The following is a 55,897-nucleotide window of genomic DNA, read 5'->3' as shown; positions in this document are numbered from 1 at the left end:
GGCGCCGATGGCGTGGTAGTCGCCGTAGAAATCGTGGAAGGCGGCGTGGGGCAGCCAGGCTTCGTCGAAGTGCAGGGTGTCGATCTTGCCGTCCAGCTCCTCCTTGATGGCCTCGACGTTGTAGAGCACGCCGTCGTAGGTGGACTGGGTGATGGTAAGCACCCGCGGCTTGGCGGTCTTGTCGGCGATGAAGGGGTTGGCGTCGATCTTCTTCTGGATACTTTCCCAGTTGAACTCGCTGCGCGGGATCGGGCCGATGATGCCGAAGTTGTTGCGGGTGGGCATCAGGAAGACCGGGATCGCGCCGGTCATCATGATGGCGTGGAGCACCGACTTGTGGCAGTTGCGGTCCACCACCACGATGTCGCCCGGCGCCACGGTGGAGTGCCAGACGATCTTGTTGGACGTGGAGGTGCCGTTGGTGACGAAGTACAGGTGGTCGCAGTTGAAGATGCGCGCGGCGTTGCGCTCGGACGCGGCCACCGGGCCGGTGTGGTCGAGCAGCTGGCCGAGTTCTTCGACCGCGTTGCACACGTCGGCGCGCAGCATGTTCTCGCCGAAGAACTGGTGGAACATCTGGCCGACCGGGCTCTTCAGGAAGGCCACGCCGCCGGAGTGACCCGGGCAGTGCCACGAGTACGAGCCATCCGACGCGTAATGCGTGAGTGCGCGGAAGAACGGCGGTGGCAGGGATTCGAGGTAGGCCTTGGCTTCGCGCACCACGTTGCGGGCGATGAACTCGGGCGTGTCCTCGTACATGTGGATGAAGCCGTGGAGTTCGCGCAGCACGTCGTTGGGGATGTGGCGCGAGGTGCGGGTCTCGCCGTGCAGGAAGATCGGGATGTCGGCGTTGCGCATCCGGATCTCGCTCACGAAGGCGCGCAGATCGGCGATGGCCTTTTCGGCGGCCTCGGGCGAGGAGAACTCTTCGTCATCGATGGACAGGATGAAGGCCGAACCGCGGCTCTGCTGCTGGGCGAAGGACGACATGTCGCCGTAGCTGGTGACGCCCAGCACCTGCAGGCCCTCGTTTTCGATGGCTTCCGCCAGGGCGCGGATGCCCAGCCCGGACGTGTTTTCCGAACGGAAGTCCTCGTCGATGACGATGACCGGAAAATTGAAGCGCATGCTCGACTCCTCGATGCCCGATTTGAGTTGGGGCGGATCAACAAAAAGCGTTGGGCGGACCCGCGTGGCTGCGCATGGTCCGCCCCTTGTTCAAGTTTAGCTGCCTAGTATTTCAGATTTTCGGCAGGGTCACGCCGGTCTGACCCAGATATTTACCGCCGCGATCCTTGTAGGAGGTGGCGCAGGTTTCATCCGACTCGAAGAAAAGCATCTGGGCCACGCCTTCGTTGGCGTAGATCTTGGCGGGCAGCGGCGTGGTGTTGGAGAACTCCAGGGTCACGTGGCCTTCCCACTCGGGCTCGAGGGGCGTCACATTGACGATGATGCCGCAGCGCGCGTAGGTGGATTTGCCCAGGCACACCGTGAGCACGCTACGCGGGATGCGGAAGTATTCAACCGTGCGGGCCAGCGCGAAGGAGTTCGGCGGGATGATGCACACGTCGCCGGTGAAGTCCACGAAGTTGCGCTCGTCGAAGTTCTTGGGATCGACGATCGTGGAGTTGATGTTGGTGAAGATCTTGAACTCGTTGGCCACGCGCACGTCGTAGCCGTAGCTCGAGGTGCCGTAGGAGACGATCTTGCCGCCTTCGTTCTGGCGCACCAGTTCGGGGGCAAAGGGTTCGATCATCTTCGCATCGCCTTCCGCCATGCGGCGAATCCACTTGTCCGACTTGATGCTCACGCTGGCTGCCCCTGCACAAAAACGCGCATTCTACATCCAGCGCGCAGGAAATTACGGCCAAATGCGTGACGGCGGCCACGCGACCGCCGTCACCGCAAAACCCTGGACGATCCGCCCGGCGGGCAGACGACTTACTTGCCGGCCGGCTCGTCGTCCTTCACCACGTCGTAGATGCCCTTGCCGACCTTGAAGGGCACTTTGACCACTTCGACGCCCACATCCACGGCGGTGCCGACCACGGTGCCCACCACGCAGCCGGACAGCCCGGCGGCAAGCGCCGCCGCCAGGGCAGCGCGCATCACGACATTGAGTTTGCTCACGTATTCTGGACCACGATGTTGGGGAACTTGTGGCTCATGTCCTTCGCCCGTTCGGCGATGGCGATGGCCACCTTGCGGGCGATCCCCTTGTAGATTTCAGCCACCCGGCCATCCGGGTCGGCCACCACGGTCGGCACGCCGCTGTCCACTTCCTGACGGATCTGGATGTCCAGCGGCAGCGCGCCCAGGAAGGGCACGCCGTAATCCGCGCACATGGTTTCGCCACCGCCGGTGCCGAAGATGTGCTCCTCGTGCCCGCACTTCGAGCAGATGTGGATGCTCATGTTTTCCACGATGCCGATGATGGGCACGCCGACCTTCTCGAACATCTTGAGGCCCTTGCGGGCGTCGAGCAAGGCGATATCCTGGGGCGTCGTGACGATTACCGCACCGGTCACCGGCACGGTCTGGGAGAGGGTGAGCTGGATGTCGCCGGTGCCCGGCGGCATGTCGATCACGAGGTAATCCAGATCGTGCCAGTTGGTTTCCTTCAGGAGCTGGTTGAGGGCCTGGGTGGCCATCGGGCCGCGCCACACCATCGGGGTCTCCACATCGACCAGGAAGCCGATGGACATCACCTGCAGGCCGTGGGCCTCGAGGGGCTCCATGGTCTTGCCGTCGTGGCTTTCGGGGCGCTCGCCGCCGATGCCCAGCATCTGGGGCTGCGACGGGCCGTAGATGTCGGCGTCGAGCATGCCGACCCTGGCACCCTCGGCCGCCAGCGCGAGGGCCAGATTGACCGCGGTGGTGCTCTTGCCCACGCCGCCCTTGCCGGACGCCACGGCCACGATGTTCTTCACCCCGGGCAGCAGCTTCACGCCCTGCTGCACCGCGTGGGCGACGATCCGGCTGAACACGTTGGCGCTCACGTTGCCCACGCCCGGCACGGCCTTCACCCGCGCAATCACCGCCTGGCGGATCGCATCGATCTGGGTCTGCGCCGGGTAGCCCAGCTCGATGTCGAAGGACACGTCGGCACCGCTGACGCGCAGGTTCTTCACGGCACGGCTCGAAACGTAATCCTTGCCGGTGTTGGGGTCGGCATATTGCCGGAGGCTGTCGAGGACGCTTTGTTCGGTGAGGCTCATGATGTGGGGGGCCGGCGTGCGGCGAAAAAGGAAGGACAAGGGGTGGCGATCCCGGCTGGACCGGCGCGCTGCGGCGCACCAAATCCGAGTAATTTAGTCCAGTTTACCCAAAAGCGCGCTGCAGGTTAAGGGCGTCGACCGGCGCGCGCCGTGCCGGACGATGCCCGTCCGGCTTTGCTAGAATGGGCAGTTTACAAATAAATCCGTCCCAGGCCCCACCCATGAGCACCCCGCGCAAGATCCTCGTCACCAACGCCCTCCCCTACGCCAACGGCGACATCCACCTTGGCCACCTGGTGGGCTACATTCAGGCCGACATCTGGGTGCGCTACCAGCGCATGCGCGGCAACACGGTGCATTACGTCTGCGCGGACGACACCCACGGCACGCCGGTCATGCTGCGCGCCGAGAAGGAAGGCCTGACGCCCGAGCAGCTCATCGACCGCGTGCACGGCGAGCACAGCCGCGATTTCCGGGATTTCGGCGTGGCCTTCGACAACTACCACTCCACCCACAGCGCCGAGAACCGCTGGTACGCGGAAGACATCTACACCCGCCTGCGCGACGGCGCGAAGCTCATCGACACCCGCGCCATCGAGCAGTTCTACGATCCGGTGAAGGAGATGTTCCTGCCGGACCGCTTCATCAAGGGCGAGTGCCCCAAGTGCGGCGCGGCCGATCAATACGGCGACAACTGCGAGGCCTGCGGCGCCGCCTACGCGCCCACCGAACTCAAGAACCCGTACTCCGCCGTCTCCGGCGCCAAGCCGGTGCTCAAGACCTCCGAGCACTACTTCTTCCGCCTCTCCGACCCCAAGGCCGTCGAGTTCCTGCGGGACTGGACCCAGGGCACCACGCCCGACGGCGCCCGCCGCCTGCAGCTTGAAGCCGCCAACAAGATGAAGGAATGGCTGGGCGAAGCCGGCGAGAACAAGCTCTCCGACTGGGACATCTCCCGCGACGCGCCCTACTTCGGCTTCGAGATCCCCGGCGCGCCGGGCAAGTACTTCTACGTGTGGCTGGACGCGCCGATCGGCTACTTCGCCAGCTTCAAGAATCTCGCCGCCCGCAACGCCGACATCGACGTGGCCGCCTTCACCGAGGCCGGCCCGGCTGCCGCCACCGGCACCGAGATGATCCACTTCATCGGCAAGGACATCCTGTACTTCCACGCCCTGTTCTGGCCGGCGATGCTGCACTTTGCCGGCTACCGCACGCCCACCCAGCTGTGCGTCAACGGCTTCCTCACCGTCGATGGCGCCAAGATGAGCAAGAGCCGCGGCACCTTCATCACCGCCCGCAGCTACACCGAACAGAAGCTCAACCCCGAGTGGCTGCGCTACTACTTCGCCGGCAAGTCCAACGGCACGATGGAAGACGTCGATCTCAACCTCGACGACATGATCGCCAAGGTCAACTCCGATCTGGTGGGCAAGTTCGTCAACATCGCCAGCCGCTGCGCGGGCTTCATCGCCAAGCGGTTTGACGGCAAGCTCGCCGCCCACGACCCGGCCTTCGGCCTCGACTGGAACATCGACGAAGTCACGGCCGCCTTCGAAACCCGCGACTACAGCCGCGCCCTGCGCAAGATCATGGAGTTCGCCGATCTGGCCAACGGCTACGTCAACGATAACAAGCCGTGGGAACTCGCCAAGCAGGAAGGCCAGGACGCCCGCCTGCACGTGGTGTGCACCACCGCCATCAACATCTTCAAGGCCCTCACCGGCCTGCTCAAACCCGTGCTGCCGACCCTCGCCAGCCAGGTCGAAGCCTTCCTCAACATCGAAGCGCTCACCTGGAGCAACCTGCTCGCCCCGCTGCCCGCCGGCCACACCATCAACGCCTACAGCCACCTCATGACCCGCATCGAGCGCAAGCAAGTGGACGCCCTGCTCGAAGCCAACCGCGAATCCCTCGCCCCCGCCGCCGACACCAAGCCGGCCAAGGACGCCAAGGCCGCCCATTCCGAGCAGCGCCACGCCCAGCACCAAGCCCACGCCGCCGCCACCGAAGCCGCCAGCGCCGACGCGTTCGAGCCCTTCATCTCCATCGACGACTTCGGCAAGGTCGACCTGCGCATCGCCAGGATCGTCTCCGCCGAGCACGTCGAGGGCGCCGCCAAGCTGCTGCGCCTGCAGCTCGACATCGGCGAGGAGAAACCCCGTCAGGTGTTTGCCGGCATCAAGAGCGCCTACGACCCGGCCACCCTGGTCGGCCGCCTCACGGTGATGGTCGCCAACCTTGCCCCGCGCAAGATGAAGTTCGGCATGTCCGAAGGCATGGTGCTGGCCGCCTCCGACACCACTGGCGAAAACCCGGGCCTGTTCATCCTGTCCCCCGACGCCGGCGCCCAGCCCGGCATGCGCGTCAAGTGACAACTTGATGTAAGCCCACTGTCAGCCAGCGCTTCTAAATTTTTGCCTTCCATGCAAGCCAACCGTTCTCCGCTCCCGCGTCTCACCCTGGCCTTCTGGGGCTGGGCGCTGCTCGACCTCGTCGGGGTGCTGATCCTCGCCATCGGCGCCGCCTGGCTGATGGAAGGGCGCGCCTCGATCCTGCCGGGCTTTCCCGCCACCGCGATGCACGCCTGGGCGTGCGTCGCGATCGGCGGCGGGCTGCTGTTCGTCGCGGCGGTCAAGATGCTGGTGGAGGTCATGCACGCGACCTCCCGCCAGAATCGGGCCGCCAACGACGCCAAGTTCTCCTGACCCGTCGCCCATGCCCACCAGGAAAACCACGGCTCCCCACCACGTTTTCCTGGCCCCTGCCGGCGGCCACCCCGCCCCCCGCCGCGACGGCAGCCTGAGCGCCCGCAAGCGCTGGATCATCCAGCACCGCACCGGGCCGGGCTCCCCCCCTCCGCAAGCCGCGTCTGCCGACGCACCCCGTCTCACCCCTCAATTGCGGAGGCCCCATGAAGTTCTCCTTCCACCCCAAGCTCCTCGACACCCTGCCGGGCTACGACAGGGCCCAGTTCGGCCGTGACCTCTCCGCCGGCCTCACCGTCGGCGTCCTCGCCCTGCCCCTGGCCATGGCCTTCGCCATCGCCTCCGGCCTCAACCCCACCGCCGGCATCTGGACGGCCATCGTCGCCGGCTTCCTGATCTCGGCCCTGGGCGGCTCCCGGGTGCAGATCGGCGGCCCCACCGGCGCCTTCATCCCCATCATCTACGGCATCGTCGTCGAGTACGGGGTGCAGAACCTGCTCGTCGCCACCATGCTGGCCGGCGCCATGCTGGTGGCGATGGGCGCCTTCCACCTGGGCAGCCTGATCCGCTTCATCCCGAAGACGGTGGTGGTCGGCTTCACCAACGGCATCGCGGTGGTGATCTTCCTCGCCCAGATCAAGGATTTCCTGGGCCTCCGGATCGACCACCTGCCCGGCGAATTCTTCGGCAAGATGAAGGCGCTGATCGGCCACCTGGACACCGTCGACATCCCCACCGTCACGCTATCGGTCGCCTCGGTGGCGGTGCTGCTGTCGTGGAACCGGCTGGCCCGGCACTTCAAGCCCCTGGCCCGGCTGCCCGGCCCGCTGGGGGTGCTGGTGGTCGCCACCGTCGCCAACGCCCTGTTCCAGTTTCCGGTCGAGACCATCGGCAGCCGCTTCAACGGAATTCCCCAGGAGCTGCCGGGCATCGCCCTGCCCGCCCTGTCCCTCGAGACCCTCGGCAAGCTCATCTCCCCCGCGCTCACCATCGCGCTCCTCGGCGCCATCGAGTCGCTGCTCTCCGCGCGGGTGGCCGACGCCACCATCGAGGACCGCCACGACCCCAACCAGGAACTCATCGCCCAGGGCATCGCCAACCTGGCCGCGCCGCTGTTCGGCGGCTTTGCCGCCACCGGCGCCATCGCCCGCACCGCCACCAACGTGCGCACCGGCGGCCGCAGCCCGGTGGCCGGCATGATCCACGCGCTGGTGCTCTTGGCGGTGGTGCTGGTGTTCGCGCCCTTCGCCACCCACATCCCGCTCGCCACCCTGTCGGCCATCGTGGTGGTGGTCGCCGTCAATATGGGCGAATGGCACGAGTTCCGCGGGCTGCGGCGCTTCTCCCTCACCTACCGCACCACCCTGCTCACCACCTTCTTCACCACGGTGCTGTTCGACCTCACCCTGGCGGTAGAGCTGGGCATGGTGCTGGCGGCCCTGTTCTTCATCTACCGGATGTCCAACCTCACCCGCATCGAGCGCCTGCCCCTCACCGAGCTGTCGATGCTGCCGAACTTCCTCTACCCCGACGGCTCCCCGCGAGTGGTGGCCTACTCCATCTACGGCACGCTGTTCTTCGGCGCCATCAACAAGCTCGAGACCCTCCTCGACCCGGCCCAGCGCCACCCCGAGGTGGTGATCCTCGAACTCAACCACCTGGTCAGCCTCGACACCACCGGCCTGGAGGGCCTCGAGAGCCTGTGCAAGAACCTCCACAAGCACGGCTGCGCCCTGCTCCTGTGCAACCTCAACCCCCAGCCCGAGTCGCTCGTCGTCCGCTCGGGCTTTGCCGACGAGATCGGCCCCAACAACATCTGCGGCGACATCTACGGCGCCCTCGCCCGCGCCCGCGACCTGCTGCCCCGTTTCATCGATGAAGACAACCTCTGAGCCCATCGCCCGCCGCCTGCGCATCCACGGCCTCGTGCAGGGCGTGGGCTACCGCAACGCCCTCCAGGCCCAGGCCGCCCGACTGGGGCTCGCCGGCTGGGTGCGCAACCGCCTCGACGGCACCGTCGAAGCCCTCGTCGCCGGCCCGCCCCAGGCGGTGGACGCCCTCGTCGCGTGGTCCCGCCGGGGCCCGTCGGCAGCCCGGGTGGAACGCGTGGCCACCGAAGCTGCCGATCCGCCGACCCACGCCACTTTCGTACGCGAAACAACGTGCTAAAGCCGGGCCGACTCGTGCCGAAATGGTCCTAGAATGCATTTGGCAACGATTCTCCTTTCGCCCGACGAACCGACCGGACCGCTGACTCACCGTGCCCACGCCCTTTGCCCCTCAACCGGCCGACAACCGGGACAGCTCCATGTCCCTGTTCGACCATCTGCCCGCGCTGATCTGGCGGTCCGGCCTGAACGCGAAGTGCAACTACTTCAACCAGACCTGGCTCGCCTTCACCGGCCGCAGCTTTGAGGAGGAGTACGGCGACGGCTGGACGACCGGCGTCCACCCCGAAGATTTCGACCGCTGCGTGCGCACCTATCTCGAGCACTTCGCGGTGCGCACCCCCTTCGAGATGGAGTACCGCCTGCGCCGGCACGACGGCGAATACCGCTGGATCATCGACACCGGCCGCCCGATCTTCGACACCGGCGGCGAGTTCGTCGGCTACATCGGCTCCTGCCTCGACATCACCGACCGGCGCAACACCGAAGCCGAACTGCGCGAGCGGGAAACCCGCCTGGGCACCCTCCTCGCGTCGATGGGCGAAGGCGTGGTGATGCGCGATGTGGACGGACGCCTGCTGGCCCACAACGTGGCCGCCTGCGAGATCCTCGGGCTCACCTCCGAGCAGTTGAGCGAGTGGCGGCGGGTGGAGGAGCGGATCACCTACCTCGACGACGACGGCAACCCCATCAGGGCCAGCGACACCCCATCGGCCCGCGCCCTTCGCGCCGGGCTGCCCCAGGCCGGCATGCTCGGCATCGACCGCGCCGACGGCAGCCGGCGCTGGCTGTGGAGCAACGCCGTGCCCCTGTTCGAGGACGACGACCCCACCGGGCGGGTACGCGGCGTGGTCACCACCGTCGCCGACATCACCATCCGCCGCGCCCACGAAGAGCAATCGCGGCTTGCCTGGACGGTGTTCCAGAACAGCGTCGAAGCCATCATCGTCACCGACGCCCAGGAGCGCATCCTGTCGGTCAACCGGGCCTTCACCGAGGTCACCGGCTACACCGCCGAAGAAGCCATCGGCCAGACCCCCCGCCTGCTGCGCTCCGGCCACCACGACAAGTCCTTCTACGAGGCCATGTGGCGGGACATCGACATCATGGGCTTCTGGCAGGGCGAGATCCACGACCGGCGCAAGAACGGCACCTTCTACCCCTCGTCCCTGTCGATCAGCGCGGTGCGCAACAAGGTCGGGCGGGTCACCCACTACGTGGCGGTGCTGTCGGACATCACCGAGCGCAAGGCCTCCGAGGCGCGCATCGCCTTCCTCGCCCAGCACGACCCCCTCACCGGCCTGCCCAACCGCACCCTGCTGCGCGACCGCCTCGACCAGGCCCTCGCCAACGCCACCCGCCACGGCACGCGCATCGCGCTGATGTTCCTCGACCTGGACCGCTTCAAGACCATCAACGACTCCCTCGGCCACATGACCGGCGACCGCCTCCTCCAGGGCGTCGCCCAGCGCCTCACCAGCTGCGTGCGCGAGACCGACACGGTGAGCCGTCAGGGGGGCGACGAGTTCCTGATCGTCCTCACCGACGTGGACGTGCCCGACGACGCGGCGCGGGTGGCAGAGAAGATCCTGGGCCTGCTGCAGGCCCCCTTCGACGTGGACGGCCAGCAGCTGGGCACCTCCTTCTCCATCGGCATCGCCCTCTACCCCGAAGACGGCGACTCGGTAGAGGTGCTGATGAAGAACGCCGACACCGCCATGTACCACGCCAAGGAGAGCGGCCGGAACACCTACCGCTTCTTCGACGAGGCGATGAACATCAACGCCCTGGAGCGCCTGCACCTGGAGAACGGCCTGCGCCACGCCCTGGCCCAGCAGGAGTTCCAGCTCTACTACCAACCCCAGGTGGACCTGGCGAGCGGGCGGATCATCGGCATGGAGGCACTGCTGCGCTGGTTCAGCGGGGTGATGGGCGGCATCCCGCCGGCACGCTTCATCCCCCTGGCCGAAGAGTGCGGGCTGATCGTCCCGATCGGCGAATGGGTGCTGCACACCGCCTGCCGGCAGGCCGCAGCGTGGCAGGACGCGGGCTATCCACCGATCCCGGTGGCGGTGAATCTGTCGGCGCTGCAGTTCCGGCGCAGCGACATCGTGGCCACCGTGGCCGCGGCGCTGACCACCGGCGGCATCGACGGGCGCTGGCTGGAGCTGGAACTCACCGAATCCCTGCTGATGCAGTCCGGCCCCGACATCCTGACCACCCTGGGGCGGCTCAAGGCCCTGGGGGTGCGCCTGTCCATCGACGACTTCGGCACCGGCTATTCGAGCCTCGCCTACCTCAAGCGCTTTCCGGTCGATCGGCTCAAGGTGGACCAAAGCTTCGTGCGCGACCTGACCGACGACCCCGACGACGCCACCATCGTCCGGGCAATCATCCAGTTGGGCCACAACCTGCACCTGGACGTGATCGCCGAGGGCACCGAGACCCCCGAGCAGATGGCCTTCCTGCTGAGGGAAGGCTGCGCGGCAGCCCAGGGCTACCTGTTCAGCCCGCCCCTGCCGGCAAAGGCCGTCACCGGGCTACTGGAAGCCGGCAGCCTGCCCGCCACCCCGATCAGGCCCCTCTGACCGCCACGACCATGCCCGCCAGGCAATCGACAACCCCCGGCTCGCCCTCCGCCGGGGCCCACTGCCCCCATTCGGCAGCCACCGGCACCGCGTAGGGGCCGGCCTTGATCTCGATGAACACCGTGCCGCTTTCAAGCGCCACGATGCTGCGGAACACCCCGGGCGGCACGTGCAGGCCGATCGACCCGGCCGCCGGCACCAGCGCGCGCACCGCCAGCACCGCACCGTCGGCGTCGAACACCAGCGCCCCCAGCCGCCCCCTCAGGGGACGATGTTCTCGGACTTGTTGGGGTCGAGGTGACAGTGGGGCCGCACGGGCAAGTGCGACGCGTCAATCCGCCGCGCAACCCATGATGTGCACGTCTGCAACGACGATGTTGCACGCCCAACATCAACAACCGGCCCGCCAAACCTTTATGTTGGGCCGCCAACATAAACAGTTCACCGCGCTAACCCTTATGTTCACGTCGCAACATAAGGGTTTCGGCCGTCAACATAAACAGTTGACGCACCAACATGAAGCATTGGGCCGTCAACATAAGGGTTAGCGTCGTGAACAGAAAGGTTACGCGACTCAACATAAGGGTTGCGCCGGTCAACATGAGGGTTGCGCAGGCCAACATGAGGGTTAGCGCCCCAAACATGAACACTGACGCATCCGGCATCAGCACGATGGCCAGCAACGACAGGATCGCCCGGGCAACATCCCCTTCACGCCCCATCAACAAGGGCGCCCGCTCCCACGACGTCACCGAGCCCACCAAGCCGGGCAGGCTTGGTTGCGCGCACGGCTTCAGGAGATCGACACCATGCTTGCGGGCTGAAGCGGCACGCAGTAGATTGACACGGCATACGACACGGGGCGCAAGACTGAACGAAGCCACCCGCTGCAGGGGCAAGGATGGGGCCTCGCTGTTACTGCAGCGAAGGGGCTAAGGGTGATAGGCGACAGGGTGACGCAATTGATTCGGCAGTACTTCATTGAAAACAGTCGGTTAGAAGAAATTCGCAGGGTAGACGACAGTCTTCTACCCTGTGGGACGCGACATTTGTCGGCCACTTCACGTTGAGGGCTTATAGAGTGAACTATCTACTCACGCCACTCGACCAGCACTTCGATCTCGGATTCGGGTCTGTCGCAAACTCTTTCAAGCACGCCGCTGACTCAGTGTTGTCGTCGCAGTCTGAATCGCCGAGCCTGAATGCGCACCTTCCTGCCAGCTTTCTCTACCGCCACTCGATCGAACTGTTTCTTAAGTCGGGCATCATCATATTTCACAGAAAGTTCCAAATACCATTTGATCAAGAGCCCTTCGACGGCGAACCCAAGGTTGTGGTCGGCACCAAATGGAAACCCATGTATTCCGTCCACGGAGTGCAAGACCTCTACACCTACTTTCGCAGCCTTCTGTCGGGCCACGCTGAGTACTTGGAAAAACACACTAGCACTAACTGGGAGTTTCCGCCCGAACTTGATGGTTGGGTTTCGGAAATCGAGGCCACCGACTCAACAAGCACATTCTTTCGCTATCCCGTAACAAAACACAAAACCCAAGACGCGAACAAATCGGTCCATCGCGAAAGCAACGTCGACAAAGTGCTTTCTCAACTTGAAAAGGGAGCCAAACCAGTGAAGGTTTTTCTAGTCGTTGGCGCCAGCGACGAAATTTTGAAGACATTCACGTTTAATGACGAACTCGCCAAGGCCATGACCAGCATATTAAGAGACACCGCCAATCTCTTCTACGGTTGCCACGCTGCGCTTCGCGGGGAACTCACCGGTGGCTGGTAACCCCGCTCCCAACCCGATCTACAACTACTTAAATACAGGAACCACATGGCCACTTGTTTCGTAATACAACCATTTGATGGAGCCAAGTTCGACAAGCGATACACCGACATATACAAACCCGCAATTGAAGCTGCGGGCCTTGAGGCATATCGAGTGGACGCGGACCCTGGCGTACAAGTCCCAATCGACGCCATCGAAAAAGGCATTAAGCAGGCCACCATTTGCCTGGCTGACATCACAACAGACAACCCAAATGTGTGGTACGAACTTGGCTTTTCCTTCGCCTCAAAACGCCCTGTTGTAATAGTTTGCTCGGAAGAGCGGCCCGGAAAAAAATACCCTTTCGACATCCAACACAGAAGCATCATTCCTTACCAAGCCGACTCACCAAGCGACTTTGAAAAGCTTAAATCTAATCTTACGGCTAAGCTAAAGGCACTGCTACAGCAAGATGCCGTGCTCAACGAAATCGCCGAAGCTGACCCCATCTCTCCAGTAAGCGGCCTATCGCAACCTGAAATTCTTGTTCTGGCAGTTATCGCCGGCGAAGCATATATGCCTTCGTATTCCGCCCAAGTCTCGACCATCAAGAGAAGTGCAGAAAGGGCAGAAATAACTGGAATGGGATTTAACGTTGCTGTACGGAGATTGCTGAACAAAAATTTCATAATGGAGGCTGAAATCTGGAACGACATCGACGGCGAGGGCTACCCTGGCTTACGAATCACTGATGAAGGCTGGGCTTGGATTGACGAAAATGAAAATCACTTTATCCTTTCCCGCACTGAGAAATCCGAGGACGACATACCGTTCTAAATTCAAGAAAACTGGCCCACAAACTAACGAACTGATCGCCATGCTCGATGAGCTCGTTTCCGTTCTCGAAGTAAATGTAGGTCGGGTTGGCGCAGCGTAACCCGACAATCCCCTAAACCCGCCGCGGGCACGGATGAAAAATTCTATACGGTTGACGACCCATGGGGCATGCCGCAAATCTGGCGGTGGGATGTCGGGTTACGCCCTGACGGGCTAACCCGACCTACAACTACTGGTCGGAGCGACGCCACCCGACAACAACGTTTACGACGCCACTAAATAGTTTTGCATCACCCAGCTAGAACACATTGAAGGGATCCGACTATGGGTCTATTTAAATCTCAGGGAACTAAAACGGCGAAAGTCTATTGGGCACGCAACTGGGACGAGCGACTGTACAAAGCCCTTTTTGCTCACACGACGGAAATGAATCTAAAGCTTGGCCACCACTTCGGCTGCCTATTAAACAAACGATCTTCAAAGATTGATTTACACGTTTCACCAGTCCCCATCCACACATACCAGGGAACATTTCGGCTTTGGCTAAACGAAACAGAACACTGCGAAATCCCGTTACAAGTCTCTTTTGAAGATAGTCACAACCACTACGACGTATTTATAAACGGTTATACCTTAGGCTGCTTTTCCTTCTATGGACAAATATTAGGAGATCGCCCCCACGCGGCCATGACCATCATTATTCGGAACGAGGCGGGGCTTTCTGATCACGTAGCAAAGCTGTTTGCTGAAATAAAAGCCGCAGGTGGAAACGGTCTAAGTATTGGGTGGTCAGCCATTCTGAAAGATATGGTTGGCTTGAGCGCCGAGCAAGTTTGGGGAAATTGGAAAGAACATATCGAATTTAATCATGACGAAAAGGGAACTACAGCATTGCCTGTTGGACGGCAGCTCTTTTCACTTGAAAGCCTTTCATTTGAGGCTGAGCTGTAAGAAGCTGGTCGAGACAGCGCTGTCGCCATTCGGGGGAGCTTGACGGGATCTACGCCAGGACAGGCCGCCCGTCGATCCCGCCAGAGCGCCTGCTCAAGGCCCAATAGCTCAGATTGAGCAACCAACTCCGGGAATGAGGTCTTGAGAAGTCAGACAGCGAGAGGTCGTGCTGGCCTGGGCTCTCGGGGTTTTGCATCGGGCTGCTAATAGTGATACCTCAACTGCGCAATCAGCAGCGCATCCCCATCCACCTTATAAACCATCCGATGCTCGTCGGTGATCCGCCGGGACCAGTAGCCGGCCAGCGCGTGTTTCAAGGGCTCCGGCTTGCCGATGCCGGAGAAGGGTTCGCGCTGGGTTTCCTTGATGAGCGTGTTGATGCGCTCCACCATCCGCTTGTCCTGCTGCTGCCAGAAGAGGTAATCCTCCCAGGCGGCGTCGGCGAAGATCAGTCTCATTCGGCCAGCTTTCGTTCGCTTCCTTGCCCGGCGTTGAGTTGCTCGGTTGCGGCCAGCAGGCGTCTGGCGTTTGCGGGGCTGCGCAGCAGGTAGGCGGTTTCTTCAAGGGCCTTGAAGTCTTCCAGCGAGAGCATCACCACCGACTGCTGGCCGCCGCGGGTGATGATGAGGGGTTCGTGGTCGTTGCACACGCGGTCCATCGTGGTGGCGAGGTTGGCGCGGGCGGCAGAGTAAGAGATGGCGTCCATGTGTTGGCTCCGGAGTTGTACGTAAAAATGTACATTCCTCACTCTCCCCTGTCCAGCGCTTGCCGGCAATTGCCCTTGACGTCTGGCCTACCCCACCTCCATCGCCCTGAACACCGCACACCTCCGAAACACCCCCTCCTCCGCCTCAACCCCCTTCTGGCTGCAGTATTTCCCCACCAGCTTCGCCAGCCCCTTGATGTCGCGGCCGGATGCCTGCGGGAAGATGTCCGGTAGCCGCTCCAGCAGTTCCGGCGCGATCTGCAGACCGAACTGTTCCGCCATCACGCCCCAGATCTTGCGGCGGTCTTCTCGGCTGGGCGGATGGAAGCGGATGAGGGCGATGCAGCGGGAGACGATGGCTTCGTCGATGTCGTCCACGCGGTTGGTGGTGAGGAAGAGCAGGCCGTTGAAGTATTCGAGCACGCGCAGGAAGACGCCGACGACGGCGTTCATGGTGATGTTGTCGTCGCGGCGCTTGATGTAGACGTCGGCTTCGTCGATGAGCATCACGGCGCCCCAGCGCTGGGCGCGGGTGAGGACGTCCTTGAGCACGGTTTCCATCGCGGCCACGTTGAGGCCCAGCTGGCCGGAGTGCACGCGGTAGAGCGGACGGCGGATGATTTCGGAGTACACCTCGGCGGTGAGCGTCTTGCCCACGCCCGGGGGGCCGGCGCACAGCACGGTGGTGCCGCCGCTCTTGCCGGCCACGATGTCGTCCATCAGCACGTCCATTTCGGCGGTGAGGATGTCGATGAGGTCGGTCTGCTCGGGGGGCAGCACCAGCTTGTCCTTCAGCTCGGGCTGGTAGGCGTAGGGCTGCATGTCTTCCACATGCACCCACACGTAGTGGTGCAGATCGAGGTGGAACATCAGGATGAAGAAATGCACCGGCAGCTCGGTGAACAGGCCCTTGCCGATGCTGGCCTGGGCGTCTTCCACCTCGGCTTCTTCCTTGCCCGACAAGCGCGCGCCGCGCATCACCCGGCGGACGAACTTGGCGAGGATGTCGCCGGTGGCGTCGAGCGCCAGCACCCGTTCGCCCAGGATGCTCTCGTCGTTCACCAGCCGCGCGGGCGATCCGGTGGATGAGAGGATGATCTGGTCCTTGCGGGAGTAGTCGGTGTCCCGGTGGGTGGCGGTGGGGTTCTCGGCAAACCAGCCCACGCCGGTGCCCGAGAACTGCGCGCCGTACTGCCCGCGCCAGTCGAAGTAGCGGGCGGCCATCTCGTCGTAGCTGGCGAGGAGCGCCGGGGTTTCCTTCACGTAGCCCTTGGCGGCGAAGACTTCGGCGATGGTGCGCCCGGCGATGTCCGGCCCGGTGATGCGCAGGGTGGTGGCCGCAAGGCGGGCGCGGGAGTTGGCTTTCAGCTCCACGAAGATCTTGCCGCTCTCTTCTTCGGAAGGCGGGGTGAAATCCAGCCGCGTGACCACGTAGGCCAGCGGCTTGCCGTTGATGCCGGCCGAAAACACCCAGCCGCGGCTGGCGTCTTCGGCCAGGTAGCGGGCGATGGCGGGCACGGCCATCTCCAGCTCTTCGGGCTCGAAGCGCCGCCCGCCGCCGGCCAGCGCGTGGCGCAGGGTGGCGATCTGCGCGGCCTTGGCGCGGTCTTCGGCGTCGCCGGCGCGGTAGCGGGTTTCGAGCAGATCCAGCTCGGGCGCTTCGAGGGTGTGGAAGGGGATCTCCACCCGATGCCCGAAGCGGAGCTGCTCGCGCACCGGGTCGAGCCGGGGGAAAGCGGCCATCATGGCTTCGATGTGGGCCTGTTCGATCTGCAGCTTCATGCGTCGGCGTCCTCTTCTTCAAGCCCGGCGAACAGGCCTTCGGCCCGGATCATGGCCTTGAAGGCCTTCATCACGGGGCGCGACAGCGTGGTTTCGGCGAGCACGCGTTTTTCGTAGATGAAATCCCGCAGCGCCTCGCCGCCGGGGGCGCGGGCCTGGGCGATGAGCGCGTGCAGGTCGTCGCCAAAGCGCTGGCCGGGGCGGTGCTTCACGGCGTCGTAGAGCACAGCCATCACCCGCTTGTCGGTCTCGCTCATCTTGCATTTGCCGTCGAGGATCTTGAGCATCACCGTGGTGGCGCAATCCACGTCGCCGGGCGTGAGGGGATGGGCGGCCACCCAGGCGGTCACGTTGTCGATGCTCATGCCTCGGTTGCGGCGAAGGCCGTCTCCAGCGCCGGGTAGCCGCCGTCGATGCTGAACACCCGGGTGAAGTGGAAGTCGGCAAACATCTGGGCGTAGGTCTTGCTGGCGTTGCCGTGGTAGCAGTAGATGAGCACCGGCGCGGCCTTATCGAGGCGGCGCGTCCAGGCAAAGAAGCGGTCTTCGGCGAGATGGGCGGCGCCGTCGATGTGGGCGCGCCGGTAGCTCGCCAGGTCGCGCACGTCGAACAGCGCCACGCCCGGCTCGACGCGGATGAGCGCGACGGCTTCGGCGGCAGGGATGCAGTGGTAGGTCATGGGGTTTCCTTCAGATCGGGCGGCGGCGCTCAGGCCGCCGCGGTGGTCTTCTCCTGCAGCAGGGGCTTGACCTGCGCCAGCCAGGTGTCGATGCGCTCGTCGGTGAACATGCCTTGGGTGCGCTGGTCGATGACGAGGCCGACGAAGCGCCCATCCACCGCCGCCGCGGAGTGGGCGAAGGTGTAGCCGTCGGTCGGCCAGTCGCCGACGATCTCGGCGCCCCAGCCCTTGAACACGGTGTAGAGCGCGAACAGCGAGCTGCAGAAACGCTCCGAGTAGCGCTCCTGGGCGCCCAGGCCGAAGAAGGCGATGCGCTTGCCGCTGAGGTCGGGCGCGGTGTCGAACTTGGCGAGGAACTCCGCCCAGTTGGGCTCGAAGCAGCCGGAGATGCCGTTGCCGGGGATCTCGCCTTCGCCGTAGCTGGGCGTTCCCAGGATCAGCGCGTCGTACTGCAGCATCTCGGCCGGGGTGATGCGGTTCACGTTGATCGGCTTGTCGCAGATGTCCTCGCCGATCTTCTTGTGCAGCTTCTTGGCCACCAGGCGGGTGGTGCCGGTTTCGGTGCCGAAGAAAAGGCCAATCTTGTTCATGTTCGCTCCTGCGCGTTTATCGGACGGGGTGGCACGCCTGTTGCACGCCACCGTTCAAGACCCCGGCGGCTGTCGCTTTGCCGACACCGCCGGGCACATTCAAGCCAAGCCCACGGAGCCCGCCATGCCAGCCACCACCATCGACCACAAGGGCAACCCCGTCGCCATCGGCGACCCGGTGCGCGTCCTCGCCATCACCCTCGACCCCGATCTGGACGAGGACGAACTCATCATGTTCGAGGACATGGTGGGCGCCGTCTGCGAGGTGGAACGCATCGACCCGGACGGCACCGCCTGGGTGGCCCTGTGGTGGAACGGCGACGAAGGCACGCTCACCACCCAGGTGGGGCTGTCGCCGGCGCAGATGGCGCGGGTCTAGCGCCTGGGCTGCGGGCCGGGCGAGCACCCGGCCGTTGCCGCGGGGCGCCGGGTGCCTCATTCCTCTTCCTGGGCGCTGTAGTTCTTCAGGCGCTTTTCCGCCGCCACGCCCAGCACCTTGAGCAGCCAGGGCGGGGGCGAATCGACCATCGCCTTCTGGAACTGAGAGACGATCTCCAGCGCCGGGCCGCCATCGGCGATCTTGATGGGGTAGATGTCGGCGCGGATCACCTTGGCCGCCGCCGGGCCGCCAATCGACACCACGTAGCACACGTGGCAGTCGCCGATGAGCTGGGCGCGCCACAGGTTCTTGTCCTCGGCGAGGTCGGCGTCCATCGTGTCGCGGATGTCCACCAGGCGGATCTCGTCGGGCGACACCTGATAGACCAGAAAGCGCAGGCACGAGCCGAAGTGGCCGGAGAGCGTGTCGCCCTTGTCCGAGGCCACCGCCACCCGCACCGAGCCGGGCATGTCGCCCTCGTCGTAGGGCTGGATCTTGGGCAGCGAGTCGTCGCCCTGGGTGTCGCCCCACAGGATGCGCACCGCCAGCTTCATGGCCTCCAGGCCGATCCCGATGTCCTCGCCGTCCTCCTCGCCATCCGCGCTGGCGAAGCCGGTCTTGAGCATCGTCACCGTCACCTGACGGAGCATCTCCTCGTCGATCTCGTCGCCCAGCCGACGCTGCAGCAGCTCGATCAGGCTCGACAAGGACGCGTTGGGCATCGCCCGGGCGGCCAGCGCGATGCGCAGGGCGGCTTCCCGGGTCACCGGCGGTTTGCTTCTGGTATCCATGGTTGGGTCTCTGTCTGGTTGGGGGTAATGTCGTATCGGAGGTCTTGTCCCCCTCCCCATGCAGAGATGGTGCCAGCCGCGCCGGATCGCCCCCGCGCCGCTAACTGCTTGATTTCTCGCAGGCATGACCTTTGCTAAAAGAAGGCCAAACCCACCGGAAGCCCCCCATCGTGTCGGAAACCCCACAAAACCCCGCCTCCCCCGACAACCCGCTCGCCGCCTACCACGCCCGCACCCGCCACCGCTTCGACGCCTTCGCCGAAGGCCCCGGCCAGCTCGACTGGGACGCCCAGCCCGCCGCCTTCCGGCACTACGCCGGTGCGCAGGTGGCGCAGCTGCCGTTGTCGGCCGACCGCTTCGAGCGGCCCTTCGGCGATCTGGACGTGCCGCCGGCGGCGCCCGTCGCGGCGGATGCAACCAGCCTTGGCGCGCTGCTGGCGCTGGCCTTCGGCCTCTCGGCCTGGAAGAGCTGGGGCCCCAACCGCTGGGCGCTGCGCTGCAATCCCTCGTCGGGCAACCTGCACCCGGTCGAAGCCTACGTGCTGGCCGCCGGCGTGCCGGGCGTGGCCGACGGGCTGCACCACTACGACCCCGAAGACCACGCCCTCGAAGGCCGCGCCCTCGTCGCCCCCGCTGGCGGCCGCTGGCTGGCCGTGGGGCTCTCCAGTGCGATGTGGCGCGAAGCCTGGAAATACGGCGAGCGGGCCTTCCGCTACTGCCAGCTCGACGTGGGCCACGCGGTGGCGGCCCTGGCCTACGCCGCGGCGCTGCTGGGGTGGGAGGTCGCGCCGATGGCGCTGCCATCCGGCACCCTGGCCCGGCTGCTGGGGCTGGACCGGGAAGAAGATTTCCCCTCCGGCCGCTTCTCCTTCACCGAAGACGAAGAGCCCGAGATCCTGCTGGCGATCCGCGCGCCCGGCGTCGACGCCCCGCCCGCCGGCCCGGCGCTGCTCGACTGGATCGCCCCCGCCAGCTGGCACGGCCGCCCCAGCGTCATCGACCCCTCGCCCGGCTACCGCTGGCCGACCGTCGACAAGGCCGCCCGCTTCAGCCGCCGCCCGGCCGATGCCCCGCCGCCCCCGCGCCCCGGCTTTCCCGGCCTGCCCGCGCTACCGCCCCACCCCACCGCCAGCGGCGCCGCGCAGCTCATCCGCCAGCGCCGCAGCGGCCAGCGCTTCGACCCCCGGCACACCCTGCCCCGGGCAGATTTCTACCGCCTGCTCGACGCGGCCATGCCCCGGCCCCGCGCGCCCTTCACGGCCCAGGAGGCCGCCCCGGCGATCCACCTGCTGCTCTTCGCGATGCGTGTGGAGGGCCTGCCGACCGGCCTCTACCTGCTGCCCCGCACACCCGGCGCCACCATCCCCACCCACCTCGGCCCGCCCCGCCCGGCGGCCGACTTCGCCCCGGACTGCCCGGCCCACCTGGGCCTCGTCCAGCTGGCCGCGCTGGGGCTGCAGGAAGTCCAGCGCCTCGCCCGATCCCTGTCGTGCCACCAGGACATCGCCGCCACCAGCGCCTTCTCGCTGGGCATGGTGGCGGATTTCGCCAGCCTGGGCGCCGACGGCCACGCCTACCGCAGCCTGCTCCGCGAGGCCGGCATCGTCGGCCAGGTGCTCTACCTGGAAGCCGAAGCCGCCGGCGTGCGCGGCACCGGCATCGGCTGCTTCTTCGACGACCCGGTGCACCAGGCCTTCGGCCTCGCCGGCCCCCGCTGGCAGAGCGTCTATCACTTCACCGTGGGCGCGCCGGTGGTCGACACACGCATCGAAACCGGCCCACCTTATCCTCAACGCCAACAGGACAACTCATGAACGCTCACACCCGGCCGCCCGAAGGGAGCGGTCATCCTTCCTCGGGGAGGGCGAAGCAGGTGTTTCGCGGTGCCCTGCACCGCGCCTGCGCAGCGGGTTGGCTGTGCAAAGCCAACCCGCTGTCACGCATTGACCGGAGGGCCGTCGTATGACCCCCGCCCTCGCCGAATTCTTCGCCACCCACGGCTTCGACCCCGCCCAGCCCTCCGCCCTGCAGCCCGACCGGCGCTTCACCCCGCTGATGCGCGCCGCCAAGGAAGGCCGGCTCGACGCGGTGGAGGAACTCCTCACCTGGGGCGTGGATGTCGCCGTCACCAACGCCGACGGCTGCAACGCCCTGTGGCTGGCCTGCTACAGCGGCAGCCACGCCATCATCGACCGGCTGCTCCAGGCCGGCATCGACATCGACCGCCAGAACGACACCGGCGCCACCTGCCTGATGTACGTGGCCTCCAACAGCAAGCCCGATCTGGTGCGCCTGCTGCTGGAGCGCGGCGCCAACCCGCGCCTCGCCAACCACGACGACTTCACCGCGCTCGATCTGGCCGCCTCGCTCGCCTGCCTCAAGCTGCTCAGGGCCGCGTGACCGGGGAAACTTGGGTCTGGCCCGGCTGTCGCTTAAACTACGCGCCTTTGCCTTCACCCCCGCCATCCCGGCCGGGCCCGAACCGCCCCATGCAAGACAGCCTCCCCACGCCCGCCGTCACCTGCTACGGCATCAAGAACTGCGACACCATGAAGAAGGCCCTCGCCTGGCTCGACGAGCACGGCGTCGCCTACCACTTCCACGACTACAAGAAATCCGGCATCGACTCCGGCCGCCTCCACGCCTGGAGCAAGGCCATCGGCTGGAAGACCCTCATCAACACCCGCGGCACCACCTGGCGCAAGCTCACCCCCGAGCAGCAGGCCATCGACACCCAGAGCGCCGCCGTGCAGCTGATGCAGGCCAACCCCAGCCTGATCCGCCGCCCGGTGCTCGAAACCGCTGGCGGCCAGCTCCTGGTCGGCTTCGACCCCGCCCTCTACGCCAGCCTCGTCCCCCCCGCCGGAGCCTCCGAATGAGCGACCCCCGCAGCTACGTGCAACGCTTCCTCCTCGACGACCTGGACATCCGCGGCGCCCTCGTCCTGCTCGACGACGTCTGGCAGGACATGCAGCTCAACCGCAACTACCCCACCGCCGTGCGCGACCTGCTCGGCCAGATGAGCGCCATCGGCTGCGTGATCGGCGGCAACCTCAAGCAACCCGGCCGCCTCACCATGCAGCTGCAGGGCCACGGGCCGGTCAACCTGCTGGTGGTGGATGTCACCGAAACCCTCAACCTGCGCGGCCACGCCAAGTCGTCCGACGAAGCCGTCGGCAAGGCCGGCGTGGGCGAGCTGATCGGCGACGGCCAGCTCCTGCTCACCCTCGACATGCCCGAGCTGCGCCACCCCTACCAGAGCTACGTGCCCATCGAAGGCGACACCATCGCCGAAATCTTCGAGCACTACCTCACCCAGTCCGAGCAGCAGCCCGCCGTGCTCCACACCGCCTGCTCCGGCAGCCGCGCCGCCTGCCTCTTCCTGCAGAAGCTGCCCGACGCCGACAAGAAGGACGCGGACGGCTGGGACCGGGTCACCCGCCTCGCCGCCACCCTGCGCCCCGACGAGCTGCTGGGCCTCGCCCCCGAGGAGATCCTCACCCGGCTCTTCCACCAGGAAACCGTGCGCCTCTTCGACGCCCGCCCGGTCACCCACCACTGGCCCCTCGACTGGGAGAAGGTGCGCTCCATGTTGCGCTCCCTGGGCCGGGCCGAACTCGACGCGGTGCTGGCCGACCACGGCGTGGTGCTGATCCACGACGACCTCTCCAACCACGAATACCGGCTCGACGCCGACGACGTGGCCGCCCTGTTCGCCGAGGAACCCGCCGAACCCCGCACCCTGCATTGATTCCCGGCGGGCAGGCCGGCGGACTTGCCCTAAATCGGTGTCAAAAGTAGACTTGGGCGGTTTTAGTCCGCGCATCCGCGCCCACCACCCATGGCCGAAGCCTCATCCCTGCAGGGCAAACTGATCGAGTTCAAGGGCGCGAGCCTCGCCGTGATGACCGCTTACGTCCGCGACACCGACCCCGTCCGTCTCGCCGACGCCCTGCACATGATGCTCGGCGGCATGCCCGACTTCTTCGCCGGCGAACCCGCCATCCTCGATCTCGGCCAGCTCGCCGCCACGCCCGACCGGGTGGACTGGACCGGCCTCCTGAGCCTGCTGCGCCGCTACCAACTCCAGCCGGTGGGCGTGCGTCACCTGCCCGAACACCTCTACGACGGCGCCCGCCGCGCCGGCCTGGCGGTGCTCGGCAACGACGGCTTCTCCGCCGAACGGCCCGTCACCCCGCCGCCCGCCCCGGCCCCCGTCGCCACGCCTGCACCGACGCCGGCAGCGCCCCCCGAGCCCGCGCCCCAGCCCGCCGCAGCCACCGCCGACGCGCCTGCCCCCGCCCCCACCCTGGTGGTGGATCGCCCGCTGCGCTCCGGCCAGCAGGTCTATGCCAAGGGTGGCGACCTGGTGCTGCTGGCCGGCATGAGCCCCGGCTCCGAGATCATCGCCGACGGCAGCATCCACTGCTACGGCCCGCTACGCGGCCGCGCCCTGGCCGGCGCCCGCGGCGACACCGCGGCACGCATCTTCAGCACCAATTTCGGCCCCGAGCTGGTCTCCATCGCCGGCGTCTATCGCACCTTCGAGCGCGGCATTCCCCAGGCCGTCGCCGGGCGCGGCGCCCAGGTCCGGCTTACCGGCTCGGACAACCTGCACACTCTCGAAATCAATTCGCTCCAGTTCGACTGAAGCGCCTCTACACCGAAGGGAAAATCGTGGCACGCGTCATCGTAGTAACGTCCGGCAAGGGCGGCGTCGGCAAGACCACCACCAGCGCGAGCATCTCCAGCGGCCTGGCCCTGCGCGGCTACAAGACCGCAGTCATCGACTTCGACGTCGGCCTGCGCAACCTCGACCTCATCATGGGCTGCGAGCGCCGCGTGGTGTACGACCTCATCAACGTCGTGAACGGCGAGGCCAACCTGCACCAGGCCCTCATCAAGGACAAGCACTGCGAGAACCTCTTCGTGCTGCCCGCCTCCCAGACCCGCGACAAGGACGCGCTGACCGAAGAAGGCGTCGAGAAGGTGCTCAAGGAACTCGAGCACATGGGTTTCGACTACGTGGTGTGCGACTCCCCCGCCGGCATCGAGCGCGGCGCGGTGATGGCCCTCACCTTCGCCGACGAAGCCATCGTCGTCACCAACCCGGAAGTCTCCTCGGTGCGCGACTCCGACCGCATCCTGGGCATCCTTCAAAGCAAGAGCCGCCGCGCCATCGAAGGCCGCGAGCCGGTGAAGGAACACCTGCTCGTCACCCGCTACTCGCCCAAGCGCGTCGAGGACGGCGAGATGCTGTCCTACAAAGACGTGCAGGAGCTGCTGCGCATCCCACTGATCGGCGCCATCCCCGAATCCGACGACGTGCTGCAGGCCTCCAACCAGGGCCTGCCCGCCATCCACCTGAAGGACAGCGACGTGGCCACCGCCTACCAGGACGTGGTGGCACGCTTCCTCGGCGAAGACCGTCCGCTGCGCTTCGTCAGCTACGAAAAACCGGGCCTGCTCAAGCGGCTGTTCGGAGGCAAGTGACATGTCGCTCCTCTCCTACTTCTTCGGCTCCAAGCCCAAGACCGCCTCGGTGGCCAAGGAGCGGCTGTCGCTGCTCATCGCCCACGAGCGCAGCGCCAACCAGCCCACGCCGGATTTCCTCCCCGCCCTGCAGCGGGAGCTGATCGAGGTCATCTCCAAGTACGTCAACGTCTCCGCCGACGACATCAAGGTCCAGCTCGGCAAGCGCGACAACTACGAGATCCTCGAAGTGGACATCACGCTGCCCGAACAGCCCAAGTGATCGGCCATCGCCCGGATGGTGAAATCGGTAACCACAGCGGACTTAAAATCCGCCGGCGCAAGCCTTGCGGGTTCAAGTCCCGCTCCGGGCACCACACACTGAGAGCCAGCTCGTGATCGTTCTCGACCTCATCTGCGACCGGGAGCACCGTTTCGAGGCCTGGTTCGCCTCGGCCGACGCGTTCGACAAGCAGCTGGCAGCGGGGCTCGTTGAATGCCCCCACTGCAACTCCCACGCAGTGCGCCGGCTGCCGTCGGCGCCCTACGTGCAAACCTCCTCCCACTCGGCGCCGGCGCTGCCCGAGCCCGATCCGGCGGCCATCGCCGCGCGGCTGGTGGAGGCCCTGCGCAGCGCCGCCAGCCAGTCGGAAGACGTGGGCGAGCGCTTCCCCGAAGAGGCCCGCCGCATCCACCGGGGCGATGCCGAAGCGCGCGCGATCCGCGGCAAGGCCAAGCACAGCGACCTGCTCGAACTCATCGACGAGGGCATCCCCGTGCTGCCGGTGCCGCCCGACAAGGACGACCTGCACTAAGCGCCCGCGCCGCCACGAACAAAGCCGCCCGGCTGGCCATGCCAGGGGCGGCTTTTTGTTTGCCCGGCCTTGGCCCGGCGAGGGAGCCGGTCAGCCCTTGAACTTCGCGGTCACCTCGGCCACCCGCTGACCGAACAGGCGGGCGGTCTCCAGATCGCCGGCGGGCATCTCGTCGGGGCTGGCGTCGGACGGGGTCTGGGCCATCGCGCCGCTGAAGGAGCCCACGTAGTTCACGTCGTCGCGCTGGGCGGCCTTGCTGTTGGACGGCATCATCCCGGTGCCCACCCAGATCCCGCTGTGCTGCATGGCCAGGGTGAACAGGTAGTGCAGGGTCGACAGCTTGTCGCCGTTCATGGTGGCGCTGTTGGTGAAGCCGGCGAAGACCTTGTCCTTCCACGCCTGGGTGAACCAGGCCTTGCTGGAGGCGTCGGCGAACTTCTTGAACTGCCAGCTCACGGTGCCCATGTAGGTGGGGCTGCCCATCACGATGGCGTCGGCGGCGTTGAGGGCGGCCCAGGCGGCCTCGGACAGGTTGCCTTCGGCGTCGATGGGGAGCAGCTCGGCGCCCGCGCCCTCGGCCACGGCCTGGGCCAGACGGAGGGTGTGGCCGTAGCCGGAATGGAAGACGACGACGATCTTGGACATGGCAAAGCTCCTTTACTCGGGGTTGGGTTGGGGGTGAAGCAGGGTTGTCGGGGTTCAGGGGGCGAGGTCGAAGACCAGCACCTCGGCGTCCTCGCCGCCGGTGAGGGTGAGGCCCGTCTCGCCGGACAGCAGCGCGGCATCGCCGCCGGCAAGCGGCTGGCCATTCGCCGCGAGCCGGCCGCGCACCAGATGCACATAGGCCTTGCGAGCCGGGTCGAGGGCCAGCGTGGCCACCTCGGCGCCGTCGAGCAGCCCGGCGTACAGACGGGCGTCGGCATGAATCGTCACCGAGCCCGCCGCGCCGTCGGGCGACGCCACCAGGCACAGGCGGCCGCGCTTGTCGAGGTCGGCGAAGCGCTTCTGCTCGTAGCCGGGCTCAAGGCCAGCCTGGGCGGGCTCGATCCAGATCTGCAGGAAGTGGGTGTGGCGGTCGGCGGCGTGGTTGAACTCGCTGTGCCGCACGCCCCGGCCGGCGCTCATGCGCTGCACTTCGCCCGGGGCGATGACCGCGCCGTTGCCCAGGCTGTCCCGGTGGGCCAGCTCGCCGGCCAGCACGTAGCTGACGATCTCCATGTCCCGGTGGCCGTGGGTGCCGAAGCCGGTGCCGGGGGCGATGCGGTCCTCGTTGAGCACCCGCAGCTTGCCCCAGCCCATCCAGGCCGGGTCGAAGTAGCCGGCGAAGCTGAAAGAGTGATGGCTGGTCAGCCAGCCGTGGTCGGCGTGGCCCCGGTCGTGGGCGCGGCGGATGGTCAGCATGGGCTCGTCTCCTGAAGTGAGGCCATTGTGAGCGCCGCCAACGCCTTCGCGGTGCAGGCGCTTTGATGGCATCATTCAAAAAGTTTGAACGATCAGCGCCGCCATGCCCCAGGAAAAGCCCAACCCGCGGGACGTCCTCACCCCCGACACCTTCGCCCTGCTCCGGCGCATCGCCGACACCGGCAGCTTTGCCGCCGCCGCCCGCGCGGTGGGCATGGTGCCCAGCGCCCTCACCTACCGGGTGCGCCAGATCGAGGAGGCGCTGGACGTGCTGTTGTTCGACCGCAGCGCCCGTCAGGCCCGCCTCACCGAAGCCGGTCGCGAGCTGGTCCACGAGGGCGGCCGGCTGCTGGACGAGATCGACGCGATGGCCAACCGGGTGCGCCGGGTGGCCACCGGCTGGGAACCGCACCTCACGCTGGCGCTGGACGGGGTCATCAACCGGACGACGGTGCTGGAGCTGTGCGAGCGTTTCCTGGCGATGGCGCCGCCCACCCGCCTGCGGCTGCGCGACGAGACGCTCTCGGGCACCCTGGAGGCGCTCACCTCCGGCGAGGCCGATCTGGCCCTCGGGCTGGTCGTCTCCGCCACGCCGGCGCCGGATCTGCTCACCCGCCCGCTGGGCGAGCTGCGCTTCATCTTCGCGGTGGCGCCCCACCACCCCCTGGCCCGGGCCCCGGAGCCCCTGAGCGACGCGGTGCTGCGCCAGCACCGGGCGGTGGCGGTGGCGGATTCGACCCGGCGGGGCGAAGGGGTCACCCACGGCCTGCTCGACGGTCAGGAGGTGTTTACGGTGCCCGATCTGCCCGCCAAGCTCGAAGCCCAGCTGCGCGGCCTGGGCGCCGGCTTCCTGCCCGAGTGCATGGCCCGCCCCTACATCGACAGCGGCAGGCTGGTGGAGCGCCCGGTCGAGCGCCAGACCCGCAACTTCCAGCTCAGTTACGCGTGGCGCAAATCCAAGGCACCGGGCAAGGCGATCCAGTGGTGGCTGGAGCAGCTGGACAACCCGGTCACCCGCCAGGCCCTGCTGAACCGGGGGCGCAGCGCTTGAAGCCCCTCGACGCCCTCGCCCACGGGCCGGAGGTGCCGCACAGCGTGGCCCCGCAGGCGCGGCGGCGGGTGGATCGTCCGCAGTGGCCAGCCCTGCGCTCCGCCGGCCCGACGTTCAACCCGCCGGCACCGCCGGACGGGCGCTGCGCCCCATCGTCCTACCCCGGAGACGCTCGCGAGCAGCTTTCGGACCGGCGCGACCCTCTCCGAGCCTCTCTCGAGCACAAAAAAGCAGCAACCCGACCCTCCGACCGACAGGGCTGCCCTATCCCGGAGACGCTCGCGAGAGACTTCCGGACAGGGCATGACACGCGCCGAGTCTCTCGGGAGCACAAAAAAGCAGCAATGCGACTATCCGAAGGACAGGACGCCCCTATCCCGAAGCCCCTCGCGAGCAGCTTGCGGACAGGGCACGACAGGCTCCGAGCTGCTCGCGAGGAGAGATGAGCAAGGCCGGACCATCCCGCAGACCGACGCGAGAACATGGCGGCCCGAAGGCAGCACCCGCCAGCATCGGCCGCGGGGCGCGGCGACGGGCCGGACGCCATCCCGACACCCCGGCGTGGCCGCGGGGCAGGTCGGGCCAGCGTCCGGCCTAGCCGGCGCAGCGGCGCAGCACCTCGGCGAAGCGCGCCGGGGCGTCGGGGGTGGCCCCCAGGAAGAGTTCGGGCTCGATCAGCTCCAGCTCCATCACCGCGGGGCGGCCACCCTGCAGGCGCACCATGTCCACCCGGGCGTAGGTGGTCGGGGCCGGGGTGGCGGAGAGGGCGAGGCTGGCCAGCGCCAGCTCGTCGGGCGCCGGCTGCCAGGGGTGGTTGGTGCCGCCGTACATGTCCTGCACCCGGTAGTCGCCGGCGGCCGGCTGCTTGCGGATGGCGTGGGAGAAGGCGCCGCCGAAGTAGATCAGCGACACCTCGCCCTGGGCGGCGACGCTGTCGATGAAGGGCTGGACCAGCACGTCGCCCTCGGCCAGCAGCGCGCCCAGGTGGGCGAGGCAGGCCGGGTCGGCCGCGTGGGCCTTGAGGGCGCCGATGGCACCGATGGAGACGGCCGGCTTCACCACCACCTCGCCCCAGCCGGTGGCGGCGAGCCGGGCGGCGCCGTCCGCCGCGCCACGGTCGAGCCACAGGGTGGGCACGGTGGGGATGCCCTTGGCCGCCAGTTCCCGCAGGTAGGCCTTGTGGCTGTTCCATTCGATGACCGACACGGGATTGACGAAGGCGGTGAGCTGGCTGGTGCGCCCGGCCCAGGCGAGGAACTCGGGCAGACGGCGGAAGTAATCCCACGGGGTGCGCACTACCACCAGCGGATAGGCGGCCCAGTCGAGGGCGCTGTCCCACGGGGCGACGAGGGCGTCGACGCCGATCCGGGCCAGGGCGGCGACCAGCAGGTGGGTTTCCGGGTCGGGCTTGGCCATGGCGGCGCCGGTGACGAGGACGATGCGGGTGGAGGCTTGCATGGCGGCGGGCGGAGGAAATCGGGCCGCCATTCTAGCCGGGCCGGCGCGCCGGCTGGCCTGTCAGCGCAGGCTGAACCACACCCGCTCGGCGTAGCGCCCGTCCTTGCCACGGGTGCCGGGGCCGGGCTCGCGGCGTACCGAATGCACCCACTGGGCGGCGGAGAGTTCGTCCATGAAGGCATCGACGCCGGCCTCCTCGCGGGAGCGGATGCGGGCCACAAAGCCGCCGCCCTGGGCGTCGATGCCGTCGAGCAGGGTGCCGGGCGGCAGCGCCGACGACACGCGCCGACGGAGCGCCGACGTACCGATCTCCGGGCCGGGACGATCCGACGGCAGCGCGCCCATCGCCGACAGCCGGCGCCAGCGCACCGCCTCGCTGCGGGTGAAGGGGAACCGGAGGTACTTGCAGCCATCGCCGCACCACACCGGAAACTCCAGGTAGGTGGCGGTGACCTGCCGGGCCACCAGATTGCCGGCCGAATCGCGGGCCACGTGGAGTTCCTTGTCGCCCTCGCCCGGCAGATCGCGGAAGCGGGGGTCGTTCCGCTCGATGAGCAGGTAGGGCCAGCTCAGTTGCAGCCAGCCATCGTGGCAGGCCTCGGCGGCGGGCTGCAGGCGGATGGTCTGGGCGCCGTCGCTGCCCGGCGTGCCCAGCTGGAGCAGCAGCCCGCCCGCCACCGAGCCGCCGACGGCGACCTCGGTCCAGAACTGCCCGCGCACCTCGCTGGGCAGGTGCTGGGCAACCAGCGCCAGGAAGACCAGCGGGTCGTCGTTGCGGTAGTGGCCGGTGAGATCGGGGCAGCCTTTGCCCTTGGGGATGTCGAGGGGTGGCCAGTCGGTGGGCGCGGAAGATTCGCCGCCGCAGCCGGCAAGGAGGAGCGCCACCGGCACGGCGGCCAGACGCAGGCGGAAGGCGGCGCGGGCGCCGGGGAAGATCGGCATCGGTGGACTGGACGTTTCGACGGCCGCCCATGCTTGCGGCGGCCGCCCGAAATGTCAATGCGCCCGCGTGGGCCTCAGCGCCACACCCCCGGCCGCGGGGTGAAGCTGTCGAGCACCCGGATGTAGCTCTGGCGGGCCAGGGCGCTCGCGTCGCGCAGGTTGGCCTGACACATGCTGCCCTTGAGCTGGGCCACCGATTCGTACTCCCGGTCGGCCATCCAGGTGCGCAGGTCGTGGAGGATCTCGGTGAGCCGACCGGGGCCGTGCTCCAGCAGGCAGGAGGCCAGATGCACGACGTCGGCCCCGGCGAGCAGCAGCTTGAGGGCCTCCCGGTGGCCATACACGCCGCCGGTGGCGGCGAGCGTGATGCGGGTCTGGGCGCGCAGGATGGCGATCCAGCGGATGCGCAGCAGGGCCTCGTCGGGGCTGGAGAGTTCGAGCCGGTCCACCATCTCCAGCGTGTCCAGGTCGATGTCGGGCTGGAAGAAGCGGTTGAACAGCGACACGCCGGCCGCGCCCCCGGCCTCCAGCCGGCGCACGAAGTTGGGCAGCGAGGCGAAGAAAGGCGGCAGCTTCATCGCCACCGGCACCGCCACGGCGCGCTTGAGTTCGGTGAGCAGGGCGAGGTAACGGGCTTCGACCTCGTCGCCGGTTTCGTTGGGGTCGGCGGCGATGTGGTAGACGTTAAGCTCCAGCGCGTCGGCGCCGGCGGCCTCCATCTCGCGGCCCAGATCCACCCAGCCCGACGGGGTGACGCCGTTGAGGCTGGCGATCACCGGAATGCCCACCCGCGCCTTCACCCGGCGCAGGTGCTCGAGATAGCGGTCGATGGCGCTCTCGTAGCTGCCGTGGTCGGGCAGAAAGCCGGCCGACTCGCCGTCGTGGAGGTCGGCGTGGAGCAGGAAGCGGTCGGCCATCGCGTCTTCGGCGATCAGCTCTTCCTCGTAGAAGGAGTGCAGCACGATGGCCGCGGCGCCGGCGTCCTCCAGTTGCAGCACGGTGTCGAGCTGCTTGCACAGGGGCGAGGAGGACGGCACCAGCGGGTTCTTGAGCGGCAGGCCCAGGTAGGTGGTGGACAGGTCGATCATTTCAGCTCTCCTTGGGCGCGGCGGGCGCGTGGCCGGCGGCGAGATCCTGGTAGGTCTTGAAGCGGCGGTCGGCTTCCTTCTGGGCTTCGGCGAGCAGGCGTTCGGCGGCCTCCGGGTGGCTGCGGGCGAGCATCGCGAAGCGGGTCTCGCTGTCCATGAAGGTCTTGATGGGCTGGCTGGGCGGGGCCGAATCGAGCCGGAAGGGGTTGGCCCCGGCGGCCTCCTGGCGCGGGTCGTAGCGGAACAGCGGCCAGTGGCCGGACTTGACCGCCATCTCCTGCTGGCGCTGGTTGTAGAGCATGTCCACGCCGTGGGCGATGCACGGGCTGTAGGCGACGATCAGCGAGGGGCCGTCGTGGCTCTCGGCCTCGTGGAAGACCTTGAGGGTGTGCACGTCCTTGGCGCCGTAGGCCACCGTCGCCACATACACGTGGCCGTAGTCCGAGGCGATGCGGGCCAGATCCTTCTTGGCGGTGGCCTTGCCGCCCGCCGAGAACTTGGCCACCGCGCCCACCGGCGTGGCCTTGGAGGTTTGCCCGCCGGTGTTGGAATACACCTCGGTGTCGAGCACCAGGATGTTCACGTCGTAGGACAGCGCCAGCACGTGGTCGAGCCCGCCGTAGCCGATGTCGTAGGCCCAGCCGTCGCCACCGATGATCCACACCGAGCGACGGATCAGCCATTCGGCGAGGGACGCCAGCTCCGCCGCCCGCGGGTGGCGGCTGGCGGCGAGCCGCTGCAGCAGCGCGGCGACCCGCTCGCGCTGGGCGCGGATGCCCGGCTCGGTGCGCTGGTCGGCGTTGACGATGGCGCCGGCCAGATCGCCCAGCTCGGGCTCCATCGCCTTGACGAGCTGCATCCCGTAGGCCATCAGCTGGTCGGCGGCGAGGCGCATGCCCAGGCCGAACTCGGCGTTGTCCTCGAACAGCGAGTTGGACCAGGCCGGGCCGCGGCCGGCGCCATTCACCGTCCAGGGCGTGCTGGGCAGGTTGGCGCCGTAGATCGACGAGCAGCCGGTGGCGTTGGCCACCAGCATGCGGTCGCCGAAGAGCTGGGTGGCGAGGCGGATGTAGGGCGTCTCGCCGCAGCCGGCGCAGGCGCCGGAGAACTCGAAGAGCGGGTCAAGCAGCATCGACCCGGGGATGGTGCCGTGCTTGAGCAGGCTGCGGTCGAACTCGGGGAGCTTGAGGAAGAAATCGAAGTTCTCGCGCTCCGGCTCGCGCAGGGGGCCGATGGGCGCCATGTTCACCGCCAGCCGGCTGATGTTGGACTTGTCGTGGATGGGGCAGGCTTCCACACAGTCGCCGCAGCCGGTGCAATCCTCCGGCGCCACCTGGTAGCTGATGTGGGTGCCGGCCGGGAAATCCTTGCTCTTGGCGGGCACGTGCTTGAAGGTGGGCGGCGCCCCCTCCGCCGCTTCGACCGGGAAGGCCCGGGCGCGGATCGCCGAGTGGGGGCAGACGAACACGCACTTGCCGCACTGGGTGCACAGGTCGGCCTCCCACACCGGGATCTCCAGCCCGATGTTGCGCTTCTCGAACTTGGCGGTGCCAGTGGGGAAGGTGCCGTCGATGGGCATCGCCGACACCGGCAGGCGGTTGCCCTCGCCCCGGTAGATGGGCAGGGTGAAATCCCGCACGAAGGCCAGCTGGGCGGCATCCGGCGGCAGCACGATGGGGGCGGCGCCCTCGTCCGCCTCCCCGGCCGCGCCGATGGGCACCGCGTGGAGGTTGGCGAGGGTCACGTCGATGGCGCGGTGGTTCAGATCGGCCAGGCGCTTGCTCTTCCTGCCGTAGGTCTTGTCCACTGCCTTCTTGATGGCGGCGATGGCCTCATCCCGGGGCAGGATGCCCGAGATGGCGAAGAAGCAGGTCTGCATGATGGTGTTGATGCGCCGCCCCATGCCGGCCTCCTGGGCCACCTTGTAGGCGTCGATCACCCACAGCTTCAGCCCCTTGGCGGCGATGCCGGCGCGCATGGCGGCGGGCAGGCCGGCCCACACCGCGTCGGGGGAATCGGGCGTGTTGAGCAGGAAGACCCCGCCCGGTGCCGCGTGGGCGAGCAGATCGTAGCGCTCGACGAACACCGTCTGGTGACAGGCCACGAAGCCGGCCATGCCCTCCTCCACCAGATAGCTGGAGCGGATCGGCGCGTCGCCGAAGCGCAGGTGGGACACGGTGACGGCGCCGGATTTCTTCGAGTCGTACACGAAGTAGCCCTGGGCCTGGAGTGCGGTGGATTCGCCGACGATCTTGATGGAGTTCTTGTTGGCCGACACCGTGCCGTCGGCGCCCAGGCCCCAGAACACCGCGTGCTGCAGGCGGCGCGAGGCGTCGGAGCGGAAGGCGGCATCCCAGGCCAGCGACAGGTGGGTCACGTCATCCACGATGCCCACGGTGAACTGGCGCTTCGGTCTGTCGGCGGCCAGTTCGGCGAACACCGCGGCCACCATGCCGGGGGTGAACTCCTTGCTCGCCAGCCCGTAGCGGCCGCCGATCACCCGCGGCATGCTGCGCAGGCCGTCGGCGGCGGCTTCGGCCAGGGCGGTGAGGACGTCCTTGTAGAGCGGCTCGCCGTCGGCGCCGGGCTCCTTGCAGCGGTCGAGCACGGCGATGGCACGGGCGCTCGGCGGGATCGCCGCCAGCAGCGCGCGGGTGTCCAGCGGGCGGAACAGGCGCAGCTTGACGAGGCCCACCTTCTCGCCCCGGGCCAGCAGGTGCTCGACGGTCTCCTCAACGGTCTCGGCGGCGGAGCCCATCACCACGATGACCCGCTCGGCGTCCGGCGCGCCCACGTAGTCGAACAACTTGTAGTGCCGGCCGGTGAGCTGGCCGAAGCGGTCCATGGCCGCCTGCACCAGCGCCGGGAAGGCGTCGTAGAAGGGGTTGGCGCGCTCGCGGGACTGGAAGAACACGTCGGGGTTCTGGGCGGTGCCGCGCAGCACCGGGTGCTCGGGCGACAGGGCGCGGGCCCGGTGGGCGGCCACCAGCGTGTCGTCGATCATCGCGCGCACGGTGTCGGGCTCGACGGCGACGATCTTGGCGACTTCATGGGAGGTACGGAAGCCGTCGAAGAAGTGGATCACCGGAATCCGCCCGGCCAGGGTGGCGGCCTGGGCGATCAGCGCCATGTCCTGGGCTTCCTGCACCGAGTTGCTGGCGAGCAGCGCACAGCCGGTGGCCCGGCAGGCCATCACGTCGGAGTGATCGCCGAAGATCGACAGGGCGTGGGTGGCCAGCGCCCGCGCCGCCACGTGGAGCACGAAGGGCGTCAGCTCGCCGGCCATCTTGTAAAGGTTGGGGATGAACAGCAGCAGGCCCTGGCTGGCGGTGAAGCTGGTGCCCAGCGCGCCCGAGGTGAGCGCCCCGTGCAGCGCGCCGGCGGCGCCGCCTTCGGACTGCATCTCGATGATCTTGGGGACGACGCCCCACAGGTTGGGCTTGCCCTGGGCGGCCCATTCGTCGGCCCACTCGCCCATGTTCGAGGATGGGGTGATCGGGTAGATGGCAATCACCTCGCTGCCGAGGTAGGCCATCCGTGCGGCGGCTTCGTTGCCGTCGAGATTGAGATACGTCGTCATTGCGACCCCCTGTTGGTACGACCGGCAGACGCGGGCCGCCCCCACGGAGGGGGCGCCGCGTCCATTGAAATGGGAAGAGCGTTGAGCGCGCATCCCGGGGCAGCCCCGGGACGAGGAGGCCGACGCCCGCAGCGCAGCATCGGGGCGACGTCCGGCAGCCGCAACCACACCCCTTGCGGGTGGGTTTTACTTCGGCTTTCCCGGCCGCGGCTGGGCGGGCGGGGGGGACGGCATTCGGCTTTCATGGCAGCCCGACCTGGGTTCGGGCGTGTGCGGCGCAACAATGGGGTCCATCATACGGCCCCGGCGCGCGGCCGGATTTTGATATGGCGCAAGCTTTGGCGCCGTTCCGGCGGGGATCTGCCGCGGCGCACAAACCAATTCACGCCGGGCGCAGGGGTGCGCCGGGTGGGCAGGTCAGCCCTCGCCGCCCTCGCCGCGGCCCTTGAAGCCGTGGCGCTCGAGCATCCGGTAGGCGGTGCGCTCGGAGACGCCCAGGGCCTCCGCCACCCGGCGCCGGTTACCCTGGTGACGCTCCAGCAGCTCGGCCAGGTAGTGGCGTTCGATCTCGTCGAGGGTGGGCTCGCCGTGGATCGTCACCGGCCCGGCCGCGCCCGCCGGGCCGGCCTCGAAGCCGGGGTCGCGCAGGGGCGGCAGGTGCTCGGGGCAGACCAGCCCGGTGCGGCTGGCGAGGATCAGCGCCCGCTCGACGACGTTGCGCAGCTCGCGCACGTTGCCCGGCCAGTCGTAGCTGACCAGCCGCGCCAGCGCCTCGTCGGAGAACTCCACCTGACGCCCGTTGCGGGCCCGGGCACGGGCGAAGTGGGCCACCAGCCGGGGGATGTCGTCGCGGCGCTGGCGCAGGGGCGGCACGGTGATCTCGAAGGCCGACAGGCGGTAGTACAGATCGGCCCGGAAGCGGCCTTCCCGCACCATCTGGGCGAGGTCCCGGTTGGTGGCGACGACCACCCGGGCGTTGGCCCGCAGGTCGGTGGTGGCGCCCACCCGCCGGAAGCGCCCGGTCTCGAGCACCCGCAGCAGCTTGGCCTGGATCGACGGGCCGATCTCGCCGATCTCGTCGAGGAACAGGGTGCCGCCGGTGGCGGCTTCGATGAGGCCGGGCTTGCGCCGGTCGGCCCCGGTGAAGGCGCCCCGCTCGTGGCCGAAGAGTTCGGTCTCGAAGAGGGTTTCCTGCAAGGTGCAGCAGTCCACCGCCACGAAGTGCCCGTCCCGGCGGTGCCCGGCGTCGTGCACGGCGCGGGCCACCAGCTCTTTGCCGGCGCCGCTCTCGCCGCGCACCAGCACGGTCACGTCGTCGTCGGCCACCGCCTCGATCAGGCTGCGCACCTGGCGCATGGGCTCGCTGGCGCCGACCATCGGGTCTTCCACCAGCCCCCGCATGGCGGCCTTGAGGGCGTCGCCGGCACGCAGCCGGGAACCTTCCAGCGCCCGCTGGATGACCAGCTCCAGCTCTTCGAGGTTGACCGGCTTGACGAGGTAATCCACCGCGCCCAGGCGCATCGCCTCGACCGCCTGATTGATCGAGCCGTAGGCGGTGAGCATGATGACCGGGCGGGTCTGGGCGATGTCGGTGAGGGGGCCGAAATCCCGCGCGTCGGGCAGGTTCATGTCGAGCAGCACCAGATCGGGCGCCACTTCGTCGATGCGCGCCCGGGCTTCGGCCCAGGTCTGGGCGCTGTGCATGTCGAACCCGCCGCGGGCGAGGGTCTTGATGAGCAGGCGGTTGAGGACCGCGTCGTCCTCGATCACCAGGATGGAGTTGCCGGCGGGGGCGCTCACGGGTTCTCTCCGTCGGCGCAGGCCAGGAAGACGTGGAAGGTGCTGCCCTGGCCGGGCTGGCTCTCGACGCGGATCCGCCCGCCGTGGCGTTCGACGATGGCCTTGCAGATGGCCAGACCGAGGCCGGAGCCGCGACGTCCGTCGGCCCGGCGGCTGAAGAAGGGCATGAAGATCAGGGGTTGGTCCTCGACCGGAATGCCGACACCGGTGTCGCGCATGGTCAGATGGTAATGGCCGCCTTCGCGGCGCAGGCAGACGTCGAGACGCCCCCCGTCGGGCATGGCGTGGAAGGCGTTCTGGAGCAGGTTGAGCGACACCTGGCGCATCTCGGCCTCGTCGCCCAGCACCCGGGCGTCGGCGGGCTGGAGGTCGATGTTCACGGTGACCCGGGCGTTGCGGGCTTCCTCGGCGAGCAGCGCCACCATGTCGCCGATGGCCGCCCCCAGCAGCACCGGCCGGGTGGGCCCGGGGGGGTGGCTGAGGCTCATCAGGCGCTGGGTGGTGAGCACGCAGCGGTCGATCTCGGCATCCACCAGTTCGAGGTATTCGGTGACCTCGGCGGCGTCCATCGAGCCGTTGCGCAGCCCGCGCAGGCTGGACTGGAGCGCCAGGCGGATCGACGCCAGGGGGTTGTGGATCTCGTGGGCCACGCCGTTGGCCAGCAGGCCCACCGCCGACAGCCGCTGCTCCTGGGAGAAGCGCACCTGGTCGTCGAGGGAGCGGATCGCCTCGACCACCAGCCGGCGACCGTCCGGCCCCACCAGCGGCGCGGCGTGGATCTCGACGCTCACCGGGCTGCCGTCGGGGCGTTTGAAGTTCATCAGGGTGCGCAGGGCCTCGGGGCGGGCGCGCAGCTCGGCCAGCGGGCAGGTGACCAGGGTGACCGGACAGGGTTCGTCCAGCTGACGGCCGATGCGGTGGCAGGACTGGCCGCGGATCGTCTCGAGCGGCTGGCGGACAAGCTCGGAATAAGCCCGGTTGGCGAGCACGATGCGGTAGTCGTCGTCGATCACCACCATCGGGTCGGGGGCGGCATCCACCAGCCCTTGCAGGAAAGCCCCCTGCTGGCTGGCCTGGTGGAGCATCTGGCCCAGGCGCTCGGTCATGGTGTCCACCTCGCCGCCCAGGCGGCCCAGTTCGCCGCCGCCCAGGCAGCCCACCCGCGCCGTCAGGTCGCCGTCGGCCACCCGGCCGGCAACCGCGGCGAGCCGGCCCACCGGCGCCAGCACCTCCCGCCGCACCACCCACCAGATGGCCAGCACCAGCAGCCCCAGGGCTGCCAGCCCCAGGGGCAGCAGCCGCCGCAGCTGGAGCGCGCCGCTGCCTTCGGAGGGCGGCACGAACTCGACGACCAGCACCCCATTGACCGGGTGGGCGTCGGCGGCGCCGTGGCAGCCGCTGCAGCGCGCCTGATTGCGGATGGGGTAGGCGATGCGCAGCAGGCCGGCCTTGTGCCCGTCGAGGGTGTCGAGGCGGGCCGGCGAATCCTTGCAGCCGGGGCTGAGGCACAGCTCGCGCACCCATTCCGGGTGCTGGCGCCCCTGATCGGACGGGCGGGACGCGAAGCGCACCTCTCCGGCGGGGTTGAGTAGGGCTGCGAACTGCACGCCGGGCAGCCCACCCAGCTGGACGAGGATTTCGGCCAGCCCGGGCAGGTCGCGGCGCAGCATGGCTGAGTGGAGGCTGGCCTCGAACAGCCCGGCCAGACGGCGGGCGGAGCTTTCGTGCTCGATCTGCAGGGCGCTGCCGGTGATCCACAGGGCGCCGCCCACCAGCATCCCCGAAGCGCCCAGGAGGGCCAGGATCAGCACCAGCATCAGGCGTCGCGCAAGGGGGGTGGCGAACCACAGGCGGGAGAGCAGGGACATGCGATGGTCGGGAGCGGAGATGGGTTTCAGTCTACCACCAGCCTGTCGGGCCGCCGGGCGCCGGCCCGACAGGCCGGGCACAGGCGCGGCGACAGGCTGCCGGCCGGATGGCGGAAGCGCGCTCCGCAGGCGGTGCAGCCCACCTCGCGGAAGAAGGCGGCCACCGCGCCGCCGGCGCTGCGCCCGGGCAGCAGCGCGCCCTGGTCGCAGGCATCGACGCACAGGTTGCAGCCGGTGCAGCGCGTCATGCGCAGGCGCAGGCCGGCCTCCTCGCCCGCCTCCAGCCAGTCGATGGCGCCCTCGGGGCACAGCCGGGCGCAGACGGCGCAGCCGGTGCACCGGGCGGGGTCGAGGCTGACCGCCCACAGCCCGCCGCCGCTGCCGATGTGGGCGAGGTGCTGCAGCGCGGTGCGGCGGGTGTCGGGGCCTTCGCGCGGGCCGACCGGGCGGAGCAGGCCCAGGAGCCCGCGACGCCGGGGCGGGGGCACGTCGCCGGGCGTCATCGCGGGGAGCAGCGCGATGGTCGGGGCGCCGGCGCCGGCGAGGGCCCGGTTGACGGCGTCGACGCGCGCCGCCAGCGGCTGCGCCTGCCCGCGGGGGCAGCCGGCGCAGTGGCCGCTGACGACGAACAGGCGGCGCAGCCCGGCCCGGTGCAGCGCGAGCAGGCGGGCTTCGGAGAGGGCGTGCAGGCACGCCAGGCGGATGAGCCCCTCATCCCCCGCCGGGGCGTGGGCGCAGGTGAGGCGCAGGCTGTCGCCGGCGAGCGGCAGCGCGGGTGGGTCGTCCAGGGCCAGCGCGCCGCTGGGGCAGGCCGGCACGCACAGCCCGCAGCCGTCGCAGCGCTCGGGGTCGAAGTCGAGCCCGTCCCGCTGGATCGCCCAGGCGGCGGGCGGGCAGGCGTCCACGCAGGCGCGGCAGCCCGCCACCGCGGCCAGGGCGTGCACGCAGCGGGCGTCGTCGATCTTCAGCATCGCGCGGACGGCGACGCCGGCAAGGCGGGCCGCCGCGCCTGCGGGTCAGTGGGTGGTCTTGAGCTGCAGGTGCAGGTTCTCGATGACATGCAGGGTGAGCGCGGCGAGGGCGGCGTAGAAGCGGGTGGAGGCGCGAGCGGTGACCCGCTCGGCAAAGGCGGGCAGCCACAGCAGCAGGTGCTCCTCGATGAAGCGGCAGGCTTCCTGCTCTTCTCCGCGGGACAGCAGGTAGGCCAGGAAGGCCAGCTCGTTGCTGACGTGGTCGTCGGCCATGCGCCGCCAGTTGGCCGCCATCAGGCCGTGGGCCCGGTAGCGGTCGCGCACGGCGAAGCTGGGGCCCTGCATCATCAGCTTCTCGTCGTCCAGCCACACGGATTCGCAGGGCGAGGCGCGCAGGGCGTGGGTGAGGTAGATCCCGGCGTAGTCGGCGGCGAGGTCGTCCTCCAGCGACGGGCGGTCGTGCCCGGGCACCCGGCCGATCACCTGCAGGGCTTCGCCCATCGCCACCCGGGGCGGGGCGGCCGGGTCGGCGAGGCTGAGGCCTTCGGGAAAGCCGGCGGCGTGGAGCCGGTTCAGGGTCTCCACGTCGCGCTCGGCTTCGTGGAGCCAGGCCAGCGCGGCCAGATCCTCGGCCGCCGCGTTGAGGCTGGGGGTCGCATCCATCATTCGACCCTCCCCTTGGGGTGGGCGATGAAGACGATGGAGGGGTTGGTCAGCTCGGGGCTGGCCATATGCTGGACCTGCCGCACCGGCTGCTCGCCCTTGGCCATCGCCTTGGTGGCGTAGGTGCCGGCGCGCAGCTGGTCGATGGGGCCCACGTCGAGCACGCGCATCATGCAGGCCATCACGCAGTAGGGTTTGCGACCGGCATCGATCTCGTCCACGCACAGGTTGCACTTCTTGACGAGGTTGTCCACCGGGTCGAACTGGGGGGCGCCGTAGGGGCAGGCGGCCTCGCAGCGGCGGCAGCCGATGCACAGGGTGGAGTCGATGTCGACGATGCCGTTGTCGGCGCGCTTCCAGATGGCGCCCGTGGGGCAGGTGGGCAGGCAGGCGGGTTCGGCGCAGTGGTTGCACGACATGTTCACCTTGTAGGCGAACACCTCGGGGAACTGCCCGCCCTCCACGTACATCACGCGGCGGAAGCGCGGCCCGGGGGCGAGGCCGTTCTTGTCCTTGCAGGCGATCTCGCAGGCGCGGCAGCCGATGCAGTCCATGTTGTTGTGGATGAAGCCGAGCTGCTTCGCCGGCTTGACCGGCTCGTAGGTGGCGGCGTCGCGGCGGGCCTGGGCGGCGGGCACTTCGGCGCGGGCCTCGGCGCCCAGCTTGCGGATGGTCTTCTTGTCAGCCATGGTGGTTCTCTCCTGGGCCGGGCGTCAGTAGTCGCGCCGGAACACGCTGGAGCGTGCGGTGGCGAGCTGGTCCCAGCCTGGGCGGTGGGCGAGGTCGGTCTTCTGCACGTTGACGAGGGCGGTGTTGTAGGCGAAGGCACCGGCCGGGCTGGGCTCGTCGAGGGTCAGGAAATCGGGGTTGCCGGCCCGGTCCACGCCCTGCTCGTCCAGATCCATCCACGCGCCTTCGAACAACACCACCACGCCGGGCAGGCAGCGCTCGGTGACGTAGGCCGGCACCACGCACTTGCCGCGGCCGTTCCACACCTCGACGGTGTCGCCGGTCTGGATGCCGAGGCGGCGGGCGTCGGCGGCGTTGATGGTCAGCTCCTGGTCGTAGGTCTCGCGCAGCCACGGGATGTTGTGGAAGATCGAGTGGGTCCGCCAGCGCGGGTGGGGGCTGATGAGGTGGAAGGGGTAGTCCTTGGTCTTCGGGCTGTTGAGGGATTCGAAGGGCTCGATCCACTTGGGGATGGCGGGGATCGGGTAGCCGTACTGGGTCTTGGTCCAGTCGTCGATACCGGCCAGATACGGCGAGAAGATCTCGATCTTGCCGGAGCCGGTCTCGAAGGGCACGCCCTTGACGATCTGCTCGCGGAAGGCCACCAGCGGGCGCTTGAAGGTGAACTTGTACACCCCGCGCTGCTTGAACTCCTCCCAGCTCATCGTCACGCCCTGGTGGGGGCGCACCTTGCCGTTCCACCAGGCGGCCAGGTAGGCCTCGTCCACCGGGTCGGGGTTGTGGAAGTAGTCGCGGGTGGCGCGGGGGTTGTAGCGCTTGCCGAAGTCCTTCACCGTCGGGTCGAGGGCCTCGATGCGGTAGGCCAGCTCGGTGAAGATCTGGAAGTCGGAGCGGGATTCGCCCAGGGGCTGGATCACCTTCGGGCGGTGGATGTAGTAGTGGCCCTTGTACCAGGGCAGCGCCACGTCGTGCCGCTCGAAATGGGTGGCCACCGGCAGCAGCACGTCGGCCCAGATGCCCGACGGGGTGATGGTCGAATCCAGGCACACCACCAGATCCAGCTTCTCGATGGCCTGGATCTCCTTGTTGATGTTGGTGAGCTGGTTGAACCAGTCGGAGCCCTGCCAGAAGATGCCGCGGATGTTGGGGATGAGCCCGTCGGTCTCGTCTTCCCGCGGCCACAGGCCCACTTCCTCGCGTCGCAGGTTGGGGTAGTTGAGCACGCAGTGGGCCCAGCGATCCGACTTGATGGACGCGAACCACACGTTGGCGAACTCGTCGTAGGGGTAGGCCACCGATTCGGAATGCCAGGCCTTGCCCACGCCTTCGGCACAGCCGCCAAGCTTGCCGATGTTGCCGGTCATGGCCTGCACGGCAGCGGCCATCCGGTTGTACTGCTCGCCATAGGCGGCGCGGCCCGGCGCCCAGGATGCCTTGAGCGCCGCCGGCTTGGTGGTGGCGTAGAGGCGCGCGAGCTTGCGGATGTCGTCCGCCGACACGCCGCAGATCGCCTCGGCCCACTCGGCCGTCTTGGGCGTGCCGTCGCGGGTGCCCATGATGTAATCCTTGAAGCTCTCGGCGTCCTGGTAGTCGGCAGGCATGGTGCCGGCGTCCATGCCCAGCACGAAGCGGTCGATGAACTTCTGGTCGTGCAGGTTCTCGCTGAAGATCACGTGGGCCATGCCGGCCAGCATCGCCGCGTCGGTGTTGGGGCGGATGGGAATCCACCAGGCGTCGTAGGCGGCGGCCGAATCGGTGTATTGCGGGTCCACCAGCACGAACTTGCAGCCGCGCTGCTTGGCCATCCGCATGTAGTAGAAGGTGTTGCCGCCGTGGAAGGTGTAGGCCGGGTTCCAGCCCCACATGATGATGAGCTTGCTGTGGGCGTAGGCGTCGTCCTCGTTGCCGTCCTCGATGGTGCCGAAGGTGATGCGGCTGGAGAAGGTGGTGCCCTGGTAGCTGGGCACGCTCCAGCTGTTGGTGCGGCAACCGAACATCCCCAGGAAGCGACCGAGCAGCCCTTCGATCTGATCCGACTTGTGGAGCACGCCGTAGGATGCCCCGGCGTAGCTCTGGTCGAGGAGCGCGGTGGGGCCGTAGGTCTTCTTCAGCTCCACCATCTTCTTGGCGACGAAATCCAGCGCCTCGTCCCACGACACGCGCTTGAACTTGCCCTCGCCCCGCTTGCCCACCCGCATCATCGGGTAGAGCAGGCGCTCCGGCGAGTAAAGCCGCGAGCGGTAGGAGCGGCCGCGCAGGCAGGCGCGCAGCTGGGGCTCATCCACGGTGTCCTTGCCGAAGAAGCCGCCCTTCTGATAGCGGCCATCGTCGGACGACAGGCGCACGATCACGTCGCCCTTCTTGTGGGCCACCAGCATGTGGCGCGAGCCGCAGTTGTGAGCGCAGGAGGTGACGACGGTGGTGAGCTGGTCGTCGGTGTAATACGGCTCGTAGGCGAAGGCCGAGGCCTCCTTCGGGGCCACGGTAAGCCCCCCCAGACCGGCGAGGCCGGCGCCCACGCCCATCACCTTCAGGAAATCCCGCCGGGCGGGCCGGGACGGCGACTCGGGAAGCGGGCCGTCGAGTTCGACTTTCATTTTTCTTGTCCTTTCACCGTCGTACCGATCTGGAAGCGGGCTTCGGATTGGGTCGGGCGCCCCTTGGCCCAGTCGGGCGTCTCCTCCGCCATCCCCGGCCAGGCGTGGCGGGGGTAGGGGTAGGTGATGCGATACCAGGCCCGGCCGCCGTGGCAGCCGTAGCACACCTCGCCGTTGCCCTTGCCGGCAGCCTCGATGGCCTCCGGCTTGAGGTAGTTCACCCGATGGCGGGTGGTGCGGATCGCCGCGTGGCAGGTGAGGCAGTCGTTCTGGAACATCTCGCGGGTTTCACGCCAGGGGCCGGGCAGGCCCATCGCGGCGGTGTTCATCTGGCCGTGGCACTTGAGGCAGGTGGTCTCGGGCACCACGCTCTTGCGCAGGCGGAAGCCGCCGTCGCGCTGGGACGTGACCGAACTCTGCGGGTGCTCCTCGCGGACGTCGTGGCCCTGGTGGCAGGTGGTGCACTGGAGCGCCATCACCGACTTGGCGAAATCGCTGCTCAGGTGGCGCCGGTGGAAGGTGTCCTGGGCGCCGCCGTAGGTGTTGGTGCGCTGATACCAGGCTTTCACGTCGGCCGCCCGGACGCCGGCAGGCGAGGTCTCGCGCACGGAGGGCTTGAGCACCTCGGCGTGACAGGCGAGGCAGTCGGCGTCGGTCGCCTTGTCGATCGCGGGCTTGAAGTGCAGGGCGCTGTAGCGGGCGCGCTGGTAATCGGGGGCGGGTTGGGATTTGGCGTCGGCGGCGAGGACATCGGACAACGCCGTACCGAGGACGAGGGACAACAGGAGTGCTGCGTGGGCGCGTATCTTTCTTGGAATGACCACCATGACAACCTCTCGGCTCATGCCAGACCGGCCGGACAGGCCGGTAAAAAAGCGGCCCCTTGCGGGGCCGCAAGGAAAGCCTTACTTGCCTTCCATACCCGACATCCCGGACATGCCGGACATCCCGGACATGCCGCTCATGCCTTGCTGCTTGGCCTTGTGGGCTTTCTTGGCCTTGTTGCCGGACATGCCGGACATCCCCGACATGCCGCTCATGCCCTTCTGACCCTGCATGCCGCTCATGCCGGCCATCCCTTTCTGGCCCTGCATGCCCGACATACCGGCCATGCCCTTCTGACCCTGCATCCCGGACATGCCGGCCATGCCCTTCTGGCCTTCCATGCCGGACATGCCGGCCATGCCCTTCTGACCTTCCATGCCGGACATGCCGCTCATGCCCTTCTGACCTTCCATGCCGGACATACCGCTCATGCCCTTCTGGCCTTCCATGCCGGACATACCGCTCATGCCCTTCTGGCCTTCCATGCCGGACATGCCGCTCATGCCCTTCTGACCCTGCATGCCGCTCATGCCGGACATGCCGGACATACCCTTCTGGTCGTCCTTGGCGGCTGCGGGCAGCGCCGCACAGAGAGCCAGAGCGATGGCGGAACAGCTGACGAGCTTGCCGAAAGACTTCATAGAGTTTCTCCTTGATTGACAGACTTGCTGGTTGAAACCGGACGCCCCGCCCCATGGGAGGGCCACCCGGAGATTTCGTCGCAGCCGGCACAGAGGCATCGACCGCCACGAGGATGGAAACCGGTCAGCGGGCGTGCAGACCCCTCAGGTCGTAGCGCCCCGGCATGCCGGGCCAGAACAGGGGGGAATACCAGTTGCCCTGAGCCGCGATGGTCTCGAGATTGCCCGGCCAGGGCGTCTCGACCCCCTTCAGCCGCTGCTGCTTGAGCGCCTCGTCCACCGGGCTCGCGTCGAGCTTCGGCGCCGCAACCGGGCGGCGGTCGGGCCGCAGGCCCGAGACAAAATCGTCGGCCAGGCCCTGCAAGGGCATCTGCAGCAGCACCGCCAGACCCAGCGCCTTGATCCTTGGACTCATCGGTGATTCCTCCTTGCCCTACTTTGAGCACGTTGCGTGCCTGCCGCGGAGGGGTGCCCACGCCTTTGTTTTGGTGGGGTTTTTCTGCAAGGCCGGGGCGGCACCGGGCAGCCCGCCTGCCAGAGTGACAGGGCACCCAAGTCAATCTGGCAGGTGGCGCCCGACGTGCTAGGGTGTGCACATGACCGCCAAGACCCTGCTCCTCGTGTATCACTCGACCACCGGCGCCACCGAAGGGATGATCCGCGCCGTCGCCCGGGGCGCCGCCACCGAACCGGAGCTTGCCGTGCGCCTGCTCCACGCCCGCGACGCCGGCCCGGACGATCTGCTCGCCGCCGACGGCTACGTGTTCGCCAGCCCCGAGTACCTGGCCGCCATCGCCGGCCTGATGAAGGACTTCTTCGACCGCAGCTACTACGGCGCCCTCGACCGGATCAACGGCCGCCCCTACGCCAGCGTGGTGTGCGCCGGCAGCGACGGCAGCAACGCCGTGCGCCAGATTGCCCGCATCGCCACCGGCTGGCGTCTGCGGGAGATCGCCCTGCCCCTGCTGGTGTGCACCCGGGCCCAGACGCCCGACGCCATCCTCGCCCCCAAGGCCCTGCCCGCCGACGCCCTGACCCGGGGCGAGGAGCTTGGCGCCGCCTTCGCCGCCGGGCTGGCAATGGGCGCCTTCTAGGCCCCTCCTCCGCCCGCGGCCGCCGCGAAAAACCCTGACGCCGGCGAACCGACCGGCGGGATTCGCGTCGAACAGCCTGAACCTGCCTTCAACATCCTCCTACGTCCGTCGCCGATGCCCCACAACGTCTCCCTGATCGCCCTCATCGCCGCCGGGCTTGGCCTGGCCATGTTGTTCGGCCTCCTCGCCTCGCGCCTGCGCATCCCGCCGTTGGTCGGCTACCTGCTGGCGGGCGTCACGATCGGGCCGGGCACCCCCGGCTTCGTGGCGGACGTGGCGCTGGCCGGGCAGCTGGCCGAGATCGGGGTGATGCTGCTGATGTTCGGGGTCGGCCTCCATTTCTCGCTGGACGACCTGCTGGCGGTGCGCAAGATCGCCGCCCCCGGCGCGGTGGTGCAGATCGGCGTGGCCACCCTGCTGGGCGCCGCGGCGGCCGTCGCCTGGGGCTGGCCGGTGGGCGAGGCGGTGGTGTTCGGGCTCGCCCTGTCGGTGGCGAGCACGGTGGTGCTGCTGCGGGCGCTGGAATCGAAGGGCATCCTCGACTCCACCAACGGGCGCATCGCGGTGGGCTGGCTGGTGGTGGAAGACCTGGCGATGGTGCTGGTGCTGGTGCTGCTGCCGGCCCTCGCCCCGCTGCTGGGCGGCAACGATTCCGCCCCGGCAGCCGACGCCTCCACCCTGGCCCTCACGGTGGGCATCACCTTCGCCAAGGTGGCCGCCTTCATCGCCACCATGCTGGTGGTGGGGCGCCGGGCGTTTCCGCGCCTGCTGTGGCTGGTGGCCAAGACCGGCTCGCGGGAGCTGTTCACCCTCTGCGTGGTGGCCGCCGCGGTGGGCGTGGCCTACGCGTCGGCGCTGCTCTTCGACGTGTCCTTCGCCCTGGGCGCCTTCTTTGCCGGGATGATGATGCGCGAGTCGGAGTTCAGCCACCGGGCGGCAGAGGATTCCCTGCCGCTGCGCGACGCCTTCTCGGTGCTGTTCTTCGTGTCGGTGGGGATGCTGTTCGACCCCGCCGTGCTGGTGGAGTCGCCGCTGCGGGTGCTGGTGGTGGTGGCGATCATCCTGGTCGGCAAGACGCTGGCGGCGGTGGCGCTGGTGCTGGCCTTCCGCTACCCCCTCAACACCGCGCTGACGGTGGGCGCCAGCCTCGCCCAGATCGGCGAGTTCTCGTTCATCCTGGCCGGGCTGGGGCAGGCCCTGGGGCTGATGAGCGTGGAGGGGCAGAACCTGATCCTCGCCGGGGCGATCGTCACCATCGCCCTCAACGCGCTGCTGTTTGCCGCCATCGAACCCGCCCAGGTGTGGGCCCGGGCCCATTCGGCATGGGCGCGCCGGCTCGACCTGCGGGACGACCCCCTGGCCGCCCTGCCCATGACCACCGACCGCAAGCTGCTGTCGGGGCAGGTGGTGGTGGTGGGCTTCGGGCGCATCGGCCGGCACATCGCGTCGGTGCTGGACGAGCGCCACATCCACTACATCGTGGCCGACAGCAACCGGGAGGTGGTCGAGGCGGTGCGCCGCGCCGGCAAGCCGGCGGTGAGCGGCGACGCCTCCGACCCCATCGTGCTGGTGCAGGCCCACATCACCAAGGCGGCGATGCTGGTGGTCACCGTCCCCGACACCATCGCCAGCCGGCAGATGGTGGATATCGCCCGCAAGCTCAACCCGCACATCGAGACGGTGCTGCGGGCCGACACCGAAGACGCCGCCGAGCTGCTGCGGCGGGACAAGCTGGGCGAGATCTTCGTGGGCGAGCAGGAGCTGGCCCGCGGCATGGCCCGCCACGTCTCCGGCCGGATGGCCGCCCAGCCGGGCTGAACACCGCCGAACGCCTCCCGAGCAGTGCCGGGCTCCTCCCGAGCAGCTCTGAACTCCTCCCGAGCAACGCTGCGCTCGTCCCGAGCAGCGCCAAGCTCCTCCCGAGCAGCGCTACGCTCGTCCCGAGCAGCGCCAAGCTCGTCCCGAGCAGCGCCAAGCTCCTCCCGAGCAGCACCAAGCTCCTCCCGAGCAGCACCGGGCTCCTCCCGAGCAGCACCGGGCTCCTCCCGAGCAGCACCGGGCTCCTCCCGAGCAGCACCAAGCTCCTCCCGAGCAGCACCAAGCTCCTCCCGAGCAGCACCGGGCTCCTCCCGAGCAGCGCTACGCTCCTCCCGAGCAGCACCAAGCACCTCCCGAGCAGCCCGCCGGTGGGCGCGCGGGGCCTGCTGTGGAAAGGGCCTTGCGGCGTGGCTCAGGCGCGGGCCCGTCGCCACTCCAGCCACCCGAAGGCGGCCATGCCCATCACCGTGGCGAGCCACAGGGTGGCCAGGCGGATGCCCACGGCGGCCAGGCTGGCGGGGGCCGGCGCGGCGCCGCTGAAGGTGAGGAGCGCGATCAGGATGGCCTCGGTGGAGCCGAGCCCGCCGGGCAGCATCGACGCCGCGCCGGCGAGCATGGCCACCGGAAAGAGGGCCAGCAGGGCAAGGGGCGAGAGCGCGGTGTCGATGTGGAGGGCCCCCACCAGATAGGCGAAGGACCAGGCGGTGACGAGCCACGCGGCGACCCCGACGCCCAGCGAGAGGGCCGTGTCCGGCAGGGTGGCCCACAGGCGGATGTCGTGCAGGCCGGCCATCGCCGCACGCACGATACGGGCAAGGCGCATCAGGCCCAGGCGGCGCAGCGCGACCACCGCGCGCAGGCCCAGGCGCCGGCTCACGGCCAGCCCGCCGACGAGGCCGAAGACGATGGCGACGAAGCTGGCGGCCACGCCGAACACCTGAAACTCCGCCGCCACCGGCAGGGCGACCAGGAGCACCGCGGTCAGGTCGAACAGGCGCTCATAGACGAAGGCGCTCACCACCCGCGAGGCCGGCACGCCGGCGGTGACGAGGTAACGCACCCGCAGCAGCTCGCCCACCTTGCCGGGCGTGGCGGTGAAGGCGAAGCCGGCCACGTAGGCCAGCAGGCTATGCCCCACCGGCACGCGGTGGCCGGCCCGGCGCAGCAGCCACTGCCAGCGGGCAAAGCGCAGGGCAATGGAGGTGAGCGTGGCCGCCACCAGCACCGGCAGCATGGGCGCCAGCTCGGGCAGGCGGCGGAGTACGCCGGTTTTGGAGTCGGCCCACAGCAGCGCCACGAAATACAGCCCGGCGACGATGCTCCAGCCACCGATGGCGCGCCTGATCTTCATGCGGGCCTAGCGGAAGGAGAAGCGCTTGTGGCCGATGTAGCTGGTGAACACCGGAAAGATTACCCCGGCGGCGTGGGCGATCTCGGGCACGAAGCGGGTCACCCCCAGCCAGGGCAGCAGGTAGTAAGCGAGGCCCATGCTGATGAGCCAGGTCTGCACCACCGCCACCCCATTGACCAGGCAGAACCACAGGGCCGAGCGATGGACGGACTGGGTGCTCTCCTTGAACACGAAGAGCTTGGCCAGCACGAAGGCGGTGACCATGCCCGTGAGGTAGGCCAGCACCACCGCCACGGAGAAATCCGTCCACCGGTTGTAGACGATGCGGCTGCCGAAGTTGACCGCAGCGGCAAAGCCGCCGGTGAGCAGGAAGACCAGAAACTGGCGCGACGCGAAGTGACGGATCACGCCGCCGCCTGCTTGGCCAGCGTGCGGCCGAAGCCGATGCTCTCGGAGATGCCTCGGTCTTCGGGGTAGTAGTAGGACGTATCGGCCACCCACAGGCCCTTCACCGGCAGCGCCACCGGCGGCAGGCCGTCGAGGAAACCGGGCTGGCAGATGGGCTGGGCGTAGCGGTAGCGGCTGGCGCGGATGTCGATGAAGTCGTCGTCGGCCAGGGCCGGATTGATTTCCTGCAGGTAGCGCTTCACCTTGGCGAGGAAAGCCGCGTCGGGCTCCTGGAACTTGGGATGCTCGCCCGGCACGTAGTAGGGCACGTACACGATGTGCCGATCCAGCGGGCGCAGGTTGGTGTATTCCACCAGCCCGGGGATGTCCATCGCCGGGTCATTCACGTTGAGCCAGAAGTTGTCGGTGAGCGGCTTCTTGAGCTTGCAGATCACGCACACCACGGCGATGTTCTTCTGGGCCTTGAACTTGGCGAGCACGTCGGCCGGCAGATCGGGCATCACGGCGGGCACGTAGGGCAGCGGGATGGTGCTCACCACCCGGTCGAAGGCCTCGAAGCCCTGGGCCGTCTCGACGCCCCGCACCGCACCGCCTTCCATGCGCACGCGGGTGACGGCCTGCCGGAAGCGGAACTCGCCGCCGCGGGCCTCGATGTCGGCCTTCATGGCCGACAGGAAGGTGTTGGAGCCGCCCTCCAGGTAGCCCAGCTTTTCCTTGAAGAGGTTGTAGCGGGAGCGGCCGATGCGGCGGATGCGGCTCCAGATCCACGCGGCAGACAGATTGCCCACGTGGTCGTAGAACTTGTAGTCGAACAGCCGGCGCCACAGCACCTCGTAGGCTTCGGCGCCCACCCAGCGGCGGATCCACGCGGAGGCTTCCAGGTTGTCGAGCGGCTTCCAGTCGTCGCGCTTGACCGACAGGAAGGCGTGCAGCGCGTAGCGGAACTTGGCCACAAGGCTGAGGCCCGGGAACTTGAGCAGCGCCACCGGGTTGCCCCAGGGCACCACCTTGTCCTGGTAGTAATAGCCCATCTTGGTGGACACCCAGCGCATCTTGTCGGCGAGCTTCAGCTCGTCGAGCACCTGGAAGAAGGCGGTGTCGGAAATGCAGTGGAAGTGGTAGTAGCGCTCGATGTCGAGGCCGCCGAAGTCGAAGGTGGCGGTCATGCCGCCCACCCGGTCGTCGGCTTCAAAGACGATCGGCCGGTGGCCGTCGCGGGCCAGCTGGTAGGCCACCGCCAGCCCCATCGGGCCGGCGCCGAGCACGGCGATGCGTTGTCTGGCCATGGCTCAGAACTCCAGCACGACCGAGCCGTACTCGGGGTCGTTGTAGGTTTCGTCGATGGCCTTGGCAAACGGCGTGGCCTTGACCTGGAAGATGCCCGGCCAGTCGATCACTTCGAACACGTCCCGGGCCACCAGGGCGGCGAGTTGCTGGGTGGTGAAGGGCGGCTTCTTGTCGAACAGCGCCCAGGTGGCGAGCAGCGCGTGGAACAGGCCGTAGGGGATCTTGACGATCCAGCAGCCGGCCCGGGTGGCCTTCTTGATCTCGCGGATGATGTCGATGTAGTCCACCTCCTCCAGCCCGGAGATGTTGTACACGCCCTGGGTGCGGTGCTCGATGCTGCTGATGATGACGCGGCAGAAATCGCCCACGTAGAGCGGCTGGCGCAGGTAGCGGCCGTGGCCGGGGATGGGGAACACCGGCACCTTCTGCATGAAGCGCGACAGCCAGCCCAGATGCTTGCGGTCGAACCAGCCGAACATCAGCGTGGGGCGCAGCACCACCAGCGGGAAGCCGCTCTCGAGGGCGATCTGCTCCTGGGCCTTCTTGGTGTTGGTGTACCAGTCGTCGGCCACCGATTCGACCACCGACGAGCTGATCTGCACGTAGTACGGCACGTTATGGGTGCGCATGGCCTCGATGACGTTCCTGGTCGAGGTGATGTTGTTGCGCTCGAACTCGGTGTAGTCGGTGCCGCCGATCTGGGCCTGGAGCATCACCACCACCTCGGCGCCGACGAGGTGCTTCTCCCAGTCGCCGCGGTCGGCCAGATCGACCAGCTCGGCCACGATGTCCGGGTGCATCTTGCGCAGGATGCCCAGGTTGGTGACGTGCTTGTCGAGCACCACCAGGTTGGTATAGCCTTGGCGCTTGAGCTGCGCGACGAGGTTCTGGCCTACCAGGCCAGCGCCGCCGGGCAGGACGATCTTCATGTTCTTGTTCATGGTGTCGGCTTGGATGTCTGCAATTCGGAATTCGGGGTGACGGGCCGGCGCGCGTCACAGGCTCATCTTGCGGAAGATGCGATCCGGGATGTGGATGATGATGAGCATGATGTAGCGCCAGAACCAGCGGGTGTAGAGCACGCCCTTGCCGGCATCCATGGCCTTGGCGATGTCGGCGGCCACCTGCTCGGGCGTCGCCACCAGCGGCGCCGGGAGCGGCAGGCCACGGGTCATCGGGGTATCCACAAAGCCCGGCTTGATGGTGGTGAGATTGACGCCGGCCTTGAACAGCCGCGCCCGCAGGCCGCCGCAGAAGGCGGTGACGGCGCTCTTGGCGGAGCCGTACAGGTAGTTGGACGGCCGGCCGCGGTCGCCCGCCACCGACGAGATCACGCCGATGCTGCCGGAGCCCTGGGCTTCCATCGGGTTGGCCAGATGCGTAAGCAGGCTGATGACCGACAGGCCGTTGCTGGAGAATTCGCGGATCGCCAGTTCGGCGTCCTGCTCGCAGGCTTTCTGGTCCGGCAGGGTGCCGTGGGCGATGAGCACCGCGTCGACCCGGCCCAGCCAGGCGAAGGCTTCGCGAACCAGGCCGGCGTGGCTTTCGAGGATGTTCAGATCCAGCTCGCAGGTGTGCACCTCGGCGCCGCGGGCGGAGAGATCGTCCGCCACCTGGCGGAGCTTGTCGGGGCTGCGGCCGACGAGGTAGAAGCGCGCCCCGCCCTCGCACCAGCGCCGGGCGCAGGCAGCGGCAATGGCGGACGTGGCGCCGACGATCAGGATGTTTTTCATGCTTGGGTGACTCGTTTCCAGAAACGGGAGCACAGGGCCGGATCGCGCAGGGCTTCGAGCTGTGTCCATTGGGGGTAGCAGGCGCGGAAGAACTCGCCGCCCATGTGGGCGTCCTTGGCCGGGTAGATGCGTCCGCCGGCGGCGCGCACGATGGCATCGAGCCGGGCGAAGAGCCGCGCGGTGGTCTCGCCCTGCTCGGGGAAATCCAGGGCCAGCGTGGCGCCAGCCACGGGGAAGGACAGCAGCCCCGGCGAGGCCACGTCGCCGAAGCGCTTGAGCACCGCGAGGAAGGAGCCGCTGTGGGCCGCGGCGATGGCGTCGAGCATGTCGCCGATGGCCGCCCCGCCGGCGGATTCCGGGATCGCGCACTGGTACTGCTGGAAGCCCTTGGGGCCGTAGATGCGGTTCCAGTGGAGGATGCGGTCGAGGGGGTAGAAGTAGGGCTCGTAGCCCACCCGGCCCGGGTGCCGGCCAGGCTTGGCGGCGTTGTAGTAGAAGTGGTTGAAGACCCGCAGCGACACCGGGTTGATCGCCGAGATGGGGGGCACCAGCGGCACGCTCAATCTGGGCTTGTCGTCGTAGGCAAGCCCGCCTTCCGGCGCGTGGTCGCCCACCATGTAGATGCCCCGCCCCGCCGACGCGCCACGGGCGGCGCAGTCGATCCAGGCGACGGCGTATTCGTGCTGGCCGTCAAGCTCCCGCGAGAGGGCGAAGAACTCGTCCAGCGAATCGAAGCGGATGTTCACCACATCGACGAGGCTGCTCTCGATGGGCATGAGCTGCAGCTCGACCCAGTCGATGATGCCGGTGAGCCCGAGCCCGCCGACGGTGGCGGCGAAGAGGCCGTCGGCGTCGCCGGGGGCGACTTCCAGCCGGCCGCGATCCGAGCGCACCAGCCCGAAGCGCCGCACGTGGCAGCCGAAGCTGCCGCGCACGTGGTGGTTCTTGCCGTGCACGTCGTTGGCGACGGCGCCGCCGAGGGTGGCGAACTTGGTGCCGGGCGTGACCGACAGGAACCAGCCGTGGGGAATCGCGATCCGCAGCACTTCGTCCAGCGTCACGCCGGCTTCGGCGCGGATCACGCCGGTCTGCCAGTCGACGCGGATGAAACGGTCGAGGGGGCGCAGGTGTAGCACCCGATCGCTGGCGGCAAGGCAGCTGTCGCCGTAGCTGCGGCCGTTGCCGAAGGGCAGCAGCGTGCCGTGATCCAACGCGAGGCGGGCCAGCTCGCCCGGCAGCTCGGGCCGCCAGCCGATGCCGTGGCCGGTTTGCGGGAAGCGCGGGTAGCGGCCCCAGGAACTCAGCTTGCCGATGCTCATCGGGCCATCCAGAAGATCACGCCGAACAGTACGCCGACCACCAGGCTCACCTTGTCCTTGATCGCGAAGACCACCGGGTCGTCGTGCATCTCGCCCCGATGGGTGAGCATCCAGGTGCGCGACACCCAGAACAGCAGCAGCGGGCAACTCAGCCAGATGAATTCCGGGTGACGGTAGAGCGCGATCGTGTGCCCGTCCTGGATGTAGAGCGCCAGCACCATCACCGCCAGATAGCCGGAGGCGGCGCCCAGGGACGACAGCATCTCCAGATCGGACGGGTAGTAGCCACGCCCGCGGGCCTTGGCGTCCTTGCCCTTCCTGCGGGCGTCGATGAGTTCGGCGTAGCGCTTGACCAGGGCCAGGCTCAGGAAGATGAACATCGAGAAGGCCAGAATCCAGAAGGTGAGATCGAGCCCGAAGGCAAAGGCGCCGCCCACGATGCGGATGGTGTAGAGCATGCCCAGGGCGATCACATCCACCATCATCACCCGTTTGAGCACCAGCGAGTACGCCACGGTGAGCAGGTAGTAACAGCCCAGGGTGGCGGTGAACTTCCAGGGCAGCAGCCACGCCGCCCCCCCGAAGGCGGCGATCAGCAGCAGCGGCGCCGCCGCCAGCCCGGCAAACACCGACAGCCGCCCGGCGGCGAAGGGCCGGTGGCGCTTGGTGGGGTGATGGCGGTCGTCGGGCAGGTCGAGCAGATCGTTGAGCACATACACGCTGGACGCGCACAAACCGAAGACGAAGAAGGTGACGATGCCCCGGAGCAATAGGTCAATATTATTGACCTGATGTGCGGCAAGCAGCGGCGCGAACACCAGCAGGTTCTTCATCCACTGGTGAAAACGCAGGGCCTTGGCCCAGATGAGGAGCCGGTTGCCGCGGGTCTCGATCACCCGCTCGACGTTGCCCTGCCCTTCGGCCAGCCGCACCACGCCCTTCGAGGCATTGACCACCCAGGCCCGGCGGGCATGCTTCCAGACCGGTAGATCGACGGACGCGTTGCCCATGTAATCGAAGCCCTTGTCGCCGTAATCGGCGATCAGACGCTCGGCCTTGCGGCGGGACGAGAGGTTCACATCTTCGGTGCCCAGCACCCGGTCGAAGACCTGCAGATGCTCGGCGATGCGCCGGGCGTAGCTCACGTGGCTGGCGGTGGCCAGCACGATCTGCCGCCCCTTGGCCTTCTCCGCCTCGATCACCGCCAGCACCGCCTGGTTGTACGGCAGGCAGCTGACGTCAAGGTCCACCTCGCTGGCAATGCGCGCCTTCAGCCCGACCTTGCCGCCGGACGCCAGCCAGCCCACCGGCGCCAGCGCCCGCAGCGGATTGGCCCGCACAAACGCCAGCCCGGCCTCGACCAGCAGGTCGGAATCCAGCAGCGTGCCATCGAGGTCGACGCACAGGGGGATGGAGCGATCACACGCCGGTGCGCCGTCCGCCCTTTCGCCGTGGCGCAAGGCGTCCATCACAACGCCGCCACGAGCTCATCCTGAGTGACGACCGCCGTCCCGAGCTTGCCCACCACGATCCCGGCGGCAAGGTTGGCGATCCGGCTGGCCTCGACCCAGTCCAGGCCCTTGGCGAGCATCACGGCGAGGGTGGCGATCACCGTGTCGCCGGCACCGGAGACGTCGAACACCTCCCGCACCTGCGCCTTGTGGGTCACGATGCGGTCGGCGGTGAACAAGGTCATGCCGTCTTCGCTGCGGGTGACCAGCAGCGCCTCGATGCCCAGATCCTCGCGCAGCTTCTGGGACTTGGCGACCAGCGCCTCTTCGGACGCCCACCCGCCCCCCACCAGCCGCCGCGCGGCCCGGTTCGGGGTGATGTCCCTAGCCCCCGCGGACTTGCTGA

Annotated in this window: 55 protein-coding genes and 1 tRNA gene (1 of these 56 cut by a window edge); 21 read left to right on the top strand and 35 right to left on the bottom strand. The window is 68.1% G+C overall.

Going from position 1 to position 55,897, the window contains the following annotated elements:
• From ACE3N6_RS02235 to apbC, 4 genes are all read right to left on the bottom strand, one after another.
• A protein-coding gene (locus ACE3N6_RS02235) for an Orn/Lys/Arg decarboxylase N-terminal domain-containing protein (protein WP_374243540.1) crosses the window boundary here: on the bottom strand, window positions 1–1,128 show its 5' portion. Its footprint begins 1,116 nt before the window's first position; only the first 1,128 of its 2,244 coding nucleotides appear in the window; it begins with the start codon at window positions 1,126–1,128; the stop codon falls past the left edge of the window.
• A 112-nt stretch (window positions 1,129–1,240) separates the two neighbouring features.
• Window positions 1,241–1,810, bottom strand: a complete 570-nt coding sequence (gene dcd, locus ACE3N6_RS02230) for a dCTP deaminase (protein WP_153161481.1) — start codon at window positions 1,808–1,810, stop codon at window positions 1,241–1,243.
• Window positions 1,811–1,941: 131 nt separating this feature from the next.
• Window positions 1,942–2,130, bottom strand: a complete 189-nt coding sequence (locus tag ACE3N6_RS02225; RefSeq protein ID WP_374243539.1) for a hypothetical protein — start codon at window positions 2,128–2,130, stop codon at window positions 1,942–1,944.
• Window positions 2,127–3,218: an iron-sulfur cluster carrier protein ApbC gene (gene apbC, locus ACE3N6_RS02220; RefSeq protein WP_374243586.1), complete on the bottom strand. Its 1,092-nt coding sequence runs from the start codon at window positions 3,216–3,218 to the stop codon at window positions 2,127–2,129. The genes ACE3N6_RS02225 and apbC overlap by 4 nt, the downstream gene beginning before the upstream one ends.
• A 221-nt stretch (window positions 3,219–3,439) precedes the next feature.
• On the opposite strand from apbC, the gene metG reads away from it, so the two are divergent.
• The 5 genes from metG (at window position 3,440) to ACE3N6_RS02195 (ending at window position 10,682) form a co-directional block, all read left to right on the top strand.
• Window positions 3,440–5,593 carry a methionine--tRNA ligase gene (metG, locus tag ACE3N6_RS02215; protein ID WP_374243538.1) on the top strand — a complete coding sequence of 718 codons (2,154 nt, stop codon included), beginning with the start codon at window positions 3,440–3,442 and terminating at the stop codon, window positions 5,591–5,593.
• Between the two features lie 51 nt (window positions 5,594–5,644).
• Window positions 5,645–5,926, top strand: coding sequence for a hypothetical protein (locus ACE3N6_RS02210; RefSeq protein ID WP_374243537.1), 282 nt, complete (start codon window positions 5,645–5,647; stop codon window positions 5,924–5,926).
• A gap of 206 nt (window positions 5,927–6,132) precedes the next feature.
• Complete coding sequence (locus tag ACE3N6_RS02205) at window positions 6,133–7,818, top strand: SulP family inorganic anion transporter (RefSeq protein WP_374243536.1); 1,686 nt, start codon at window positions 6,133–6,135, stop codon at window positions 7,816–7,818.
• Entirely contained in the window at window positions 7,802–8,095 is a 294-nt protein-coding gene (locus ACE3N6_RS02200; RefSeq protein ID WP_374243535.1) for an acylphosphatase, read from the top strand. Before ACE3N6_RS02205 ends, ACE3N6_RS02200 begins: the two co-directional genes overlap by 17 nt.
• A gap of 139 nt (window positions 8,096–8,234) precedes the next feature.
• Window positions 8,235–10,682: an EAL domain-containing protein gene (locus tag ACE3N6_RS02195; RefSeq protein ID WP_374243534.1), complete on the top strand. Its 2,448-nt coding sequence runs from the start codon at window positions 8,235–8,237 to the stop codon at window positions 10,680–10,682.
• Here ACE3N6_RS02195 and ACE3N6_RS02190 read toward each other — a convergent pair.
• Window positions 10,669–10,935 carry a WbuC family cupin fold metalloprotein gene (locus tag ACE3N6_RS02190; protein ID WP_374243585.1) on the bottom strand — a complete coding sequence of 89 codons (267 nt, stop codon included), beginning with the start codon at window positions 10,933–10,935 and terminating at the stop codon, window positions 10,669–10,671. The two genes, ACE3N6_RS02195 and ACE3N6_RS02190, sit on opposite strands and share 14 nt — an antisense overlap.
• Window positions 10,936–11,763: 828 nt before the next feature.
• Between ACE3N6_RS02190 and ACE3N6_RS02185 the strand changes: the two genes are divergently transcribed.
• The 3 genes from ACE3N6_RS02185 to ACE3N6_RS02175 all read left to right on the top strand — a co-directional run bounded on the left by ACE3N6_RS02185 (window position 11,764) and on the right by ACE3N6_RS02175 (window position 14,241).
• Entirely contained in the window at window positions 11,764–12,474 is a 711-nt protein-coding gene (locus ACE3N6_RS02185; RefSeq protein ID WP_374243533.1) for a hypothetical protein, read from the top strand.
• Window positions 12,475–12,519: 45 nt separating this feature from the next.
• Window positions 12,520–13,290 (top strand): hypothetical protein, encoded by a 771-nt coding sequence (locus ACE3N6_RS02180; RefSeq protein ID WP_374243532.1) that lies wholly within the window; start codon window positions 12,520–12,522, stop codon window positions 13,288–13,290.
• A 324-nt stretch (window positions 13,291–13,614) separates the two neighbouring features.
• Window positions 13,615–14,241: a hypothetical protein gene (locus ACE3N6_RS02175; RefSeq protein ID WP_374243531.1), complete on the top strand. Its 627-nt coding sequence runs from the start codon at window positions 13,615–13,617 to the stop codon at window positions 14,239–14,241.
• Window positions 14,242–14,444: 203 nt separating this feature from the next.
• On the opposite strand, the gene ACE3N6_RS02170 is transcribed toward ACE3N6_RS02175, so the two are convergent.
• The 6 genes from ACE3N6_RS02170 to ACE3N6_RS02145 form a co-directional block, all read right to left on the bottom strand.
• Entirely contained in the window at window positions 14,445–14,699 is a 255-nt protein-coding gene (locus ACE3N6_RS02170) for a Txe/YoeB family addiction module toxin (protein WP_374243530.1), read from the bottom strand.
• Window positions 14,696–14,947, bottom strand: coding sequence for a type II toxin-antitoxin system Phd/YefM family antitoxin (locus tag ACE3N6_RS02165; RefSeq protein ID WP_284189380.1), 252 nt, complete (start codon window positions 14,945–14,947; stop codon window positions 14,696–14,698). The genes ACE3N6_RS02170 and ACE3N6_RS02165 overlap by 4 nt, the downstream gene beginning before the upstream one ends.
• Before the next feature lie 87 nt (window positions 14,948–15,034).
• Window positions 15,035–16,729, bottom strand: coding sequence for an AAA family ATPase (locus tag ACE3N6_RS02160; RefSeq protein WP_374243529.1), 1,695 nt, complete (start codon window positions 16,727–16,729; stop codon window positions 15,035–15,037).
• Window positions 16,726–17,094 carry a hypothetical protein gene (locus ACE3N6_RS02155; protein WP_374243528.1) on the bottom strand — a complete coding sequence of 123 codons (369 nt, stop codon included), beginning with the start codon at window positions 17,092–17,094 and terminating at the stop codon, window positions 16,726–16,728. Before ACE3N6_RS02155 ends, ACE3N6_RS02160 begins: the two co-directional genes overlap by 4 nt.
• The gene (locus ACE3N6_RS02150) at window positions 17,091–17,408 is read right to left on the bottom strand and encodes a thiosulfate sulfurtransferase GlpE (RefSeq protein WP_374243527.1); all 318 of its coding nucleotides are present in this window, start codon (window positions 17,406–17,408) and stop codon (window positions 17,091–17,093) included. The genes ACE3N6_RS02155 and ACE3N6_RS02150 overlap by 4 nt, the downstream gene beginning before the upstream one ends.
• Before the next feature lie 29 nt (window positions 17,409–17,437).
• On the bottom strand, window positions 17,438–17,998 hold the full coding sequence (locus ACE3N6_RS02145; RefSeq protein WP_374243526.1) for a flavodoxin: 561 nt from the start codon (window positions 17,996–17,998) through the stop codon (window positions 17,438–17,440).
• Between the two features lie 124 nt (window positions 17,999–18,122).
• Between ACE3N6_RS02145 and ACE3N6_RS02140 the strand changes: the two genes are divergently transcribed.
• Window positions 18,123–18,377 carry a hypothetical protein gene (locus ACE3N6_RS02140; RefSeq protein WP_374243525.1) on the top strand — a complete coding sequence of 85 codons (255 nt, stop codon included), beginning with the start codon at window positions 18,123–18,125 and terminating at the stop codon, window positions 18,375–18,377.
• 56 nt (window positions 18,378–18,433) lie between these two features.
• On the opposite strand, the gene ACE3N6_RS02135 is transcribed toward ACE3N6_RS02140, so the two are convergent.
• A complete protein-coding gene (locus ACE3N6_RS02135; RefSeq protein ID WP_374243524.1) occupies window positions 18,434–19,168 on the bottom strand; it encodes a dinitrogenase iron-molybdenum cofactor biosynthesis protein in 735 nt (244 codons plus the stop codon).
• A gap of 170 nt (window positions 19,169–19,338) precedes the next feature.
• Here ACE3N6_RS02135 and ACE3N6_RS02130 point away from each other — a divergent pair, with 170 nt between their 5' ends.
• The 9 genes from ACE3N6_RS02130 (at window position 19,339) to ACE3N6_RS02090 (ending at window position 25,455) form a co-directional block, all read left to right on the top strand.
• Window positions 19,339–20,982, top strand: coding sequence for a SagB/ThcOx family dehydrogenase (locus ACE3N6_RS02130; protein WP_374243523.1), 1,644 nt, complete (start codon window positions 19,339–19,341; stop codon window positions 20,980–20,982).
• Window positions 20,983–21,130: 148 nt separating this feature from the next.
• On the top strand, window positions 21,131–21,568 hold the full coding sequence (locus ACE3N6_RS02125; protein WP_374243522.1) for an ankyrin repeat domain-containing protein: 438 nt from the start codon (window positions 21,131–21,133) through the stop codon (window positions 21,566–21,568).
• Between the two features lie 89 nt (window positions 21,569–21,657).
• Window positions 21,658–22,047 (top strand): ArsC family reductase, encoded by a 390-nt coding sequence (locus tag ACE3N6_RS02120; RefSeq protein WP_374243521.1) that lies wholly within the window; start codon window positions 21,658–21,660, stop codon window positions 22,045–22,047.
• Window positions 22,044–22,919, top strand: a complete 876-nt coding sequence (locus ACE3N6_RS02115; RefSeq protein ID WP_374243520.1) for an Hsp33 family molecular chaperone HslO — start codon at window positions 22,044–22,046, stop codon at window positions 22,917–22,919. The genes ACE3N6_RS02120 and ACE3N6_RS02115 overlap by 4 nt, the downstream gene beginning before the upstream one ends.
• Window positions 22,920–23,009: 90 nt before the next feature.
• A complete protein-coding gene (gene minC / locus ACE3N6_RS02110; RefSeq protein ID WP_374243519.1) occupies window positions 23,010–23,819 on the top strand; it encodes a septum site-determining protein MinC in 810 nt (269 codons plus the stop codon).
• 26 nt (window positions 23,820–23,845) lie between these two features.
• On the top strand, window positions 23,846–24,661 hold the full coding sequence (minD, locus tag ACE3N6_RS02105) for a septum site-determining protein MinD (protein ID WP_374243518.1): 816 nt from the start codon (window positions 23,846–23,848) through the stop codon (window positions 24,659–24,661).
• A gap of 1 nt (window position 24,662) precedes the next feature.
• A complete protein-coding gene (gene minE / locus ACE3N6_RS02100) occupies window positions 24,663–24,923 on the top strand; it encodes a cell division topological specificity factor MinE (protein WP_374243517.1) in 261 nt (86 codons plus the stop codon).
• Between the two features lie 9 nt (window positions 24,924–24,932).
• Window positions 24,933–25,017, top strand: a tRNA-Leu gene (locus ACE3N6_RS02095).
• 18 nt (window positions 25,018–25,035) lie between these two features.
• Window positions 25,036–25,455 carry a DUF1178 family protein gene (locus tag ACE3N6_RS02090; protein WP_374243516.1) on the top strand — a complete coding sequence of 140 codons (420 nt, stop codon included), beginning with the start codon at window positions 25,036–25,038 and terminating at the stop codon, window positions 25,453–25,455.
• A 90-nt stretch (window positions 25,456–25,545) separates the two neighbouring features.
• Here the strand turns inward: ACE3N6_RS02090 and ACE3N6_RS02085 are convergent, their stop codons facing one another.
• Entirely contained in the window at window positions 25,546–26,100 is a 555-nt protein-coding gene (locus tag ACE3N6_RS02085; protein ID WP_374243515.1) for a flavodoxin family protein, read from the bottom strand.
• A gap of 54 nt (window positions 26,101–26,154) precedes the next feature.
• A complete protein-coding gene (locus ACE3N6_RS02080; protein WP_374243513.1) occupies window positions 26,155–26,856 on the bottom strand; it encodes a pirin family protein in 702 nt (233 codons plus the stop codon).
• Between the two features lie 103 nt (window positions 26,857–26,959).
• Here ACE3N6_RS02080 and ACE3N6_RS02075 point away from each other — a divergent pair, with 103 nt between their 5' ends.
• Window positions 26,960–27,907 (top strand): LysR family transcriptional regulator, encoded by a 948-nt coding sequence (locus ACE3N6_RS02075; RefSeq protein ID WP_374243512.1) that lies wholly within the window; start codon window positions 26,960–26,962, stop codon window positions 27,905–27,907.
• 594 nt (window positions 27,908–28,501) lie between these two features.
• Here the strand turns inward: ACE3N6_RS02075 and ACE3N6_RS02070 are convergent.
• The 13 genes from ACE3N6_RS02070 to ACE3N6_RS02010 all read right to left on the bottom strand — a co-directional run bounded on the left by ACE3N6_RS02070 (window position 28,502) and on the right by ACE3N6_RS02010 (window position 45,445).
• Window positions 28,502–29,365: a RimK family alpha-L-glutamate ligase gene (locus ACE3N6_RS02070; protein WP_374243511.1), complete on the bottom strand. Its 864-nt coding sequence runs from the start codon at window positions 29,363–29,365 to the stop codon at window positions 28,502–28,504.
• Window positions 29,366–29,425: 60 nt separating this feature from the next.
• Window positions 29,426–30,307, bottom strand: a complete 882-nt coding sequence (locus tag ACE3N6_RS02065; protein WP_374243510.1) for a hypothetical protein — start codon at window positions 30,305–30,307, stop codon at window positions 29,426–29,428.
• A 74-nt stretch (window positions 30,308–30,381) separates the two neighbouring features.
• Window positions 30,382–31,395, bottom strand: a complete 1,014-nt coding sequence (locus ACE3N6_RS02060; protein ID WP_374243509.1) for a dihydroorotate dehydrogenase-like protein — start codon at window positions 31,393–31,395, stop codon at window positions 30,382–30,384.
• Between the two features lies 1 nt (window position 31,396).
• The gene (gene nifJ / locus ACE3N6_RS02055) at window positions 31,397–34,975 is read right to left on the bottom strand and encodes a pyruvate:ferredoxin (flavodoxin) oxidoreductase (protein WP_374243508.1); all 3,579 of its coding nucleotides are present in this window, start codon (window positions 34,973–34,975) and stop codon (window positions 31,397–31,399) included.
• Between the two features lie 417 nt (window positions 34,976–35,392).
• Window positions 35,393–36,775 (bottom strand): sigma-54-dependent transcriptional regulator, encoded by a 1,383-nt coding sequence (locus ACE3N6_RS02050; protein ID WP_374243507.1) that lies wholly within the window; start codon window positions 36,773–36,775, stop codon window positions 35,393–35,395.
• The gene (locus ACE3N6_RS02045) at window positions 36,772–38,643 is read right to left on the bottom strand and encodes an ATP-binding protein (protein ID WP_374243506.1); all 1,872 of its coding nucleotides are present in this window, start codon (window positions 38,641–38,643) and stop codon (window positions 36,772–36,774) included. Before ACE3N6_RS02045 ends, ACE3N6_RS02050 begins: the two co-directional genes overlap by 4 nt.
• Window positions 38,644–38,669: 26 nt before the next feature.
• Window positions 38,670–39,614, bottom strand: a complete 945-nt coding sequence (locus ACE3N6_RS02040) for a 4Fe-4S dicluster domain-containing protein (RefSeq protein ID WP_374243505.1) — start codon at window positions 39,612–39,614, stop codon at window positions 38,670–38,672.
• A gap of 45 nt (window positions 39,615–39,659) precedes the next feature.
• Entirely contained in the window at window positions 39,660–40,280 is a 621-nt protein-coding gene (locus tag ACE3N6_RS02035) for a molecular chaperone (RefSeq protein ID WP_374243504.1), read from the bottom strand.
• Complete coding sequence (locus ACE3N6_RS02030) at window positions 40,277–40,966, bottom strand: 4Fe-4S dicluster domain-containing protein (RefSeq protein WP_374243503.1); 690 nt, start codon at window positions 40,964–40,966, stop codon at window positions 40,277–40,279. Before ACE3N6_RS02030 ends, ACE3N6_RS02035 begins: the two co-directional genes overlap by 4 nt.
• A gap of 24 nt (window positions 40,967–40,990) precedes the next feature.
• The gene (locus ACE3N6_RS02025; RefSeq protein ID WP_374243502.1) at window positions 40,991–43,564 is read right to left on the bottom strand and encodes a molybdopterin-dependent oxidoreductase; all 2,574 of its coding nucleotides are present in this window, start codon (window positions 43,562–43,564) and stop codon (window positions 40,991–40,993) included.
• Window positions 43,561–44,346: a hypothetical protein gene (locus tag ACE3N6_RS02020; protein ID WP_374243501.1), complete on the bottom strand. Its 786-nt coding sequence runs from the start codon at window positions 44,344–44,346 to the stop codon at window positions 43,561–43,563. Before ACE3N6_RS02020 ends, ACE3N6_RS02025 begins: the two co-directional genes overlap by 4 nt.
• A gap of 123 nt (window positions 44,347–44,469) precedes the next feature.
• Window positions 44,470–45,030 carry a hypothetical protein gene (locus ACE3N6_RS02015; protein ID WP_374243500.1) on the bottom strand — a complete coding sequence of 187 codons (561 nt, stop codon included), beginning with the start codon at window positions 45,028–45,030 and terminating at the stop codon, window positions 44,470–44,472.
• A gap of 124 nt (window positions 45,031–45,154) precedes the next feature.
• Window positions 45,155–45,445, bottom strand: coding sequence for a hypothetical protein (locus ACE3N6_RS02010; RefSeq protein ID WP_374243499.1), 291 nt, complete (start codon window positions 45,443–45,445; stop codon window positions 45,155–45,157).
• A 181-nt stretch (window positions 45,446–45,626) separates the two neighbouring features.
• Between ACE3N6_RS02010 and ACE3N6_RS02005 the strand changes: the two genes are divergently transcribed.
• Together ACE3N6_RS02005 and ACE3N6_RS02000 are read left to right on the top strand one after the other, a co-directional pair.
• Window positions 45,627–46,124: a flavodoxin family protein gene (locus tag ACE3N6_RS02005; RefSeq protein WP_374243498.1), complete on the top strand. Its 498-nt coding sequence runs from the start codon at window positions 45,627–45,629 to the stop codon at window positions 46,122–46,124.
• A gap of 114 nt (window positions 46,125–46,238) precedes the next feature.
• Complete coding sequence (locus ACE3N6_RS02000) at window positions 46,239–47,942, top strand: cation:proton antiporter (protein ID WP_374243497.1); 1,704 nt, start codon at window positions 46,239–46,241, stop codon at window positions 47,940–47,942.
• 412 nt (window positions 47,943–48,354) lie between these two features.
• Here ACE3N6_RS02000 and ACE3N6_RS01995 read toward each other — a convergent pair whose 3' ends face one another.
• The 8 genes from ACE3N6_RS01995 to ACE3N6_RS01960 form a co-directional block, all read right to left on the bottom strand.
• Window positions 48,355–49,293, bottom strand: coding sequence for a YbhN family protein (locus tag ACE3N6_RS01995; protein WP_374243496.1), 939 nt, complete (start codon window positions 49,291–49,293; stop codon window positions 48,355–48,357).
• Window positions 49,294–49,299: 6 nt separating this feature from the next.
• Complete coding sequence (locus tag ACE3N6_RS01990) at window positions 49,300–49,701, bottom strand: GtrA family protein (RefSeq protein ID WP_374243495.1); 402 nt, start codon at window positions 49,699–49,701, stop codon at window positions 49,300–49,302.
• On the bottom strand, window positions 49,698–50,987 hold the full coding sequence (locus tag ACE3N6_RS01985) for an NAD(P)/FAD-dependent oxidoreductase (RefSeq protein WP_374243494.1): 1,290 nt from the start codon (window positions 50,985–50,987) through the stop codon (window positions 49,698–49,700). The genes ACE3N6_RS01990 and ACE3N6_RS01985 overlap by 4 nt, the downstream gene beginning before the upstream one ends.
• A gap of 3 nt (window positions 50,988–50,990) precedes the next feature.
• The gene (locus ACE3N6_RS01980) at window positions 50,991–51,929 is read right to left on the bottom strand and encodes an NAD-dependent epimerase/dehydratase family protein (protein WP_374243493.1); all 939 of its coding nucleotides are present in this window, start codon (window positions 51,927–51,929) and stop codon (window positions 50,991–50,993) included.
• A 54-nt stretch (window positions 51,930–51,983) separates the two neighbouring features.
• A complete protein-coding gene (locus tag ACE3N6_RS01975) occupies window positions 51,984–52,721 on the bottom strand; it encodes an SDR family oxidoreductase (RefSeq protein ID WP_374243492.1) in 738 nt (245 codons plus the stop codon).
• Entirely contained in the window at window positions 52,718–54,040 is a 1,323-nt protein-coding gene (locus ACE3N6_RS01970; protein ID WP_374243491.1) for an FAD-dependent oxidoreductase, read from the bottom strand. Before ACE3N6_RS01970 ends, ACE3N6_RS01975 begins: the two co-directional genes overlap by 4 nt.
• The gene (locus ACE3N6_RS01965; RefSeq protein WP_374243490.1) at window positions 54,037–55,509 is read right to left on the bottom strand and encodes a UbiA family prenyltransferase; all 1,473 of its coding nucleotides are present in this window, start codon (window positions 55,507–55,509) and stop codon (window positions 54,037–54,039) included. Before ACE3N6_RS01965 ends, ACE3N6_RS01970 begins: the two co-directional genes overlap by 4 nt.
• On the bottom strand, window positions 55,509–55,897 hold a 389-nt coding region (locus tag ACE3N6_RS01960; protein ID WP_374243489.1), incomplete at its 5' end, for a bifunctional heptose 7-phosphate kinase/heptose 1-phosphate adenyltransferase. The genes ACE3N6_RS01965 and ACE3N6_RS01960, both read right to left, overlap by 1 nt.

This window comes from Zoogloea sp. (assembly GCF_041904905.1).
Lineage (GTDB): Bacteria > Pseudomonadota > Gammaproteobacteria > Burkholderiales > Rhodocyclaceae > Zoogloea.
This window is presented reverse-complemented; position numbering and strand designations above follow the sequence as displayed.

Coding starts and splice junctions, on each gene's coding strand:
- ACE3N6_RS02070 (WP_374243511.1), bottom strand. CDS start 29,365: ATGCAAGCCTCCACCCGCATCGTCCTCGTCACCGGCGCCGCCATGGCC.
- ACE3N6_RS02195 (WP_374243534.1), top strand. CDS start 8,235: ATGTCCCTGTTCGACCATCTGCCCGCGCTGATCTGGCGGTCCGGCCTG.
- ACE3N6_RS02030 (WP_374243503.1), bottom strand. CDS start 40,966: ATGGCTGACAAGAAGACCATCCGCAAGCTGGGCGCCGAGGCCCGCGCC.
- ACE3N6_RS02120 (WP_374243521.1), top strand. CDS start 21,658: ATGCAAGACAGCCTCCCCACGCCCGCCGTCACCTGCTACGGCATCAAG.
- ACE3N6_RS02060 (WP_374243509.1), bottom strand. CDS start 31,395: ATGATCGACCTGTCCACCACCTACCTGGGCCTGCCGCTCAAGAACCCG.
- ACE3N6_RS02205 (WP_374243536.1), top strand. CDS start 6,133: ATGAAGTTCTCCTTCCACCCCAAGCTCCTCGACACCCTGCCGGGCTAC.
- ACE3N6_RS01980 (WP_374243493.1), bottom strand. CDS start 51,929: ATGAACAAGAACATGAAGATCGTCCTGCCCGGCGGCGCTGGCCTGGTA.
- ACE3N6_RS02085 (WP_374243515.1), bottom strand. CDS start 26,100: ATGTCCAAGATCGTCGTCGTCTTCCATTCCGGCTACGGCCACACCCTC.
- metG (WP_374243538.1), top strand. CDS start 3,440: ATGAGCACCCCGCGCAAGATCCTCGTCACCAACGCCCTCCCCTACGCC.
- ACE3N6_RS02015 (WP_374243500.1), bottom strand. CDS start 45,030: ATGAAGTCTTTCGGCAAGCTCGTCAGCTGTTCCGCCATCGCTCTGGCT.
- ACE3N6_RS01985 (WP_374243494.1), bottom strand. CDS start 50,987: ATGGCCAGACAACGCATCGCCGTGCTCGGCGCCGGCCCGATGGGGCTG.
- ACE3N6_RS02135 (WP_374243524.1), bottom strand. CDS start 19,168: ATGGATACCAGAAGCAAACCGCCGGTGACCCGGGAAGCCGCCCTGCGC.
- nifJ (WP_374243508.1), bottom strand. CDS start 34,975: ATGACGACGTATCTCAATCTCGACGGCAACGAAGCCGCCGCACGGATG.
- minC (WP_374243519.1), top strand. CDS start 23,010: ATGGCCGAAGCCTCATCCCTGCAGGGCAAACTGATCGAGTTCAAGGGC.
- ACE3N6_RS02170 (WP_374243530.1), bottom strand. CDS start 14,699: ATGAGACTGATCTTCGCCGACGCCGCCTGGGAGGATTACCTCTTCTGG.
- ACE3N6_RS02165 (WP_284189380.1), bottom strand. CDS start 14,947: ATGGACGCCATCTCTTACTCTGCCGCCCGCGCCAACCTCGCCACCACG.
- ACE3N6_RS02155 (WP_374243528.1), bottom strand. CDS start 17,094: ATGAGCATCGACAACGTGACCGCCTGGGTGGCCGCCCATCCCCTCACG.
- ACE3N6_RS02125 (WP_374243522.1), top strand. CDS start 21,131: ATGACCCCCGCCCTCGCCGAATTCTTCGCCACCCACGGCTTCGACCCC.
- ACE3N6_RS02025 (WP_374243502.1), bottom strand. CDS start 43,564: ATGAAAGTCGAACTCGACGGCCCGCTTCCCGAGTCGCCGTCCCGGCCC.
- ACE3N6_RS01970 (WP_374243491.1), bottom strand. CDS start 54,040: ATGAGCATCGGCAAGCTGAGTTCCTGGGGCCGCTACCCGCGCTTCCCG.
- ACE3N6_RS02210 (WP_374243537.1), top strand. CDS start 5,645: ATGCAAGCCAACCGTTCTCCGCTCCCGCGTCTCACCCTGGCCTTCTGG.
- minE (WP_374243517.1), top strand. CDS start 24,663: ATGTCGCTCCTCTCCTACTTCTTCGGCTCCAAGCCCAAGACCGCCTCG.
- ACE3N6_RS02200 (WP_374243535.1), top strand. CDS start 7,802: ATGAAGACAACCTCTGAGCCCATCGCCCGCCGCCTGCGCATCCACGGC.
- ACE3N6_RS01975 (WP_374243492.1), bottom strand. CDS start 52,721: ATGAAAAACATCCTGATCGTCGGCGCCACGTCCGCCATTGCCGCTGCC.
- ACE3N6_RS02045 (WP_374243506.1), bottom strand. CDS start 38,643: ATGTCCCTGCTCTCCCGCCTGTGGTTCGCCACCCCCCTTGCGCGACGC.
- ACE3N6_RS01965 (WP_374243490.1), bottom strand. CDS start 55,509: ATGGACGCCTTGCGCCACGGCGAAAGGGCGGACGGCGCACCGGCGTGT.
- ACE3N6_RS02175 (WP_374243531.1), top strand. CDS start 13,615: ATGGGTCTATTTAAATCTCAGGGAACTAAAACGGCGAAAGTCTATTGG.
- ACE3N6_RS02150 (WP_374243527.1), bottom strand. CDS start 17,408: ATGACCTACCACTGCATCCCTGCCGCCGAAGCCGTCGCGCTCATCCGC.
- ACE3N6_RS02040 (WP_374243505.1), bottom strand. CDS start 39,614: ATGCTGAAGATCGACGACGCCCGCTGCGTGCACGCCCTGGCCGCGGTG.
- ACE3N6_RS02000 (WP_374243497.1), top strand. CDS start 46,239: ATGCCCCACAACGTCTCCCTGATCGCCCTCATCGCCGCCGGGCTTGGC.
- ACE3N6_RS02010 (WP_374243499.1), bottom strand. CDS start 45,445: ATGAGTCCAAGGATCAAGGCGCTGGGTCTGGCGGTGCTGCTGCAGATG.
- ACE3N6_RS02115 (WP_374243520.1), top strand. CDS start 22,044: ATGAGCGACCCCCGCAGCTACGTGCAACGCTTCCTCCTCGACGACCTG.
- ACE3N6_RS02080 (WP_374243513.1), bottom strand. CDS start 26,856: ATGCTGACCATCCGCCGCGCCCACGACCGGGGCCACGCCGACCACGGC.
- ACE3N6_RS02160 (WP_374243529.1), bottom strand. CDS start 16,729: ATGAAGCTGCAGATCGAACAGGCCCACATCGAAGCCATGATGGCCGCT.
- ACE3N6_RS02145 (WP_374243526.1), bottom strand. CDS start 17,998: ATGAACAAGATTGGCCTTTTCTTCGGCACCGAAACCGGCACCACCCGC.
- ACE3N6_RS02140 (WP_374243525.1), top strand. CDS start 18,123: ATGCCAGCCACCACCATCGACCACAAGGGCAACCCCGTCGCCATCGGC.
- ACE3N6_RS02005 (WP_374243498.1), top strand. CDS start 45,627: ATGACCGCCAAGACCCTGCTCCTCGTGTATCACTCGACCACCGGCGCC.
- ACE3N6_RS02180 (WP_374243532.1), top strand. CDS start 12,520: ATGGCCACTTGTTTCGTAATACAACCATTTGATGGAGCCAAGTTCGAC.
- ACE3N6_RS01995 (WP_374243496.1), bottom strand. CDS start 49,293: ATGAAGATCAGGCGCGCCATCGGTGGCTGGAGCATCGTCGCCGGGCTG.
- ACE3N6_RS02035 (WP_374243504.1), bottom strand. CDS start 40,280: ATGATGGATGCGACCCCCAGCCTCAACGCGGCGGCCGAGGATCTGGCC.
- apbC (WP_374243586.1), bottom strand. CDS start 3,218: ATGAGCCTCACCGAACAAAGCGTCCTCGACAGCCTCCGGCAATATGCC.
- ACE3N6_RS02075 (WP_374243512.1), top strand. CDS start 26,960: ATGCCCCAGGAAAAGCCCAACCCGCGGGACGTCCTCACCCCCGACACC.
- ACE3N6_RS02065 (WP_374243510.1), bottom strand. CDS start 30,307: ATGCCGATCTTCCCCGGCGCCCGCGCCGCCTTCCGCCTGCGTCTGGCC.